This is a genomic window from Pseudomonas sp. PDM18, assembly GCF_014852585.1.
Taxonomy (GTDB): domain Bacteria; phylum Pseudomonadota; class Gammaproteobacteria; order Pseudomonadales; family Pseudomonadaceae; genus Pseudomonas.
The window spans coordinates 893,083-947,916 of the sequence record NZ_JACVBX010000001.1; the positions used below are offsets into that span (position 1 = coordinate 893,083).

55 protein-coding genes (2 of these 55 cut by a window edge) are annotated in these 54,834 nt (G+C 65.0%); 21 read left to right on the plus strand and 34 right to left on the minus strand.

Annotated features, from left to right (window positions below; translation table 11 throughout):
- Positions 1-449: the 5' portion of a M48 family metallopeptidase gene (locus tag IB274_RS04340; RefSeq protein ID WP_192430803.1), read on the minus strand. 373 nt of this gene lie to the left of the window's left edge; 449 of the gene's 822 nt are visible here — the first part of the coding sequence; its start codon is at positions 447-449; its stop codon lies beyond the left edge, outside the window.
- Positions 450-879: 430 nt separating this feature from the next.
- On the opposite strand from IB274_RS04340, the gene IB274_RS04345 reads away from it, so the two are divergent.
- Entirely contained in the window at positions 880-3,012 is a 2,133-nt protein-coding gene (locus IB274_RS04345; RefSeq protein ID WP_192430804.1) for a methyl-accepting chemotaxis protein, read from the plus strand.
- Positions 3,013-3,197: 185 nt separating this feature from the next.
- On the opposite strand, the gene IB274_RS04350 is transcribed toward IB274_RS04345, so the two are convergent.
- The 3 genes from IB274_RS04350 to IB274_RS04360 are packed head-to-tail and all read right to left on the minus strand — an operon-like array spanning position 3,198 to position 4,304.
- Entirely contained in the window at positions 3,198-3,809 is a 612-nt protein-coding gene (locus IB274_RS04350) for an SOS response-associated peptidase (RefSeq protein ID WP_192430805.1), read from the minus strand.
- A gap of 46 nt (positions 3,810-3,855) precedes the next feature.
- Positions 3,856-4,122, minus strand: coding sequence for a putative signal transducing protein (locus tag IB274_RS04355; protein WP_192430806.1), 267 nt, complete (start codon positions 4,120-4,122; stop codon positions 3,856-3,858).
- Positions 4,122-4,304, minus strand: coding sequence for a CPXCG motif-containing cysteine-rich protein (locus IB274_RS04360; protein WP_192430807.1), 183 nt, complete (start codon positions 4,302-4,304; stop codon positions 4,122-4,124). Before IB274_RS04360 ends, IB274_RS04355 begins: the two co-directional genes overlap by 1 nt.
- A 131-nt stretch (positions 4,305-4,435) precedes the next feature.
- Between IB274_RS04360 and IB274_RS04365 the strand changes: the two genes are divergently transcribed.
- A complete protein-coding gene (locus IB274_RS04365; protein WP_192430808.1) occupies positions 4,436-5,596 on the plus strand; it encodes a 1-acyl-sn-glycerol-3-phosphate acyltransferase in 1,161 nt (386 codons plus the stop codon).
- Between the two features lie 37 nt (positions 5,597-5,633).
- On the opposite strand, the gene IB274_RS04370 is transcribed toward IB274_RS04365, so the two are convergent.
- The gene (locus IB274_RS04370) at positions 5,634-5,918 is read right to left on the minus strand and encodes a hypothetical protein (RefSeq protein WP_192430809.1); all 285 of its coding nucleotides are present in this window, start codon (positions 5,916-5,918) and stop codon (positions 5,634-5,636) included.
- 263 nt (positions 5,919-6,181) lie between these two features.
- Here IB274_RS04370 and IB274_RS04375 point away from each other — a divergent pair, with 263 nt between their 5' ends.
- Positions 6,182-6,388: a hypothetical protein gene (locus IB274_RS04375; protein WP_081516299.1), complete on the plus strand. Its 207-nt coding sequence runs from the start codon at positions 6,182-6,184 to the stop codon at positions 6,386-6,388.
- Positions 6,389-6,452: 64 nt separating this feature from the next.
- Here the strand turns inward: IB274_RS04375 and IB274_RS04380 are convergent, their stop codons facing one another.
- Positions 6,453-7,040 (minus strand): YajG family lipoprotein, encoded by a 588-nt coding sequence (locus IB274_RS04380; protein ID WP_081516300.1) that lies wholly within the window; start codon positions 7,038-7,040, stop codon positions 6,453-6,455.
- 802 nt (positions 7,041-7,842) lie between these two features.
- Here IB274_RS04380 and mqo point away from each other — a divergent pair.
- The gene (gene mqo, locus IB274_RS04385; protein WP_192430810.1) at positions 7,843-9,336 is read left to right on the plus strand and encodes a malate dehydrogenase (quinone); all 1,494 of its coding nucleotides are present in this window, start codon (positions 7,843-7,845) and stop codon (positions 9,334-9,336) included.
- A 63-nt stretch (positions 9,337-9,399) separates the two neighbouring features.
- Here the strand turns inward: mqo and IB274_RS04390 are convergent, their stop codons facing one another.
- From IB274_RS04390 to IB274_RS04400, 3 genes are all read right to left on the minus strand, one after another.
- Positions 9,400-9,801, minus strand: a complete 402-nt coding sequence (locus tag IB274_RS04390) for a VOC family protein (protein ID WP_192430811.1) — start codon at positions 9,799-9,801, stop codon at positions 9,400-9,402.
- Between the two features lie 187 nt (positions 9,802-9,988).
- Entirely contained in the window at positions 9,989-10,276 is a 288-nt protein-coding gene (locus IB274_RS04395; RefSeq protein WP_017519723.1) for a PA4642 family protein, read from the minus strand.
- Positions 10,277-10,374: 98 nt separating this feature from the next.
- The gene (locus tag IB274_RS04400; protein WP_192430812.1) at positions 10,375-10,869 is read right to left on the minus strand and encodes a hypothetical protein; all 495 of its coding nucleotides are present in this window, start codon (positions 10,867-10,869) and stop codon (positions 10,375-10,377) included.
- A 128-nt stretch (positions 10,870-10,997) separates the two neighbouring features.
- Between IB274_RS04400 and IB274_RS04405 the strand changes: the two genes are divergently transcribed.
- Positions 10,998-11,915 carry a LysR family transcriptional regulator gene (locus tag IB274_RS04405; RefSeq protein ID WP_192430813.1) on the plus strand — a complete coding sequence of 306 codons (918 nt, stop codon included), beginning with the start codon at positions 10,998-11,000 and terminating at the stop codon, positions 11,913-11,915.
- Here the strand turns inward: IB274_RS04405 and IB274_RS04410 are convergent.
- The 3 genes from IB274_RS04410 to IB274_RS04420 all read right to left on the minus strand — a co-directional run bounded on the left by IB274_RS04410 (position 11,899) and on the right by IB274_RS04420 (position 14,559).
- Positions 11,899-13,323 carry an aldehyde dehydrogenase family protein gene (locus IB274_RS04410; protein ID WP_192430814.1) on the minus strand — a complete coding sequence of 475 codons (1,425 nt, stop codon included), beginning with the start codon at positions 13,321-13,323 and terminating at the stop codon, positions 11,899-11,901. The two genes, IB274_RS04405 and IB274_RS04410, sit on opposite strands and share 17 nt — an antisense overlap.
- A 202-nt stretch (positions 13,324-13,525) precedes the next feature.
- Complete coding sequence (locus tag IB274_RS04415) at positions 13,526-13,999, minus strand: WbuC family cupin fold metalloprotein (RefSeq protein WP_192430815.1); 474 nt, start codon at positions 13,997-13,999, stop codon at positions 13,526-13,528.
- A 2-nt stretch (positions 14,000-14,001) separates the two neighbouring features.
- The gene (locus IB274_RS04420) at positions 14,002-14,559 is read right to left on the minus strand and encodes a hypoxanthine-guanine phosphoribosyltransferase (RefSeq protein WP_017519718.1); all 558 of its coding nucleotides are present in this window, start codon (positions 14,557-14,559) and stop codon (positions 14,002-14,004) included.
- Positions 14,560-14,713: 154 nt separating this feature from the next.
- Between IB274_RS04420 and upp the strand changes: the two genes are divergently transcribed.
- The 3 genes from upp to IB274_RS04435 all read left to right on the plus strand — a co-directional run bounded on the left by upp (position 14,714) and on the right by IB274_RS04435 (position 17,817).
- Entirely contained in the window at positions 14,714-15,352 is a 639-nt protein-coding gene (gene upp / locus IB274_RS04425) for a uracil phosphoribosyltransferase (RefSeq protein ID WP_081516307.1), read from the plus strand.
- A gap of 3 nt (positions 15,353-15,355) precedes the next feature.
- The gene (locus IB274_RS04430) at positions 15,356-16,657 is read left to right on the plus strand and encodes a uracil-xanthine permease family protein (protein WP_192430816.1); all 1,302 of its coding nucleotides are present in this window, start codon (positions 15,356-15,358) and stop codon (positions 16,655-16,657) included.
- Between the two features lie 161 nt (positions 16,658-16,818).
- Positions 16,819-17,817, plus strand: coding sequence for a lysylphosphatidylglycerol synthase transmembrane domain-containing protein (locus tag IB274_RS04435; RefSeq protein WP_192430817.1), 999 nt, complete (start codon positions 16,819-16,821; stop codon positions 17,815-17,817).
- Positions 17,818-17,820: 3 nt separating this feature from the next.
- Here IB274_RS04435 and IB274_RS04440 read toward each other — a convergent pair whose 3' ends face one another.
- Positions 17,821-18,006: a hypothetical protein gene (locus IB274_RS04440; protein WP_192430818.1), complete on the minus strand. Its 186-nt coding sequence runs from the start codon at positions 18,004-18,006 to the stop codon at positions 17,821-17,823.
- 87 nt (positions 18,007-18,093) lie between these two features.
- Complete coding sequence (gene purU / locus IB274_RS04445) at positions 18,094-18,945, minus strand: formyltetrahydrofolate deformylase (RefSeq protein WP_017519713.1); 852 nt, start codon at positions 18,943-18,945, stop codon at positions 18,094-18,096.
- A gap of 258 nt (positions 18,946-19,203) precedes the next feature.
- Between purU and mvaT the strand changes: the two genes are divergently transcribed.
- Entirely contained in the window at positions 19,204-19,578 is a 375-nt protein-coding gene (mvaT, locus tag IB274_RS04450) for a histone-like nucleoid-structuring protein MvaT (protein ID WP_045211008.1), read from the plus strand.
- Between the two features lie 70 nt (positions 19,579-19,648).
- Here the strand turns inward: mvaT and sbcB are convergent, their stop codons facing one another.
- On the minus strand, positions 19,649-21,079 hold the full coding sequence (gene sbcB / locus IB274_RS04455; RefSeq protein ID WP_192430819.1) for an exodeoxyribonuclease I: 1,431 nt from the start codon (positions 21,077-21,079) through the stop codon (positions 19,649-19,651).
- Between the two features lie 143 nt (positions 21,080-21,222).
- On the opposite strand from sbcB, the gene IB274_RS04460 reads away from it, so the two are divergent.
- From IB274_RS04460 to IB274_RS04490, 7 genes are all read left to right on the plus strand, one after another.
- Positions 21,223-22,038: a hypothetical protein gene (locus tag IB274_RS04460; RefSeq protein ID WP_192430820.1), complete on the plus strand. Its 816-nt coding sequence runs from the start codon at positions 21,223-21,225 to the stop codon at positions 22,036-22,038.
- An 88-nt stretch (positions 22,039-22,126) separates the two neighbouring features.
- Positions 22,127-22,864: an RDD family protein gene (locus IB274_RS04465; protein ID WP_225614632.1), complete on the plus strand. Its 738-nt coding sequence runs from the start codon at positions 22,127-22,129 to the stop codon at positions 22,862-22,864.
- A complete protein-coding gene (locus IB274_RS04470; protein WP_192430821.1) occupies positions 22,861-23,847 on the plus strand; it encodes a stage II sporulation protein M in 987 nt (328 codons plus the stop codon). The genes IB274_RS04465 and IB274_RS04470 overlap by 4 nt, the downstream gene beginning before the upstream one ends.
- Complete coding sequence (locus IB274_RS04475) at positions 23,834-25,429, plus strand: DUF4129 domain-containing protein (protein WP_192430822.1); 1,596 nt, start codon at positions 23,834-23,836, stop codon at positions 25,427-25,429. Before IB274_RS04470 ends, IB274_RS04475 begins: the two co-directional genes overlap by 14 nt.
- Positions 25,426-26,715: a DUF4350 domain-containing protein gene (locus IB274_RS04480; RefSeq protein ID WP_192430823.1), complete on the plus strand. Its 1,290-nt coding sequence runs from the start codon at positions 25,426-25,428 to the stop codon at positions 26,713-26,715. Before IB274_RS04475 ends, IB274_RS04480 begins: the two co-directional genes overlap by 4 nt.
- The gene (locus IB274_RS04485) at positions 26,712-27,731 is read left to right on the plus strand and encodes an AAA family ATPase (protein WP_081516317.1); all 1,020 of its coding nucleotides are present in this window, start codon (positions 26,712-26,714) and stop codon (positions 27,729-27,731) included. Before IB274_RS04480 ends, IB274_RS04485 begins: the two co-directional genes overlap by 4 nt.
- Complete coding sequence (locus tag IB274_RS04490; RefSeq protein WP_192430824.1) at positions 27,728-29,056, plus strand: DUF58 domain-containing protein; 1,329 nt, start codon at positions 27,728-27,730, stop codon at positions 29,054-29,056. Before IB274_RS04485 ends, IB274_RS04490 begins: the two co-directional genes overlap by 4 nt.
- Before the next feature lie 71 nt (positions 29,057-29,127).
- On the opposite strand, the gene IB274_RS04495 is transcribed toward IB274_RS04490, so the two are convergent.
- The 3 genes from IB274_RS04495 to IB274_RS04505 all read right to left on the minus strand — a co-directional run bounded on the left by IB274_RS04495 (position 29,128) and on the right by IB274_RS04505 (position 30,426).
- Positions 29,128-29,487 carry a PilZ domain-containing protein gene (locus tag IB274_RS04495; RefSeq protein ID WP_081516319.1) on the minus strand — a complete coding sequence of 120 codons (360 nt, stop codon included), beginning with the start codon at positions 29,485-29,487 and terminating at the stop codon, positions 29,128-29,130.
- A 60-nt stretch (positions 29,488-29,547) separates the two neighbouring features.
- Positions 29,548-29,970 carry a DUF4124 domain-containing protein gene (locus IB274_RS04500; RefSeq protein WP_192430825.1) on the minus strand — a complete coding sequence of 141 codons (423 nt, stop codon included), beginning with the start codon at positions 29,968-29,970 and terminating at the stop codon, positions 29,548-29,550.
- 87 nt (positions 29,971-30,057) lie between these two features.
- Positions 30,058-30,426: a lipoprotein gene (locus IB274_RS04505; protein WP_045211033.1), complete on the minus strand. Its 369-nt coding sequence runs from the start codon at positions 30,424-30,426 to the stop codon at positions 30,058-30,060.
- Between the two features lie 99 nt (positions 30,427-30,525).
- Here IB274_RS04505 and IB274_RS04510 point away from each other — a divergent pair, with 99 nt between their 5' ends.
- From IB274_RS04510 to pyk, 3 genes are all read left to right on the plus strand, one after another.
- The gene (locus tag IB274_RS04510; RefSeq protein WP_192430826.1) at positions 30,526-31,350 is read left to right on the plus strand and encodes a tetratricopeptide repeat protein; all 825 of its coding nucleotides are present in this window, start codon (positions 30,526-30,528) and stop codon (positions 31,348-31,350) included.
- A gap of 99 nt (positions 31,351-31,449) precedes the next feature.
- Entirely contained in the window at positions 31,450-32,358 is a 909-nt protein-coding gene (locus tag IB274_RS04515; RefSeq protein WP_192430827.1) for a universal stress protein, read from the plus strand.
- A 104-nt stretch (positions 32,359-32,462) separates the two neighbouring features.
- The gene (pyk, locus tag IB274_RS04520; RefSeq protein ID WP_192430828.1) at positions 32,463-33,914 is read left to right on the plus strand and encodes a pyruvate kinase; all 1,452 of its coding nucleotides are present in this window, start codon (positions 32,463-32,465) and stop codon (positions 33,912-33,914) included.
- Between the two features lie 407 nt (positions 33,915-34,321).
- On the opposite strand, the gene IB274_RS04525 is transcribed toward pyk, so the two are convergent.
- From IB274_RS04525 to IB274_RS04535, 3 genes are all read right to left on the minus strand, one after another.
- Entirely contained in the window at positions 34,322-35,095 is a 774-nt protein-coding gene (locus tag IB274_RS04525) for an enoyl-CoA hydratase-related protein (RefSeq protein WP_192430829.1), read from the minus strand.
- A 180-nt stretch (positions 35,096-35,275) separates the two neighbouring features.
- The gene (locus tag IB274_RS04530; RefSeq protein WP_192430830.1) at positions 35,276-36,214 is read right to left on the minus strand and encodes an iron-sulfur-binding ferredoxin reductase; all 939 of its coding nucleotides are present in this window, start codon (positions 36,212-36,214) and stop codon (positions 35,276-35,278) included.
- Positions 36,207-37,334: a sensor domain-containing diguanylate cyclase gene (locus tag IB274_RS04535; RefSeq protein ID WP_192430831.1), complete on the minus strand. Its 1,128-nt coding sequence runs from the start codon at positions 37,332-37,334 to the stop codon at positions 36,207-36,209. The genes IB274_RS04530 and IB274_RS04535 overlap by 8 nt, the downstream gene beginning before the upstream one ends.
- Positions 37,335-37,597: 263 nt before the next feature.
- Here IB274_RS04535 and IB274_RS04540 point away from each other — a divergent pair, with 263 nt between their 5' ends.
- Positions 37,598-39,121 (plus strand): fumarate hydratase, encoded by a 1,524-nt coding sequence (locus tag IB274_RS04540; protein ID WP_054908611.1) that lies wholly within the window; start codon positions 37,598-37,600, stop codon positions 39,119-39,121.
- A 76-nt stretch (positions 39,122-39,197) separates the two neighbouring features.
- Here the strand turns inward: IB274_RS04540 and IB274_RS04545 are convergent, their stop codons facing one another.
- The 8 genes from IB274_RS04545 to IB274_RS04580 form a co-directional block, all read right to left on the minus strand.
- Complete coding sequence (locus IB274_RS04545; protein ID WP_192430832.1) at positions 39,198-39,500, minus strand: ribbon-helix-helix domain-containing protein; 303 nt, start codon at positions 39,498-39,500, stop codon at positions 39,198-39,200.
- Positions 39,501-39,534: 34 nt separating this feature from the next.
- Entirely contained in the window at positions 39,535-40,116 is a 582-nt protein-coding gene (locus IB274_RS04550) for a DJ-1/PfpI family protein (RefSeq protein ID WP_081516330.1), read from the minus strand.
- A gap of 91 nt (positions 40,117-40,207) precedes the next feature.
- Positions 40,208-41,872 (minus strand): GMC family oxidoreductase, encoded by a 1,665-nt coding sequence (locus IB274_RS04555; RefSeq protein WP_192430833.1) that lies wholly within the window; start codon positions 41,870-41,872, stop codon positions 40,208-40,210.
- 64 nt (positions 41,873-41,936) lie between these two features.
- Complete coding sequence (locus tag IB274_RS04560) at positions 41,937-43,154, minus strand: mandelate racemase/muconate lactonizing enzyme family protein (RefSeq protein WP_192430834.1); 1,218 nt, start codon at positions 43,152-43,154, stop codon at positions 41,937-41,939.
- Complete coding sequence (locus IB274_RS04565) at positions 43,151-44,446, minus strand: MFS transporter (protein ID WP_412548408.1); 1,296 nt, start codon at positions 44,444-44,446, stop codon at positions 43,151-43,153. The genes IB274_RS04560 and IB274_RS04565 overlap by 4 nt, the downstream gene beginning before the upstream one ends.
- Before the next feature lie 106 nt (positions 44,447-44,552).
- Positions 44,553-45,974 (minus strand): aldehyde dehydrogenase, encoded by a 1,422-nt coding sequence (gene aldA, locus IB274_RS04570; protein ID WP_192430836.1) that lies wholly within the window; start codon positions 45,972-45,974, stop codon positions 44,553-44,555.
- A 262-nt stretch (positions 45,975-46,236) separates the two neighbouring features.
- Positions 46,237-47,175, minus strand: coding sequence for a LysR substrate-binding domain-containing protein (locus tag IB274_RS04575; RefSeq protein WP_192430837.1), 939 nt, complete (start codon positions 47,173-47,175; stop codon positions 46,237-46,239).
- 53 nt (positions 47,176-47,228) lie between these two features.
- Complete coding sequence (locus IB274_RS04580) at positions 47,229-48,380, minus strand: hypothetical protein (RefSeq protein ID WP_225614688.1); 1,152 nt, start codon at positions 48,378-48,380, stop codon at positions 47,229-47,231.
- Between the two features lie 236 nt (positions 48,381-48,616).
- Between IB274_RS04580 and IB274_RS04585 the strand changes: the two genes are divergently transcribed.
- The gene (locus IB274_RS04585; protein ID WP_192430839.1) at positions 48,617-49,492 is read left to right on the plus strand and encodes a LysR substrate-binding domain-containing protein; all 876 of its coding nucleotides are present in this window, start codon (positions 48,617-48,619) and stop codon (positions 49,490-49,492) included.
- Between the two features lie 32 nt (positions 49,493-49,524).
- Here IB274_RS04585 and IB274_RS04590 read toward each other — a convergent pair whose 3' ends face one another.
- From IB274_RS04590 to IB274_RS04610, 5 genes are all read right to left on the minus strand, one after another.
- Complete coding sequence (locus IB274_RS04590) at positions 49,525-50,886, minus strand: MFS transporter (protein WP_192430840.1); 1,362 nt, start codon at positions 50,884-50,886, stop codon at positions 49,525-49,527.
- 96 nt (positions 50,887-50,982) lie between these two features.
- Positions 50,983-52,422, minus strand: a complete 1,440-nt coding sequence (locus tag IB274_RS04595) for an NAD-dependent succinate-semialdehyde dehydrogenase (RefSeq protein ID WP_192430841.1) — start codon at positions 52,420-52,422, stop codon at positions 50,983-50,985.
- The gene (locus tag IB274_RS04600) at positions 52,419-53,453 is read right to left on the minus strand and encodes an aldo/keto reductase (protein WP_192430842.1); all 1,035 of its coding nucleotides are present in this window, start codon (positions 53,451-53,453) and stop codon (positions 52,419-52,421) included. Before IB274_RS04600 ends, IB274_RS04595 begins: the two co-directional genes overlap by 4 nt.
- Before the next feature lie 10 nt (positions 53,454-53,463).
- Positions 53,464-53,976 (minus strand): formaldehyde-activating enzyme, encoded by a 513-nt coding sequence (fae, locus tag IB274_RS04605; RefSeq protein ID WP_192430843.1) that lies wholly within the window; start codon positions 53,974-53,976, stop codon positions 53,464-53,466.
- Positions 53,977-54,305: 329 nt separating this feature from the next.
- Positions 54,306-54,834 carry the 3' portion of a DUF2846 domain-containing protein gene (locus IB274_RS04610; RefSeq protein ID WP_192430844.1) on the minus strand. The gene runs 50 nt beyond the window's last position, so only the last 529 of its 579 coding nucleotides appear in the window; its start codon lies beyond the right edge, outside the window; it ends in the stop codon at positions 54,306-54,308.

Here is a 54,834-nt window from a genome sequence, read left to right on the forward strand (position 1 = left end):
AAGGCGTGGGCGATCTCGTGGCCCATCACCGCGGCCAGTTCGTCGTCGGTGAGCTTGAGCTGATCGATCAGCCCGGTGTAGACGATGATCTTGCCACCGGGACCGCAGTTGGCGTTGAGCTCGTCGCTCTTGATCACGTTGACCTCCCACTGCCAGGACGGCGCGTCGGAGCGGAAAGCGCCGGTCTGCGGAATCAACCGCGCGGCAATGGCCTTCACGCGCTTGGCGTCATTGCTGCTGGCATCCAGCTTGCCGGCTTTGGAGGCCTCACCGAGGGTCTGCTGGTAGGACTGCGCATACATCTGGTCGACCTGCGCACTGGACAGCATGCTGAACATGTTCTGTTTGCGATCGACACCGACGACGCCGCCGCTGGTGGTGTTCACCTGCTGGCAAGCGGTGAGGAACAGGGCTGCGGCCAGGCCTGCGACACGAAATACTTTGGGCATGTTGCTCTCCCGAAACAATGCAATCTCCCACGGACAGCGCGCATGGTAGGCCCACCCCCGATGCCCGGCAACTGGTAGAAAACAGCCGGCGCAGCAGTGACTTACGAAATCGCACCGACTCATCGGAAGGTGCCGTGGGGCGGCTGTCGTGGCGTACGCGGTGCACGGCATCGCACCTGCGATCCACACCCGCGAGATAGCCGCAGCCAGCGTCTGATTTCACCCTGAAAACCAGGACGTCGAGGCGCTCGCCACGGCCAGATAATTTCATTTTGACATCACATGCTAGACCTCCCGGTCAGCGCCGACAATCCTGCGACAGGCGGCGAACAGCCGCGTTACAACCCATTACAACGGCCCCCTAAGGAAAATCCCCGGACCTGCCGATACAGATAGACACGCAGACCTCTGGCGCATTCCGGGTACCCGTATGAAATTCAAGTCGATCCAGTTTTCCGTGGTGGCGTTGGCAGGTGCCAGCGTTCTGGCAGTGGTCGCGGCGCTGGTGCTTTACGCGCTGTTCGCCGGCTCGCGGACCCAGGCGCAGGTGCAAGAGCGCACCCAGGCGCTGCTCGAGCAAGTGATCAACGATCGCCTGGTGGCGATCGCGCGCGGCCAGGTCGCACAGATCCAGCGCGAACTGGAATATCCGCTCACCGTCGCACGCGACCTCGCCAACACCAACGCCCTGCTGGACGAGACCGACGCCAATGGCCAGCCGCTGCTGAGCATCGGCCGCGCCGGCATGTCCAACCTGCTGCGCCAGACCGTGGCGCAGAACCCCAAGCTGCTCGACGCCTTCGCCGGCTGGGAACCCAACGCCTTCGCGGGCAACGACAGCCAGTACGCCGGTCTGCCCGGCTACGACGCCAGCGGCCGCTTCATGCCCTGGTGGTACCGCAAGGATGGCGGCCTGACCGTGGAAGCCATGGGCGATACCCTGGAAAGCCAGAAGATGCAGCCCACCGGCGTGCGCGAAGGCGAGTACTACCTCTGCCCGAAAGAGAAGCACCAGCCGTGCATCATCGACCCGGCGCCCTACGAGATGGCCGGCAAGATGGTGCTGATGTCCTCGTTCAACGCGCCGATCATGGTCAAGGGCCAGTTCAAGGGCACCGTCGGCGTGGACCTGTCACTGGACTTCATCCAGGACCTGCTCAAGGCCGCCGACAGCCAGCTCTACGACGGCGCCGGCGAGATGGCGCTGATCTCCACCAATGGCCGCCTGGTCGCCTACACCAAGGACCCGGCCAAGCTCGGCGAACCCGCCAGCAGCGTGCTGGACACCAACGAAGTGGCCAACCTGGCCAAGCTCACCCTTGACCAGCCGCTGACCTCAATGGACAAGGAGCACGGCCACATTGAGCTGTTCCTGCCCTTCACCATCGCCGACTCTGGCGCGCGCTGGACCCTGATGCTGCAACTGCCGCAGGAAGCCGTGCTGGGTGACCTGAACCAGTTGCAGAGCGACCTGAAATCCCAGCGCGATAGCGACACCCTGGGCATGACCCTGGTCGGCTTGCTGATTGCCGCCATCGGCCTGGCCGTGATCTGGCTGGTCGGCCACGGCATCGCCCGGCCGCTGCGCCAGCTGGTCGGCATGCTCGACGACATCGCCCAGGGCGAAGGCGACCTCACCCGCCGCCTGAGCAGCGACCGCGCCGACGAACTGGGCTCCATCGCCAAGGGCTTCAACACCTTCCTCGGCAAGCTGCAGGGCATGATTGGCCAGGTGGTGACCTCGGTGCAGCACGTCAGCGATTCCTCCGAGCACACCGCTGACATCGCCATCCGCACCAACCAGGGCGTGCAGAAGCAGCTAGCAGAAATCGAACTGGTGGCCACGGCCGTCCACGAGATGACCGCCACCGCCCAGGATGTGGCGCGCAACGCCACCCATGCAGCCGAAGCGGCCAATCATGCCGACCAGGCGGCGCACCACGGCAAGCGCATCGTCGAAAGCAGCTCCACGGCGATCCAGGCGCTGGCCAGCGAGATCGGCCGCGCCGTGGGCGTAGTGCAGTCGCTGGCCCGCGACAGCGAGAACATCAACGCAATCCTGGTAGCTATCCGCGGTATCGCCGAGCAGACCAACCTGCTGGCGCTCAACGCCGCCATCGAGGCCGCCCGCGCCGGTGAACAGGGCCGCGGTTTCGCGGTGGTCGCCGACGAGGTGCGCAACCTGGCGCAGAAGACCCAGCAGGCCACCGAGGAAATCCAATCGATGATCCAGCAGCTGCAGAACGGCACCCGCGAAGTGGTGCAGGTGATGCAGCAGAGCCAGGACAAGACCGAGGACAGCGTGCGCCACGCCGGCGAGGCGGCCCAGGCGCTGGAGTCGATCACCCAGGCGGTGTCGGTGATCAACGACATGAACACCCAGATCGCCAGCGCCGCCGAAGAGCAGAGTGCGGTGGCCGAGGACATCAACCGTAACGTCAGCAACATCGGCATGGTCGCCAACCAGGTGGCCGGCGGCGCCGACGAGGCCTCCCAGGCCAGCGCCGAGCTGACCAAACTGGCCGAGCAGCAGCGCCGGCTGGTGAATCAGTTCAAGGTGTGACGATGATCGGCTTGGCCGGGGCGCTGGTCACCGCCGCAACGAGGTTGCTGGCGCCCCCGCTACCGCCCCGTCCCCCTCTCCCTGAGTTAGGGTGAGGGCTGGCCCAAACGCAGGAGTTCCCCCTGTAGGAGCAGGCCATGCCCGCGATCCCGCCCATAGGCGCTCTTACAAGGGGAATTCCGGCATCAGGCCGGCGTCAGACACTCCGGCCCATTGCAGGTCGGATCATTGATGAAATTCGCCAACGCCTGCACACGCAGCCGCGCCTGGGGCAACTGCAGCAACTCCAGCAACCGCGCGGTGGGCGTCTCGTTCGACAGCCATTGCCCCTGCTCCTGCACATCGAGAATCAGCGGCCGGCGCAACTCCCCCGCCGCTTGGGTGAGCATCGCCACGCTGTAATAGGTGTGGCCTTCCACCGGATACGCCTCCCACACCCCCGCGAAGCAGATCAACCCACCACCGGAAACCCAATGCGGCCGCTTGCGCACGCCCAGCCACTCGTAGAAGCCGTTGGCTGGCAGCAGGCAGCGGCGATGGGCGAAGGCGTCACGGAACATTGGCTGTTCGGCGATGGTTTCCGTGCGGGCATGGGCGGGGGTGCGCGACAGGTCCTTCAGCCAGGCCGGCGTCAGGCCCCAGCGCGCGAGGCCGGCATGGCGCGCGCCGTCCTCCTCACGCAGCATCAGCACGCGGGCGCCGGGCGCGACACTCCACTGCGGCTGCAGGTCGGCGGGGAAGCCGGCGTTTTCTGCAAGCTCGCGACTCCAGCGGAACAGGGCGTAACGGCTGGTCATGGGCGGCTGTTCATGAGGCGTAGTTCATGGGGGTCGTAGAGGCGGATCAGCAGAGCAGGACGCCAGGGCCGCCCTCGTGATCATCGGCGCTTCCCGGCAGGGGTTGCGCGGCATTGTACGCGGCGATCAGTTCGCGCGCCTGCTCGGCCACATCGTCCTCCACCCACAGGTGCAGCAAGCCCATGCCCGGCAGCTCGCCGATGCCGCCGACCAGGTGGCGCCCGCCCAAGTGCGACGAAATGCCCTCGTTGGCCAGCATGCCGCCCAGCAGTTCGGCTTCGATCAGGTCGGCGGGTTCGTAGATTCGCTGCATCAATCGTCCTCGCGCTGGACTTCCAGGGTCCACTCCACACCGTCGGTATGGAGCTGGAACAGGATTGGCCGGCAACACACCGGACAATCTTCATAGTAGCTCTGGTCGCCTCCGGACAGGTCAAGCACCGCCTCGGCCGGCTCGCCGCAATAGGGACAGGAATAGGCCTGACTTTCGAGCATCGCTGGTTCCCCCGTGACTTCCGTTTATAATCGCGCGTTCTTTTTGGGTGCCCGCCTGGCCGGTGAGTCGACGGCATACCCTTCCGGGCCGTCTATTTCGCGGCCCGTCCTCCCCAAAATTCATAGAGAGCATGATGGGCGAGTTCGAAGCCATCCGACCGTACAACGACGCCGAAGTCCCGGCTGTCCTGCAGCGCCTGCTGAGCGATGACGCCTTCCTCGGCGCGCTGGCGCGTTACCGTTTCCCGCGTCTGTCCGGTCCGTTCGGCTGGCTGCTCAGACCACTTATAGCCCATCGGCTGGCCCGCGAAGTCACCGGCATCCGCAGCGTCAGCGAGCTGCAGCACAAAGTCGAGCCCTACGTCGACCGGACCATCGAACACGCCACCGACGGCGTCACCTATTCGGGCGTTGAGCGCCTGCAATCCGGCCGCGCCTACCTGTTCATCGCCAACCACCGCGACATCGTGGTGGACCCGGCCTTCTGCAACTACGCGATCTACCACGCCAAGCTGCCTACGCCGCGCATCGCAATCGGCGACAACCTGCTGCAGAAGCCATTCGTCAGCGACCTGATGCGCCTGAACAAGAGCTTCATCGTGCACCGCTCGATCAGCGGCCGTCGCGAGAAGCTGGCGGCGTACCAGAACCTCTCGGCCTACATCAATCACTCGATCTGCCAGGACGGCCAGTCGATCTGGATCGCCCAGGCCGAGGGCCGCGCCAAGGACGGTGACGACCGTACCGACTCGGCGATCCTCAAGATGTTCCACATGAGCCGCAAGGACGAGCCGTTCGCCGAAGTGATCCGCCAGCTGCACCTGATCCCGGTGTCCATCAGCTACGAGTACGACCCGTGCGACGCCGCCAAGGCCCGCGAGCTGTTCACCCGCGCAACCACCGGCGAATACAGGAAGGCGCCGGGCGAGGACGACCGCAGCATCGTGCAGGGCATCACCGGCTACAAGGGCCGCGTGCACATCAACTTCGGCGAAGAGATCACCGGCGACTTTGCCGACACCAAGCAGCTCGCCGCCGAGCTGGACCGGCAGATCCTCGGCAACTACCGGTTGTTCCCGGTGCACTACCTCGCGTACGAGGCCTCCGACCTGCGCGACGCCGCGCTGAACGTGCCGCGCGCCGAGACCCTGTTCAAGGCCGAGGAACTGCAGCGCGCGCGCACCGAATGGGAGCGTCGCCTGGGCGAATGCCCCGCGGAGCAGCGCGGCCATCTGATCCTGCAGTACGCCAACCCGGTGCTGAACCAGTACCGGCTCAAGCAGCAGGCATGAAAAAAGGCGCCCTGGGGCGCCTTTTTAATTTCATCCGTTACTGATTCAGCTGCGTGCTATACCAGCTCACCATCACCGCCAACACCATGCAGGCGAAACCGAAACGGTAGAAAAAGCGGTTCATCCGCGCGGTGGGCTCGATGCTGTCCAGCGGCACCGGCGCGATTTCGCTCTCGGCGGCCAGGCGCGCCAGGGCGAGGCGCTCGCGGCGGCGGGTCGCCAGCAGCAGCCAGCCTCCGGCCAGGGCGAAGAAAAGGGCCAGGTCGTTCACGATACGACCAGGATGGGCCTGGAAAAGACTCCAGAGCGCCTGCAGCGACATCACAACCTCCGCTTCAGAACTGCACGCCATCGACTTCGAAGCAAAGCGGGGGTCAGTCTGGACGAACGGGCATGGCCCGTCATGGATGAGAAACAATCGACGCGCATTTTATCCGCTGGCCCGCCACGGCAGCCAGTGCGCAACGCTTATTTACGACGAGCGTAAGAGTTATCGAGAAAGGGTCTAAGACCTCTCCCGCCCTCTGGCACGTTGCTGGCTTTAAGGAATTCTGCAAACCCGGTCTTTCGCCAAGGAGATTCGCCATGCTCGACATCGTCCCCCACGAAAATGCCTACTTGATCGAACACCTCGAGGAAATCGAAGCCGTGGTCGTCGAACTCTCGTTCAACGTCCAGGACGACCACTGGCTCGTCTACACCCAGGCCTGTGGCCACGAACACCTGGACCTGCCGGAAACCGACGAGCGCATGCGTTCGTTCGAGGTCGACCCGTACCGCCAGGCCGCCTGATCGCCGCCGATCAGCGCCCATGAAAAAGCCCGCCATTCGGCGGGCTTTTTCATATCCCTCTCGATCAGCGCTGGTTCAGCGTCTGGCCGATGGTCGGGTCCTTGAACACGCGGGTCAGCGCGTCGCTGAGCACGTCGCTCACCAGCTTGGTGTTGGTCGCCTGGTTGGGCGCCATACCGAAACGCTGGTTGGTCGAGGCGCCGTAGCGGCCGCTGTAGCGACGAGTGCCGCTCTGCACGTCGGCGCGGAAAGTGGCGCCGATATCGGCCTCGGTAACGTACATGCCTTCCTTGGGCGACTGGTACTTCAGCTCGGCCAGGGTCAGGGTCAGTTGCGGTGCGTTGTAGGCGTTGGCCGACGGGGTGAAGCCCAGCAGGCGCACGGCGGTTTCAGCCTGCAGCTGCAGCTTGGGGATCACGTCTTCGCTGCGCACGGTCAACTGGCTGGTTTCCGAATACAGACCGCCTCGGGTACCCAGCGCGGTGCTCGGACGACCGTCGACGACTTTCACCACCACCGGCTGGCCTTGGCCAACGGCGGCGACCGGCCCCTTGAACTCGGGCGTCGGGTTGAGTTGTTGCGGGCTGAGGGCGCAGCCGGTCAAGGTCAGGCTGGCGGCAGCGATAAAGCCGAGCAACAGGCGAGGCAGCATGCTCATCTCTCCATGGGTTAAGCGATGGCCGGCAGTATACCGGCGGGCAGCGCGGTCAGATAGCGCTTGGCCATTGGACGCGGAACCCGTTCTCAGGGTTCCCTCGCCGCGCGTCGATAGGCCGCCTTGACCCAGCTGCAGGCAAGACGCGCCGGAAGGGGGCACAAAGGGTCAATCAAGGGGTAGACACTAGGAAAAAAGTCTAAGGTGCAGAGCTTTTTTTTGTGTTTCGCCGTTATAATCGCCCCCCGATTATAAGGACGCCTCCTGGTCGGGCCCCGCACGATGCCGACACACCGTGTCTCGCCTCTGCCACCCCTCAAAGAGAGTCGCCACTCGCCTCGGTCACTGGCCGTCGCGCTTTGTACGTTCGTTGCGCAGAACTTGGCAAGGATGCAGCCGCCCCCTCCGCATGGAGACCGGACCGGCCCGCGACGACGATCCCCTTTGAGCTTCACGCCTCCAAAAGAGCGTGATCGAAGGTTTTTCACTACTTCACGAGAGTGTGGCGAGCAATGAAGAGTTTTGCGTTGGTAGCACCATTGACGTCTGACCCCGCAGCACTGAATCGCTTTTTCGGCACCGGAAGCCGCGCCTAAGCGCCACTTTCGGATGCACTTGCGGATGAATTCGTCCGCCGTGGACTGCCGAGAGGGTGCGCACTTCCCTTTCTCCGATCCCGGCCCGAGACATTCCGCGAAAGGTCCTTTGCGACCTGAGAAGAATTCGGACATGCGGCTTTCGCGCAACGAGCGCAAGGCCCCTGTCACAACTGGCTGCTGATAGTTTTGGAGACGCGTTAATGGCGCAGAACGAAATCGAATCGATGGACGTGCTGCTGGTCGGCGCCGGCATCATGAGCGCAACCCTGGCTGTCCTGCTCAAGGAAGTAGATCCGGGCGTCAAGCTCGAGATCGTCGAACTGCAGGAATCCGGAGCCATCGAGAGTTCCAACCCGTGGAACAACGCCGGTACCGGTCACGCCGGCCTCTGCGAGCTGAACTACACCCCGCAGGCGGCTGACGGCTCGATCGACATCAAGAAGGCGGTGAACATCAACGCCCAGTTCGAGGTGTCCAAGCAGTTCTGGGCCTACCTGACCGGGAAGGATGCCTTCGGCGCGCCGCGCAACTTCATCAACCCCGTTCCGCACATGAGCTTCGTGCGTGGCAAGGACATTCCTTTCCTGAAGAAGCGCCATGAGCTGCTCAGCCAGCACCATGCCTTCTCCTCGATGGAATACACCGAGGACCGCGCGAAGATCGCCGACTGGGCCCCGCTGACCATCCCCGGCCGCCCGGCCGACGAGCAGGTCGCGATGACCCGCGTGGAAAGCGGCACCGACGTCAACTTCGGCGCCCTGACCAACCAACTGCTGAGCTACCTCTCCAGCCGCGAAGGCAGCGAAGTCCGCTACTTCCAGAAGGTCGTGGGACTCGAGCGCGCAGGCGACGGCTGGCTGGTGGACATCAAGAACACCCAGACCGGCGACGCCCGCAAGGTCAAGGCGAAGTTCGTCTTCCTCGGCGCCGGTGGCGGCGCGCTGCCGCTGCTGCAGATGTCCGGCATCCCGGAAAGCAAGGGTTTCGGCGGCTTCCCGGTGAGCGGCCAGTGGCTGCGTTGCGACAACCCCGAAGTGGTCAAGCACCACCAGGCCAAGGTCTACAGCCAGGCCGAAGTGGGCGCCCCGCCGATGTCCGTGCCGCACCTGGACACCCGCGTGGTCGAGGGCAAGACCTCCCTGCTGTTCGGCCCGTACGCTGGCTTCTCCACCAAGTTCCTGCGCCACGGTTCGTTCCTCGACCTGCCGCTCTCGGTGCGCACCAGCAACCTGCTGCCGATGCTCGCCGTGGCCCGTGACAACATGGACCTCACCCGCTACCTGGTGAAGGAAGTCATGCAGTCCATGGACCAGCGTATCGAAGCCCTGCGCAAGTTCTACCCGGAACTGAACCCAGCCGACTGGCGCCTCGAAACCGCTGGCCAGCGCGTGCAGATCATCAAGAAGGACCCGAAGAAAGGCGGCATCCTGCAGTTCGGTACCGAACTGGTGGCAGCCCAGGACGGCAGCATCGCCGCCCTGCTCGGCGCCTCGCCGGGTGCCTCGGTCACCGTCTCGATCATGCTGGGCCTGCTGGAGCGCTGCTTCCCCGAGCGCTACAAGTCGGCCGAGTGGACCGCGAAGCTCAAGGAGATCTTCCCGGCCCGCGAGAAGCAGCTGGAAACCGACGCCGCGGTGTACCGCGAAGTCAACCAGATGACCGCAGACCGTCTGCAGATCGTCGCCGCGTCCTGAGTGCCGCACTCATGAAAAAGCCCGCCATCCGGCGGGCTTTTTCGTTTCTGTCTTCGCAAGAGGTCAATGGCAGCTGACCATCCAGCCGACGCCGAAACGGTCGGTGAGCATGCCGAAGCGCTGCGCCCAGAAGGTCTTCTCCAGCGACATCTCCACCCGCCCCTCCTCCGCCAGGGCGGCGAATGCCTGCTCCGCCGCCACCACGCTGCGCAGCGTCAGGTGCAGGGAGAAACCATTGAAAGTGGCGTTGTGCTCACCGCGGCCATCGGACAGGAAGACTTCCGTCTCGCCGATCTGCAGGCTGGCGTGCATCACCTTGTCCAGCCAGCCATCAGGCACCGGCGATGGGCCGGGCGCTTCCTCGAAGCGCATCAAACCTCCGAGCTGGGCGCCCACCGCGCGTTGGTAGAAGGCAATGGCCTCATCGGCGCGACCATGGAAAAACAGATAGGGCTGTACTTGCACGGCTTCGTCCTCGCCTTGTCGTTATCGTTCTGAGAAGAAGTCTAGGCGGGGATTGCACAGCGGGCTCTGTTCGCGAGCAAGCTCGCTCCTACAGGGTGAGCCCGCTTTTCGTAGGAGCGAGCTTGCTCGCGAACCGCCCTGAAGAAAAAAGCCCGCACAAGGCGGGCTTTTCAGCGGTTCGCAGCGGTCAGCCGCGAGCGGCCTTGATCACTTCGATGTAGGGCTCGGCCTGGCGCTGGTCCTGGATCAGGGCGATGAAGTCCTGGCCCTGGGCATCCTTGGCGGACAGGTCGTAACCGGCTTCGACGAAGAAGCCGACGAAGCGCTCGAAGTCGTCGATGCGCAGGCCGCGGTAGGCCTTGACCAGCTTGTGCAGGGACGCCGGGGTGTCGTCGGCCGGTTCCACGTCGAGGAACAGCTTGATGGCGTCGTCGTTGATCTCTTCGCCAATCACCTGCTTCTTGTCTTTACGCATCGCTCGCTTCTCTCTACGGCTGTCTCGGGGATCGCGGCCGGCAACGGCTCAGGCCGGGCACCACGGGTCGGGCAGTTTAACCCTGCGCCGTGCGCGGCTCAACGCGCGCGCACCGCGCCGGTATGCAGGTCGGCCCAAATATGGCCGTTGCCGTAGGTGAGGAACTGCACGTAGACGGTGCCGTTGCGCAGCAGGTCGAGCAGCTGTGGATAAGCCGCCTGCGGGTAGTACAGACTGAGCACGCGGGTCTTTTCGTCGTAGGCCGGCTTCTTCAGGCTCTTGCCCTCGGCGTCGAAGCTGATGACCACTTGGCTGATCTGCGCGCCCTTGTTCAGCGGCTTGCCCTTGAGGCGCAGCAGCGAAGGCGTGGTGATCGGGATCGGCTGCTGGTTGGACTGGCGCTGGTTGCCCAGCACCACGCTGTATTCGGTGACTTGCAGCAGTTGCTGCTGCTCCGGCTCGCCCTGGCGCAAACCGGCGTCGTCCGGCGGCAGGAACTGGCTGTGCATCGGCGCGGCAATGGTCATCCCGGCAAAGCCGAGGGGAAGGCAGAACAACAGCGCCAGCAAGGCGCCCGGCATGCGAACGGACATCATCACCTCCGCGGGACAGGGCCAAGCACTCTAGCACGCGCCCGAAGCGCCACGACAGGCGCACATGGCGAGCCCGGTGATACATTGATAGCCTTCGAAGCAACAACCCCAACACATTGACAACGTCCATGCTGCACAACGTCTCCGACCTCGACCTGCGCCTGCTGCGCATCTTCGCCTGCGTGGTGCGCTGCGGTGGCTTCTCCGCCGCACAGGGCGAATTGGGCATGGGCCAGTCGACCATCAGCACGCACATCGCCAGTCTGGAGACGCGCCTGGGCTATCGCCTGTGCGAGCGCGGCAAGAGCGGCTTCCGCCTGACCGAGAAAGGCGAGCGGGTGCTGGATTACGCGCAGAGCCTGTTCGCCGCGCTGGGCGACTTCCGCGATCAGGTGCAGTCCCTGGCCGGGCGTCTGGTCGGCGAGCTGCACCTGGGCCTGGCCGACAACATCGCCACCCTCCCCGACGCCCGCATCCACCAGACCCTGGCGCGCTTCAACCGCCGCGACCAGGATGTGCGCCTGCATTTCCTCATCGAATCTTCCAGCGAGCTGGAACGTCTGGTGCTCAGTGGCAGACTGCACCTGGCCATCGCCTGCTTCAGCCGCCGCCTGCCGAACCTGCGCTACGAGCCGCTGTACCATGAGCGAGTGGCGGTGTTCTGCGGACGCGGGCATCCGCTGTTCAACAAGCAGGTGAAAGATGCCGGAGAACTGGAAAGCTGCGACTGGATCCAGCACGGCTACGCGGTGGCCGATGTGCAGTTGCCCGCCGACCCACAACGCAGCACGGCCTTCGCCCAGCACATGGAAGCTGTGCTCCACGCGGTGCGCGCCGGCACTCACCTGGGCTACCTGCCCACGCACTATGCCGAACGCTGGATCGAACAGGGTGAGATGCGCGCACTGCTGCCGGACAGCCTCGGCTACGGCATCACCCACAGCCTGGTGGTGCGCGACGAGCCCGGGCACAACGAAGCGCTCCAGGCGCTGGTCGAGGACCTGCGCCGGGAGCACGGGGTGACACCGATCAGCGCGGCGCGGTGATGTGCTTGATGTCGAAGAACGCCGACAGGCCCCACGGGCCCAGCTCGCGGCCAATGCCGCTGCGCTTGCCGCCGCCCCAGGAGGTCTGCGGGAATACCACTTGCGGCGAGTTCAGCCAGACGTTGCCAGCCTCAAGGTTCTCGGCGACACGCTGGGCGCGCTCGAGGTCGGCGCTGCACACGGTGGCGGCCAGGGCGAAATCGCTGTCGTTGGCCTGGCGCAGGGCATCCGCTTCATCACTGAAGGTGCGCACGCACAGCACCGGGCCGAAGATTTCCTCGCGCCACAAGCGGCTATCCGGCGGTACGTCGGTGTACACGGTCGGCTGGATGAACCAGCCCTCGGCCGCTTCGCCGCCGGTCAGGCAGGCCAGGCCTTCGTCGCGGGCCACCGCGAAGTAGTCGAGCACCTTGCGGTACTGCGCCTCGCTGGTCATCGGCCCCATGTCGGTCTCGCCGAGCAGCGAGTCACCGACGCGCAGGCCTTCCACCGCGGCCTTCAGCTTCGCCAGCAGCGGCGCGGCAATAGACTCCTGCACCAACAGGCGCGAGGTGGCGGAGCACATCTGCCCGGCGTTCCAGTAGACGCCGGCGATGATCCACTGCACGGCCTCGTCCAGGTCGCAGTCCTCGAACACCAGGATCGGCGACTTACCGCCCAGCTCCAAGCCCACCGGCAGGGTGCGCGCGGCGGCGGCTTCCATGACCTTGCGGCCGACGACGTTGCTGCCGGTGAAGGACAGCTTGGCGATGCCCGGATGGCTGCACAGCGCAGCGCCGGCATCGGCCAGGCCCGGCACCAGGTTCAGCACGCCGGCCGGCAGGCCGATAGCGTCGGCGATCTCGCCCAGCACCAGTTCGATCAGCGGGGTGATCTCCGAGGGCTTGAGCACCACGGTGCAGCCCGCCGCCAGGGCCGGCGCGACTTTCCAGGCGCTGGTCACCAGCGGGAAGTTCCATGGCACGATCAGGCCGACCACGCCGATGGGCTCGAAGCGGGTCTGCGAGCGGTACCCGGCATCCGGCAGGGCCACCTCGGCGTTCTGCCGGACGTCCAGCTGGTCAGCCAGTTCGGCGTAGTAGGCGAAGGTGGCGATGGCGTCGCCGATATCGATTTCCGCTTCCAGGCGCGGCTTGCCGCTGGCCTGCATCTGCAGGGCGATAAGCGCTTCGCTGCGAGCTTCGAGCTGCTCGGCGAAGGCGCGCAGGTAACCGGCGCGCTGGGCGGCGCTGGTTAGTTTCCAGTCGGCGAAGGCGCGCTTGGCGGCAGCGACGGCGCGCTCCACGTCGGACACACCAGCGCAGGCGACTTCCGGCAGCGCTTCACGGGTGGCGGGAGCGATCGGGCGCAGGACGGCGCCGCTGTCGGCGGACTGCCATTGGCCATCGATATAAAGGAGACGGGACATGCGAACCTCGGACGGTTGTCTGGTGAGGGTCGCAGGATAGGGGGAGCATGCATCGGCAAAAATGCGAGCCACCCCATGCACGCATCGATGCAGACAGATGTGTCAGAGGACTGTAGGAGCGAGCTTGCTCGCGAACAGACTCAGCAGACGCAGCGGAGCTGGGCGGTTCGCGAGCAAGCTCGCTCCTACGAAAAGCAATCGCTCAGGCGAATTGCGAGCGCATCCACGCCAGATAGTCTGCAGCACCTGCCTCGCCCTCGCGGGGCGCCCACTGCCCGCGCTCGTCCTCACCCAGCGGCACGAAGGGGCCGGCCTTGGCTTCGAACATGATGCTGTCCGGCTCCAGCGCCACGATGGCGTGGAAGGTGCCCGGCGGCAGGTCCGCACCGACGCAATCGCCGCCCGCGCGCAGTACGCGGGTAGTCAGCAGCTCGCCGTTATCGGAAAAAATCAGCAGGCCCAGCGCGCCCTTCACCACCAGCAGGCTCTCGGCCTTGTCCGGATGACGGTGGCAATGCGGCGGGATGTAGCTGTCGGGCTGCAGCGCATTGAGCAGCCGATGACACGGCTCGGTCTGCTCATGGAAGTTGTGGTTCTGCCGGCGCCGGGGGCTGGCAGCGGCGCGTGCCGCGACCTCGTCGAACAGCGCGCTGTCGAGAAAACGCGGCCCGCTCATCGTCAGAGACCTTTTACGGCGAAGATACCGGCGGCGTTGCGCCAGTAGCCTTTGTAGTCCATGCCGTAGCCGAAGATGTAGCGGTCGATGCAGGACAGGCCCACGTAGTCGGCCTTCAGGTCCGGACGGGCCTTGCGGTCGTGGTCCTTGTCGATCAGCACGGCAGTGTGCACGCGCTTGGCGCCGGCGTGCTTGCAGAAGTCCATGATCGCCGAGAGGGTGTGCCCTTCGTCGAGGATGTCGTCGATGATCAGCACTTCGCGGTCGATGAAGGAGATTTCCGGCTTGGCCTTCCAGAACAGCTCGCCGCCGGTGGTTTCGTTGCGGTAACGGGTCGCATGCAGGTAGGAGGCTTCCAGCGGGAAATTCAGCAGCGGAAGCAACTTGCCGGAGAAGATCAGGCCGCCGTTCATCACGCAGAACACCACCGGATTGGTGTCGGCCAGCGAGCCATTGATGGCCTCGGCCACACGGGCGATGGCGGCCTCTACCTCGGCGTTGGTGTACAGGCAGTCGGCTTCGGCCATGACTTGGCGGATGTGCGCGAGATCGACGGACATGGGGTTCTCCCGTGAAAAAGTGCGCAAAGGTACCTATCGGCGTGCCACGGAGCAAGGGTCAGCGGACGAATGTCGCCGACAATCGTGGCCCAAGGTAGCTAGGATGCATTACGCTACCGCAATTTTTTTGCCAGCCCGTCCGGAGAACCCGTCCATGCCCGTCCTCGAGATCCGCCATCCCCTGATCCGCCACAAGATCGGACTGATGCGCCGTCACGATATCAGTACCAAGAATTTCCGCGAGCTGGCCCAGGAAGTAGGCGCCCTGCTGACCTACGAGGCGACCAAGGACCTGCCGCTGGAGAACTACGAGATCGAAGGCTGGGCCGGCCCGGTACAGGTCGAGAAGATCGCCGGCAAGAAGATCACCGTGGTGCCGATCCTGCGCGCCGGCATCGGCATGCTTGACGGCGTGCTCAGCCTGATTCCGGGTGCCAAGGTCAGCGCCGTGGGCGTGGCGCGCAACGAGGAAACCCTCGAAGCGCACACCTACCTGGAAAAGCTCGCGCCGGACATCGCCGAGCGCCGTTCGCTGATCATCGACCCGATGCTCGCCACCGGCGGCTCGATGGTCGCCACCATCGACCTGCTCAAGAAAGCCGGCAGCAAGGACATCCGCGCCATGGTGCTGGTGGCCGCTCCCGAAGGGATCAAGGCAGTCAACGATGCGCATCCGGACGTGCTCATCCTGACCGCTTCCATCGACCAGTGCCTGAACGAGAACGGGTACATCATGCCGGGCCTGGGCGACGCCGGTGACAAGATCTTCGGCACCAAGCAGAAGGAAACCTGATAGATGGCCGATGAATTCAACGAACCGCTGTGGCGCCAGGTTATTTCCGGCGCGCAGATGCTCTTCGTGGCCTTCGGCGCACTGGTGCTGATGCCGCTGATCACCGGCCTGGACCCGAACGTCGCGCTGTTCACCGCCGGCTTCGGCACCCTGATGTTCCAGATCGTCACCGGCCGCCAGGTTCCGGTTTTCCTGGCCTCGAGCTTCGCCTTCATCACCCCGATCATCCTCGCCAAGGGCCAGTTCGGCCTGGCGGCGACCATGGGTGGGGTAGTGGCGGCAGGCTTCGTCTACACCTTCCTGGGCCTGGCGGTGAAGGTCAAGGGCACCGGTTTCATCGACCGCCTGCTACCGCCAGTGGTCATCGGCCCGGTGATCATCTCCATCGGCCTGGCCATGGCTCCCATCGCCGCCAACATGGCGATGGGCAAGGCCGGTGACGGCACCGAGCTGATCCCCTACAAGACCGCCATGTTCATCTCCATGCCGGCGCTGCTGACCACCCTGATCGTCGCCGTGTTCGGCAAGGGCATGCTGCGCCTGGTACCGATCATCGCCGGCGTGCTGGTGGGCTACGGCCTGTCCTTCGCCTTCGGCGTGGTCGACGTGGCGAAGATCGTCGCTGCGCCCTGGCTGGAGCTGCCGAAGTTCACTGCGCCGGAATTCAACTGGCAGGCCATCCTGTTCATCGTTCCGGTGGCGCTGGCCCCGGCCATCGAGCACATCGGCGGCGTCATCGCGGTGGGCGGCGTGACCGGCAAGAACTACCTGAAGACCCCGGGCCTGCACCGCACCCTGCTGGGCGACGGCATCGCCACCTCCGCCGCCGGCCTGTTCGGCGGGCCGCCGAACACCACCTATGCCGAAGTCACCGGCGCGGTGATGCTGACCAAGAACTACAACCCGAAGATCATGACCTGGGCGGCGGTGTTCGCCATCAGCCTAGCCTTCGTCGGCAAGTTCGGCGCCATCCTGCAAAGCATCCCGGTCCCGGTGATGGGCGGCATCCTCTGCCTACTGTTCGGCACCATCGCCTCGGTGGGCATGAACACCCTGATCCGCCATAAGGTGGACCTGTCCCAGGCGCGCAACCTGTGCATCGTCTCGGTCACTCTGGTGTTTGGCATCGGCGGCGTACTGATCGGCACCGGCACCGGCCCGGACGACTTCGGCCTGAAGGGCATTGCCCTGTGCGCGATCGTCGCCATTTTGCTCAACCTGATCCTGCCCGGCGAAGAAGGCTGGGAGAACAAGGCGCTGGAACAAGGCGCCGGCGACTCCTCCGCTGACACGCCCGCCGAGTGAGGCAGCGGCGCCGCCGGAGGGCGGCGCCGAAGCCCACGTAAAGTTGGGCGAACGCCACATGCCGAACACGGTCCATTCAGCATGACAGTTCGATTCCGACAGGAGGCACTGCCCATCCGCTTCGCCTCGCTCGTCCCGTTTTCCCCGTCGCAGGTGCGCCCGTGAGCCGTGCCGCGTGGCTGCTGCTCGGCCTGATCGGCGCCTCGCTGATCCCCCTCGCCATCGGCGGCCGGGAGATGCTCGAGCATGTCCTGGCCTTCCCCCTCGACCAGTTGCTGATCATGTTCGGCATGATCTGCCTGTGCTGGCTGATCAACGCGCAGAAGCTGCGGGTGCTGCTCAACGGCCGCGCCGGCGAGATCGGCAAGGTACGCTCAGTGGGCATCATCATGGCCTCGGAGTTCGCCTTCTACGCGACCCCCGGCGGCACCGGCGGCCCGCTGACCCTGATGGCCCTGCTCGCCCGCCGCGGCATGCGCCCGGCGCACAGCAGCGCGATCTTCGCCGTGGACCAGTTGAGCGACCTGCTGTTCTTTCTCTGCGCACTGGCCGCGGTGCTGGTGTGGGCGCTGTCGCACAGCGTCAGCCCGAACCTGGAGACATCGCTGATCACCAGCGGCGTGCTGCTGGGTGGAATCTTCTTCGGCGTCGTGCTGCTCGCACGCTTCCAGCGCCAGGTGATCACGGCCAACGGGCGCCTGTTCAAGCGTCTGGGGATGAAGCCACGCACGCGCCTGCACTGGGCGCGCAAATGCCTGCATTTCCGCGACACACTGGTGAGCTGCCTGCGCCAGCCCAAGCGCCGGCTGCTACTGATCTTCTTCTTTACCTGCTGCCACTGGGTGCTGCGCTTCTCGGTGCTCTACATCACCTTGAAGGCGCTGGGCGTAGACCTGCACTGGGCCTGGGCCTTCCTGATCCAGCTGCTGTCGCTGGCCGCAGGTCTCGCCACGCTGCTGCCCGGTGGCGCAGGAGGCACGGAGCTGACCAGCGCCGCACTGCTCGCCCCGCTGGTGGGCAAGTCCACGGCGGCCGCGGCCATCCTGATCTGGCGCGTGGTGACCTACTACTTCTACCTGGTGATGGGCGCGCCGGTATTCGCCCTGATGGCGGGCCGGCCGTTGCTGCGCAAGCTGATGGGGTTGCGGGAAAGCGCCTGAGGATCAGTCGCCGGAAGACTCGTCGTTTTCGGACGGCGTCTTTGGCTTGAGTGAGTCCCAGAGTTCAGCGGCGCCGGGAAACTCGGTGCCGTCCTCGTCGCTCAAGGCTTCGGGATCATAGCGGCTGGTGCAACCTTCGCCCAGGGTGGGCGGCGGGGTGGCGGTACCGGGGTTCTTCGGGTCACTCATGCTGGCCATCTCCGTTGAGCGCAGCGCCCGCCGCCGAACAGCGGCGGGAGCATGCGGAGTACCCAGTCTAGAACGAGACTGCGTGGATCAGTCGAACACCACGGTCTTGTTGTCGTGCACCAGCACGCGGTCTTCCAGGTGGTAGCGCAGGCCGCGGGCCAGCACCAGCTTCTCTACGTCCTTGCCCAGGCGCACCAGGTCCTCGATGTTGTCGCGGTGGCTGATGCGCACCACGTCCTGCTCGATGATCGGGCCGGCGTCCAGCTCCTCGGTCACGTAGTGGCAAGTCGCACCGATCAGCTTCACCCCGCGCAGCGACGCCTGGTGGTAAGGCTTGGCGCCAACGAAGGACGGCAGGAAGCTGTGGTGGATGTTGATCACCTGGTGGCGGTACTTCTGGCACAGGTCCGGCGGCAGGATCTGCATGTAGCGCGCCAGCACCACGTTGTCGGCCTGGTGTTCGTCGATCAGGCGCGACACCTGCTCGAAGGCCGGTTGCTTGTTCTTCGGGTCCACCGGGACGTGGAAGTACGGAATGCCGTGCCACTCCACCATGCTGCGCAGGTCATCGTGGTTGGCGATCACGCAGGGAATCTCGCAATCCAGCTCGCCGCTGTGCCAGCGGTGCAGCAGGTCGGCCAGGCAGTGCGATTCGCGACTGGCCATCAGCACGACGCGTTTCTTCACCGAGGAGTCGGTGATGCGCCACTCCATGGAGAACTCGCGGGCAATCGGGGCGAAGGCCTGGCGGAAACCGTCGATATCGAACGGCAGGGAATCGGCACGAATCTCGTGCCGCATGAAGAACCAGCCGTTGTCGTTGTCGGAATGGTGACTGGCCTCGGTGATCCAGCCGTTGTAAGTGGCCAGGAAATTACTCACCTTGGCGACGATGCCGACCCCGTCAGGGCAGGCGATCACCAGTCGGAAAGTGCGCATGGGTGTACTCCAGATACATCGCGAAGGCCGCCATTCTAGCGGCTCGAGGGGAAAAGATCAGCCATTGCCGCGGTGCGCCGACGAGAGCCAGTTCGGTGCATTGTGAGTGCATCGATTAATTACCGGCGAATGAACTAGTTAAATAAGTCGACAATTACCGACAAAACTTTTCCCAAGCATTTACTTGAAGAACTTCGCTGACTATTATGTCTGCTACAAACTTTCCGCCAACGCTGGACCCAGAACAAGGTACCCAACATGTCGCTGATCAACGAGTACCGCGCTACCGAAGAAGCCATCAAGGAACTTCAGGAGCGCCTGAAATCCCTGGAACAGGACGACAAGCTGAAGAAAGAGCTTGAGTTCGAAGAGAAACTTCGCGCACTCATGGCCAGCTACGGCAAGTCCCTGCGTGATGTCATCGCCCTGCTCGATCCGGACGCGAAGCTGAGCAAATCGCCGCGTGCCGCAAAAGCCACCGTGAGCAAGCGCGCTCGCAAGGTCAAGCAGTACAAGAACCCGCACAACGGTGAAGTGATCGAAACCAAGGGCGGCAACCACAAGACCCTCAAGGAATGGAAAGCCAAGTGGGGCGCCGAGGCCGTAGAAGGCTGGGCCACACTGCTGGGCTAAGCCTTGCGGAGTTAAAAAACGCCAGCCTTGCGCTGGCGTTTTTTATTGCCTGTGAGAAATGTGCGCGGCGCTACAGGCTGTAGCGCGCACGCAGCACCTGCGCATACTTGTCCCACTCTTGCAGCACCAGACGGCCGGCCGGCGTCACATTGACCAGTTGCTCGCTCATTGCGGCGGCAAAGTTATCCAGAGTATTCGGCGCCCCCCACTCGGCCTGACTCAGGCGCGCACGGCAAAAGTCCTGCCATTGTTGCTGTTCCGAGGCATTCAAAGTTTCGGGGAAATTGCGTGCCCGATAACGGAAGAGAAGTTCGGGAAGTCGCGCGTCATCGAACGGCCATTGCTCTTTCGCCAACCGCGCAGGGTCGGCCTGGCGAACCTGTTCGCACAATCGGCGATCACGGTCGCCGATAAATCCGTCATACAACTGCTGCTCGGGATCTTCACTGCCGGCGAAACTTTCCTCGGTATACAGGGGCGCGAGTTTGTCCTGCCAGATTGCCTTCGCCTCGGTCAGTGTCCGCGCCGCCGCCAGGCAGGCGTCGAGGTTAAGGCCGATGCGCTCGCGATCCTGCGGGCGCAGGACGGACAGCGGCGCCACCACCGGGCATTTGTTGATGTGCAGCAGCTTCAGCGGCACCGGCAGCTCGCCCTCGGCCAACTGGTCACGACGCGTGTAAAGGCGCTTGCGCAGGGTTTCCGCATCCAGTTCCAGCAAGGGCGAAACATCGGCGCCCAGGTCGCAGACGATCAATGCATTGCGGTTGCGCGGATGCCAGCCCAGCGGAAGCACCACGGAGAGATAGTGCCGCGCCCCGGAAAACATGCCGGAGATATGCACCATCGGCTGCAACACGCGCACCTGATCCAAAACACCCTGCTTGCCGCGCAGGCGATAGAGGTAGTCGTAGAGCTTGGGCTGGCGGTCACGCACCAGCCGCGCCAGGGCGATGGTAGCGCGCACGTCGGACAGCGCGTCGTGCGCCTGCCCGTGATCGATGCCGTTGGCCGCGGTAAGGCGCTCCAGCTTGAGGCTGACGACGCCGTCCTGCTCGGGCCAGACGATGCCTTCGGGGCGGAGGGCGTAGGCGGTCCTCACCATGTCGATCAGGTCCCAGCGGCTGTTGCCGCCCTGCCACTCGCGGGCATAGGGATCGAAGAAATTGCGGTACAGGCTGTAGCGCGTCACCTCATCGTCGAAGCGCAGGCTGTTGTAGCCCGCCACGCAGGTTCCCGGCTGCGCCAGTTCGGCGTGCAGGCGGGTCATGAATTCGGCCTCGCCCAGACCGCGCTCTTCCAGGCGACCCGGGGTGATGCCGGTGACCAGGCAGGCGGCCGGGTGCGGAAGGATGTCGTCGCTGGGCCGGCAATAGAGGTTCAGCGATTCACCAATCTCGTTGAGTTCCTCGTCCGTGCGGATACCGGCCACCTGCAATGGGCGGTCGCGGCGCGGGTCGATACCGGTGGTTTCGTAGTCGTACCAGAAGATGCTGGCGTTCATCGTTTTTCCTTGCCTGCGAGCGAGTGCGTCGCAGTCTAACAGTGCGGCCGACCACACTTCCAAAACGCCTCACTGGCACCTAGCCAGCCCCCGCCTTTATGATGGGCGTCGCAAGGACACACCCACTGGAAAGGACTTTCCTCATGCAAGACATCGCTGCACAAAATCCCTACAGCGCTCCGCAGAGCAACCTCGAACCGAGTGCCGCCCAAGGCGCGGCACCGTCAATCGTCGAGGCCCTGACCCGCGGCTACAACTTCAGCATCGGCGACTTGCTGGGCGAATCCTGGCGCCGAACCAAAGGCGCCAAGGGCCTGATCATCGGCGGCTTCGTGGTTTTCTATGCGGCGATCTTCGCCCTGGTCAACGTGCTCAGCCTGTTCCTCACCGTGGTCGGCGTCGCCGGGATCGCCGGCATGGGCCTGCTCGGTGACAGCGAAGCCGCCGGCGGAATGGCAGTCGGCGCGCTGGTCGCGTTCTTCATCGGCTCCCTCGTTCTGAGCTTCATCGCCACCGCCGTCTGCTACCCGCTGCTGGCCGGTGTGAACATGCTCGGCATCCGCCGCGCGGCCGATCAGCCGCTTCGCTTCAACGAAGTCTTCAGCCACTTCGGCCGCACCTTCCAGGTGGTGGTCTGCGTGCTGCTGAGCACCATCATGATCTTCATCGGCTACTTTCTCTTCGTGCTGCCGGGCATCTACCTGAGCATCGCCTACATGCTCGCCATCCCGCTGGTGGTCGAGCGCGGCCTGTCGCCCTGGGCGGCGATGGAAGTCTCGCGCAAGGCCATCACCCAGCACTGGTTCAAGGTCTTCGGCCTACTGCTGGTGTTCGGCGTGCTGTTCATGCTCAGCACCTTGACCCTGGGCATCGCGCTGATCTGGGTGTTGCCGTGGCTGATCGTCGCCATCGGTGTGCTCTACCGCACCATCTTCGGCGTGCTGCCGCCGGCCAAGTAACCAAATTGGCCTGAGCCTGCCAGCGCGGTTGCCTCGCCGCACCGCGCTGGCTAGCATCTGGCACCTACGTCATCGACAGCGGTTTCCCTTGAGCCCAGCAGATCTCTATTCCAACGCGTCTACCCACGCGCCCGTCCTGGATACCCGCTACCACGTGGAGACCCCGGAAGGTATCGACCTGCTGCTGCGTCCCGCCGGTGTCGTCCCCCGCGCCCTCGCCTACCTGATCGACCTGGGGATTCGCATCCTGCTGATGGTGGCGCTGTTCATGCTGCTGGCCTTCCTCGGCGAGCTGGGCACCGGGCTGGGGCTGATCCTCACCTTCATCATGACCTGGTGGTACATGGTGCTCTTCGAAGTGCTCAACCAGGGCCGCTCGCCCGGCAAGCAGATGATGGGCCTGCGCGTGGTGCACGACGACGGCACACCTATCGGCTGGTCCGCCTCGCTGCTGCGCAACCTGCTGCGCTTCGCCGATATCCTGCCGTTCGCCTACACGCTCGGGCTGCTCAGCTGCTTGTCCAACTCCGCGTTCAAGCGCCTGGGCGACCTCGCCGCCGGCACCCTGGTGATCTACCGTGATCCGCCGCCAAGCCGCCCGCAGGTACCGGAGACCACGCCCGAACTCGCACCCTGGCCCCTGAACCTGGAAGAACAGCGCGCCCTGATGAGCTTCGCGGAGCGCGGCACGCAGCTTTCGGCAGCGCGCCGTGAGGAGCTGGCCGCCATCCTCGCGCAACCACTGGGCATCGCGCCCGAGCAGGCGGAGGCACGCCTGAACCGCATCGCCAGCGGCCTGCTCGGCAACGGGACGGGCCATCCATGAAGCAGGCGTTCTTCGAACAACGCCACCAGGGCAGCTGGAAGCGTTTCGCCAAGCGCCTGGAGCAGCTGGAGGGCGGCAAACGCCAGGAACCGAGCGAGAAGCCCGAGGAGTTCGCCGCCGACTATCGGCGCATCTGCCAGCAGCTCGCCCTAGCCCAGGAGCGTGGCTACAGCAGCCACTTGATCGACCAGTTGCAGCAGCTCGCCATGCGCGGGCACCAGCAGTTCTACCGCCACCGCAGCCACCTGGGCGCACGCATCCTTGGCTTCCTGGTTGCCGGCTTCCCGCGTCTGGTGCGCGAGGAATGGCGCTGCATCGCCCTCGCCAGCCTGCTGTTCTACGGCAGCCTGCTGCTGATGGGCGTGCTGGTCTATCACTTCCCCGACCTGGTCTACAGCGTCATTGCACCGGAGCGGGTTTCCGAGATGGAGTCGATGTACTCGCCGGAAGCCACGCGCCTGGGACCGATGAGCACGCGCGACGCCGGCGATGATTGGAAGATGTTCGGCTACTACATCATGAACAACATCGGCATCGCCTTTCAGACCTTCGCCAGCGGCCTGCTGTTCTGCGTCGGCAGCCTGTTCTTCCTGTTGTTCAACGGCCTGATGATCGGCACGGTAGCCGGCCACCTGACACAGGTCGGCTATATCGAGACCTTCTGGTCCTTCGTCGTCGGTCACGGAGCTTTCGAACTGACTGCGATCACCTTCGCTGGTGCTGCCGGCCTCAAGCTCGGCTGGGCGCTGCTCTCCCCCGGCCGTCTGAGCCGCCTGGAGGCCCTGCGCCAGGCTGCAGCGCGCGCCGTGCAACTAATCGGCGGGGTGATCCTGATGCTGCTGATCGCCGCCTTCGTCGAGGGCTACTGGTCGTCCGTCACGCACTTCTCCGCGACTGTGAAGTACATCGTCGGCGCCTGCCTGTGGCTGCTGGTGGGCAGCTATTTCCTCCTGGCCGGACGGAGGCGTCATGCGCCTGACTGACGCCAGCGTTGCCATCCGCCCGCGCAGCGCCTGGGAGGCGCTGGACCTCGGCATCCTGCTGGCGCGCCGTCACGCCGGCGTGCTGATGGCCAGCTGGACGATCGTCACCCTGCCGGTGTTCGTGCTGCTCTCCGTGCTGCTGTGGAACTACTCCAGCTGGGCGGTGCTGATCTTCTGGTGGCTCAAGCCCGCCTTCGAGCGCCTGCCGCTGTACATCCTTTCACGCTCGCTATTCGGCGACACGCCGACGCTCAAGGAAGCGCTGCGGGCCTTCCCCGGCCTGCTCAAGTCGCAGCTTCTGCCCAGCCTGCTCTGGCGCCGGCTGAGCCCGACGCGCAGCTTCGACCTGCCGGTGCTGCAACTCGAAGGCCTCAAGGGCCAGGCGCGCAGCCAGCGTCTGGTCGTGCTCGGCCAGCGCAATGCCGGCGGCGCCACCTGGCTGACCATCGTCGGCATGCATTTCGAACTGGCACTGTGGTTGGGCCTTTCCGCGCTGATGTACCTGATGCTGCCGCAGCAGTGGGTGGACGACTGGAAATGGCAGTCGCTGATCAGCGTGGCGCAGGGCGACTGGGCGTGGCTCGAACACGTCAGCAACCTCATCTACGCGCTACTGCTGATCGTATGGGAACCGGTGTACGTCGCCTGCGGCTTCACCCTCTACCTCAATCGCCGCACCGAGCTGGAAGCCTGGGACATCGAATTGGTGTTCCGCCGCCTGCGCCAGCGCCTGATCGGCAGCGCCTACGCCCTACTGCTGATCGTGGCCGGCGCCTTCGCTCTGTTGCCGGCCAACGATGCGCTGGCTGCCGGCGCGGAAACCGGCAGCAAGGCCAGCCAGAGTTGCCCGTTGCCCGACCAGCACCCCGACGGCCCGCAGGGCGCGCGGCTGACCCAGCAGAAACTCAGCAGCGAGGACTCGCGGGGCGCTGCGGAAAAGATCCTCGCCGCGCCGCCCTTCAAGAACAACGAGAAAGTCACCAGTTGGCGCCTTATCGAAGACAAGAAAGCCCCGAAGTCGGCCGACCCGGACGAGGCCAAGCGGCTGAAGAGCTTCTTCGAGGCGCTGGGTAACTGGAAAGCCTTCAAGTTCGCCGCGCAAGGCATCGAAGTGCTGCTCTGGGGCATTCTGTTCACCGTCGTCGCCCTGGTCATCTGGCACTACCGCGAATGGCTGCGGCTGTTCGTCGGGCGCATCGGCCTGCCGCAGAAGCCGCGCCGCGAAGCGCCCAGCGTGCTGTTCGGGCTGGACCTCGCGCCGGAAACCCTGCCCAGCGACGTCGCCAGCGAAGCCGAACGCCTGTGGGATGAACAGCCCCGCGCCGCGCTCGGCCTGCTCTACCGCGCCCTGCTCAGCCGCCTGCTGCACGACTTCCGCGTGCCGCTGCGCGAGTCGACCACCGAAGGCGAAGTCCTGGTCCGCGTGGCTGACCTCAATGACCCGCCGCTGGACAACTTTGCCCGCAGCCTGACCCAGCAGTGGCAGGCGCTCGCCTACGGTCACCGCGCACCACAGGCTGAACTCAAGCAGCAGCTGTGCGGCGAATGGCGCCACCTGTTCGGCAGCGAGGTGCGGGCATGAAGCGCGGCAACCTCGCCCTGCTGGTGCTGCTCGTCCTGCTCGTGCTCGGCGGCATCGGCTACTACCTGTACCGCAACCTCGAGCCCTACACCGAGACCATCGAGCACGGTGCCTCCCCGGAGGCCCGCGCCAACCCCTATCTCGCCGCCGAAATGTACCTGCGCGGTCGCGGCATCCACGTCACCACCGCGCGCGGCATGGAAGTGCTGGACCAGTTGCCGAGCAAAGGCCAGACCCTGATCCTGCTGGGCACCCGCGAGAACGTCACGCCGGCGCAGAACGCGCGGCTGCTCGACTGGGCCAATCGCGGCGGCCACCTCATCGTCACCGCCGAAAGCCTGTGGGACGAAAATGAGGGCAAGAGCGGCGACGCGCTGCTGGATCAGCTGGGCGTGCAGCAATTCCTCACCTCCGACCTGAAAGACAAGGAGGAGGAGAAATCCGCTCCGAGCGACGAAAAGTCGGCAGAGGCGTCCGAAGATCAGAAACAGGACGAAGCCGCCAAGCCGGAAGTGGAAGAAGAACATCCGGACCAGGCCTCCAGCGCCCACGACAACGAGGCGACGGAAACGGACCCTTATCCGAACCTGACCAAGCTCTACCTGGAGAACGAGAAGGCCCCGGCCTACTTCGACTTCGACACCGACTACCACCTGTTCGACTCGAAGAACCTCGCCTATGCCTGGGCCAACAGCGCCGACTCCACCCACCTGCTGCAACTGCAGCAAGGCCAGGGGCTGATCACCGTACTCACCGACAACTGGATCTGGCAGAACGGCGAACTCGACGCCTACGACAACGCCTGGCTGCTCTGGTACCTGACCCAGGACAGCGCCGTCACGCTGGTCTACCGCGCCGACGGCACCAGCCTGATGACCCTGCTGATGCGCTACTTCCCGCAGGCACTGCTGGCCGCCGTCCTGCTGCTGGTCCTGGTGCTCTGGCGCAACGGCCTGCGCCAGGGCCCGCTGCAGCCCAACCCGGATCGCAGCCGCCGACAACTGGAAGAACACCTGCGCGCCGGCGCCGACTTCATCCTCCGCCAACGCGGCCAGCTCGCCCTGCTGCAGGGCCTGCAACGTGACGTGATGCGCCGGGCGAGGCAGCGCCAGCCCGGCTTCGACCGCCTGCCGGTCGCCGAACAATGGCAAGCTCTGGGCCGCATGACGCGCATGTCGGTCAGCGCCATCAGCCAAGCCATGCGCCCCTATCCGCCAAAGCGCATGGCCGTCGCCGAATTCACCCGCCAGGTCGCGCACCTGCAAAGCCTCAGGAATGCCCTATGAGCGAACAGACGCCCGAACAGCCCGGCACCACCGCCGGCACCGCCCCCAACCCGGGCGCCCAGCGCCAGCGCGCCAGCCAGCTGGCCCAGGCGCTGCGCCACGAACTGCAGAAGGCCCTGATCGGCCAGCAGGAGGTCATCGACGACGTGCTCACCGCCCTGCTCGCCGGGGGCCACGTGCTCATCGAAGGCGTTCCCGGCCTGGGCAAGACCCTGCTGGTGCGCGCCCTCGCCCGCTGCTTCGACGGCGGATTCGCGCGCATCCAGTTCACTCCCGACCTGATGCCCAGCGACGTCACCGGCCACGCGGTGTACGACCTGGCCACCGAGCAGTTCAAGCTGCGCAAGGGCCCGGTGTTCACCCACCTGCTGCTGGCGGACGAGATCAACCGCGCCCCGGCCAAGACCCAGGCCGCGCTGCTGGAAGTGATGCAGGAACGCCAGGTCACCCTCGAGGGCCGCGCCCTGGCCGTGCCGCAGCCGTTCATGGTGCTGGCGACGCAGAACCCCATCGAGCAGGAAGGCACCTACCCGCTGCCCGAAGCCGAGCTCGACCGCTTCATGCTCAAGCTGCGCATCGACTATCCGCTGGAAGCCGAGGAGCAGACCCTGGTGCGCCAGGTCACCCGTTCCGCGCGCAGCGACATGCTCGACGTGGCACCGATGCGCGCCCTGCTCAAGGACAAGGACGTGCTGGCCCTGCAGAAGATCGCCGCCGACCTGCCCATCGATGACCAGGTGCTCGACTACGCCGTGCGCATTGCCCGCACCACCCGCAACTGGCCGGGCCTGGCGCTGGGCGCCGGGCCGCGCGCATCCATCGCCCTGGTGCGTTGCGCCCGCGCCCGTGCCCTGCTGCGCAGCGGCGATTTCGTGATTCCGGACGACGTCAAGGGCAGTGCCCTGGCCGTGCTGCGCCATCGCGTGCGCCTGTCGCCGGAACTGGAGATCGAAGGTCTGTCGGTCGACCAGGTGCTGCAACAGCTGCTCGACCAGGTACCGGCGCCGCGCGTATGAAGCCATCGCGCGCGCTCCTCGCGCTGCTCGGCGTCCTGTTGGCGATCGCCATCGCCCTGGGCGCAGCCGAGGCTCTGGACTCAGGTTCGGCGCTGCTCGGTCGTCTCTGGTGGGGTGCGCTCTGCGCGCTGATCCTGCTGGCGCTGGCCGATGCCCTCTGGCTGCGCCGCACGCCATCGCCCGAGTTGCGCCGCCAGTTGAGCGGCAACCTGCCGCTGGGCCGCTGGAGCGAGGTGCGCCTGCAATTCCATCACCGCTACGCCCAGCTGCAACGCATCACGGTGTTCGACCACCTGCCCGCCGGCATGGACTTCGAATACCTGCCGCAGACCGTGGAGCTGCACCCCGGCGAACAGACCGAACTGGGTTACCGCGTGCGTCCGCTGTCCCGTGGGCATTTCGTCTTCCAGCGCTGCGAGATCGAGCTGTCCAGCCCGCTGCACCTGTGGAAGGGCCGGCGCTACCTGGAACAGCGCAACGAAACCCGCGTCTACCCGGACTTCGCCCGCCTCTACGGCGCCGAGCTGATGGCCGTGGACCACTGGCTCAACCGCATCGGAGTGCGCTCCGGGCAGCGCCGTGGGCTGGGCCTGGATTTCCACCAGCTGCGCGAATTCCGCGACGGCGACATCCTCCGGCAGATCGACTGGAAGGCGACCGCGCGCAAGCGCACCCCCATCGCCCGCGAGTACCAGGACGAACGCGACCAGCAGATTCTCTTCCTGCTCGACTGTGGCCGGCGCATGCGCAGCCACGACGGCGACCTTTCGCACTTCGACCATTCGCTCAACGCCAGCCTGCTGCTGGCCTACGTCGCGCTACGCCAGGGCGACGCAGTGGGCCTGATGACCTTTGCCGGCGACCAGCCGCGCCATCTGCCACCGGCCAAGGGCAGCGCCCAGCTCACCGCCTTGCTCAACAGCGTCTACGATCTGCGCAGCAGTCAGCGCCCAGCGGACTTCCCCGCCGCCGTGCAGGCCGTACTCACGCGCCAGCGCCGGCGCGCGCTGGTGGTGATAGTGACCAACCTGCGCGACGAGGATGACGAGGAACTGGTGGCCGCGGTGAAACGCCTCGGGCGCCAGCACCGCGTGCTGGTCGCGAGCCTGCGCGAGGAAGTACTGGACCGTCTGCGCCAGGCGCCGGTTGAAGGTTTCGACGAAGCCCTGGCCTACTGCGGGGCAGTGGATTACCTGAACGCCCGCGCGGGACTGCACGAGAAGCTGACAGCCCATGGCGTGCCGGTACTCGACACGCGGCCGAGCCAGCTGGGGCCGGAACTGATCAGCCGTTACCTGGGCTGGAAGAAGGCTGGCTCGCTATAACAGCGCGCCATCACCGGACGCCAAATCCCTGGCATCCCACACCGTGCAGATCGGTCAGCGCGTCCTGCGCTTCAGACCGACTCCACCTGCCGGCGAAAACTGAAATAACGGCGCAGCGCGTCGACCAGCTCGACGTACTCCATCGGCGGCGCCGTCAGGCTGAAGCCCGAATCGTAGTTGCCCGGATTGACGTCCTCGCGGCACCACTGGCAAGTGGCGGCGAACTCGATCAATTGCAGCTTGCCGTCATGTCCGGGGATCTTCAGGCGCATCTCGAAACGGCCGCCCACCAGCATCGGTAGTTGGCTGATCAGGAGCAGCCCATCCAGCGACACGTTGCCCAGGTAACCCATCGGTTTGTCGGTGATGCTGTTGAACACCTTCAGGTAGTAGGGCAGCTGATGGCGCTCGATATGTCGTTGATGACGCATAATGGCGTTTCGCTATGAAATATCGTCCAGTATGACGATGCCGCCCATGCAGGGCCAGTCCTAACGACAACCTTCCGCCAGCCGTGCGCTAAGCGCCTGACGAGCGGCGTCGAGCTGTGCATCGCTGTAGTAAGTCCTTTCACCACTGCTGGTCTGCGTGAAGTACCGCCCACCATGACTGAGCGACTCCAGGTCACGGCGCCACTTCGCGCACTGCTGTTCCAGCTTGGCCTGCTGCTCCGTCGCCTGGCTCTGGGCGGCGGCGCTTTCATCTCGACGCGCGTCGTAGAATCGGCGAGTGCGTTCCTCCCGCTCGCGGGTCGCCGCATCGCGTTCGATGACCTGTGGCTTGACCTCGACGCGTTGCGCCCCTGGCGGTGGGGTTTCGCTGAAGTGCACCTTCCCCTGAGCGTCGGTCCAGCGGTAGATATCCGCCGAAGCCAGCAGGGGGAAACACAAGGCGCAGAGCCACAGGGCGCGCATTCGTAACTCCTTGCATGAAGCACTGAAGAGATTAGCCAGCTATGTGCGCCGCTCAAGTCGGCCTGCGACCGCCGGTCAGGGGGCCGATCACGGAGTGGGCGTATCGAGGCGCAAGTCGTTGGGCAGACGGCCATTCAGGCGCAGCGTTTCCAGCCGCGCCTTGGCCCGATAAGCATACTCACTGGTGGGGTAACGGGCGACGATGAATTGGTAGGTCTGCGCCGCATCGACGTAGAACTTCTCACGCTCCAGGCACTGGCCGCGCAGCATGGAGATTTCCGGCTGGATCCACGGCCGCGCACGGGCCTTGCGCTCGGTCTCCGAGAGCTCCAGCTGCACGCGCTGGCAGTCGCCGCTCTTGTACGCGCGATAGGCGTTGTTCAGGTGATAGTTCATCGACCAGCTGGTGCAGCCGGTAACACTCAGCGCCAGCAGCGCGAGGAAAAGGGTTCGCATGGGCATATCCTCCGTTGGGAAGTGTATCGGCCCGTCTTGGCCGTACTGTAGCCCGCCACTAGACTCACGTGGACTTCGCCTCAGCGCAAAGGATCTGCCATGCGTTTCGCATACCCAATTTCAATTGCCCTCCCGTTCGCCGTGCTGCTGCCCTGGCTCGCTGCCTGCGCCCCGACCACGCCGCTGTTCGTCGCCCAGATCACCACCGGGGAAGTTGCCGAATACAAGCAGCTCAAGAACAAGCGCATGACCGCTGCCGTGGAAGAGGAAGGCGACCTCCTCACCTACAGCGCCCAGGCCATCCGCGATGGCAAGAGCAGCGAAGCCGAGCAGCTCTACCTCACCGGCTACGACAACACCCGCTACGGCCCCGAGGTGCGCGCCATCGCGCTGTACCAGATCGGCCTGATCTACATGAGCCGCTACAACGACCAGCGCGACGATCAGAAAGCCATGGATTACTTCCAGCGCATCGACCGCGAATTCCCCGGCACCAAGGCCGCTGAGCACGCCGACGCCCGCGAACTGATCATCCGCCAGCGCGCCAAGGACCCGGTGCAGAAGACCGCCAAGCAGTTGCTGGCCGACTGGCAGCCGCAGTACAACCTCGACCTGAACAAACCGACCCTCGATCCGGACATGACCCTGCTGTCGCGCCGTGCCGTGCTCAAGGGCCGCGTCGACGAAGCCGCGCAGCTCTACCTGCTGGGCGCCAACGATCCGGCCATCCCGGCGGACATCCGCGAGAAGGCGCTGTACCAGTTGGGACTGATGTACATGGCGCCGGACAACCCACATCCGGACCGCGAAAAGGCTATCGCCTACCTGCGCCGTCAACTCGCCGAGTTCCCCAACGGCGAACTGGCCGACAAGGGCGCCCGCCACCTGGACCGCGCGCTTAACCAGACCTCGCCACGCGGCTGACAGTAATCCCTGCTCGCCGCTGAGCCACGTCAAGGCGCGTGGCGGGTGCCAGTGTCTACGCTTGCTGTGCATTGAGCGCAGAGCAAGCGAGGACCCGCCATGAAGCTGCAGCACCTGCTCGTCATCATCGATCCGAGCCGCATCGACCAGCCCGCCCTCACCCGCGCCCGCTGGATCGCCCAGCGTTGCGGCGCGCGCCTGGAGCTGCTGGCCTGCGAGTACAATCCGGCGCTGGACAACGCCCTGCTGCTGGAGCGCGGCGACCTGGATGCCGCCCAACACAACCTGCTGGAAGAACGCCTGGCCTGGCTGCAGCAGTTGGCGGCGCCGCTACGCGAGGCCGGCCTCGACGTGCACTGCCAGGTGCGCTGGGGCAAATCCCTGCACCACCAGGTCGTCCTCCACTGCGAGCAGACCGCGCCCGACCTGGTACTCAAGTCCGCGCATCACCACAACCTGCTCAAGCGCCTGTTCCTCACCAACAACGACTGGCAGCTGATCCGCCACTGCCCGCAGCCGCTGTGGTTGGTGCAGCACGGCGAATGGGCCGGGAAGAACCTGTGTGCGGCCGTCGACCCGCTGCACGCCGGCGACGCCCGGGCCGCACTGGATCACCAACTGATCAAGCTGGCCCGCGAGCTGGGGCAACGCCTGCAACTCGACGACCATTACCTGCACGCCTACATGGCGCTGCCGCACACCCTGGCGTTCAACGCCGAGCTGCTGGCCGACTACGATAACTACGTACTGCGCACCGAGGCTCACCACCGCGAAGCCTTCGACGCCCTGCTCGCGCACTACCCGCAGATCGATCGCCAACGCACGCTGCTGGGCCAGGGCTTCGCCGAGGAAGTGATTCCGACCTATGTGAAGGACCATTCTATCGACCTGCTGCTGATGGGTGCCGTCGCCCGTGGGCAGCTCGACAACGCGCTGATCGGCCAGACCGCCGAGCGGGTCTTCGAGGAAGTCGAATGTGATCTGCTGGTGATCCGGCCCCGCACCTGAGAGAGCTACCTGAAAGAGTCACCTGAAGAGAGTAAGATGGCGCCCTGGCCGCTCCGGACCTGCTCCGGCGCGGCCTGACCGCTGCTTTCCCCTAGGAGTCCCGCATGTCCCTTCGCCGCACCAAGATCGTCGCCACCCTCGGCCCAGCCAGCAATTCCCCCGAAGTCCTGGAACAGCTGATCCTCGCCGGGATCGACGTCGCCCGCCTTAACTTCTCCCACGGCACTCCCGACGAACACCGCGCGCGCGCCCAGCTGGTGCGCGACATTGCCGCCAAGCACGGTCGCTTCGTAGCGCTGCTGGGCGACCTGCAGGGCCCGAAGATCCGCATCGCCAAGTTCGCCAACAAGCGCATCGAACTGGCGGTCGGCGACACCTTCCGTTTCTCCACCAGCCACCCGCGCACCGAAGGCAACCAGCAGATCGTGGGCATCGACTACCCGGACCTGGTCAAGGATTGCGGCATCGGTGACGAACTGCTGCTGGACGATGGCCGCGTGGTCATGGTGGTCAAGGAAGTGAAGGCGGACGAACTGGTCTGCGAAGTACTGATCGGCGGCCCGCTGTCCGACCACAAGGGCATCAACCGCCGTGGCGGCGGCCTCACCGCGCCGGCCCTGACCGAGAAGGACAAGGCCGATATCAAGCTGGCCGCGAGCATGGACCTGGACTACGTCGCCGTGTCCTTCCCGCGTGACGCCAAGGACATGGAATACGCCCGCAGCCTGCTCACCGAAGCCGGCGGCACCGCCTGGCTGGTGGCCAAGATCGAACGCGCCGAAGCCGTGGCCGACGACGAAGCCCTGGACGGCCTGATCCGTGCCAGCGACGCGGTGATGGTTGCCCGTGGTGACCTCGGCGTGGAAATCGGCGACGCCGAGCTGGTGGGCATCCAGAAGAAGATCATTCTGCACGCGCGCCGCTACAACAAGGCGGTGATCACCGCGACCCAGATGATGGAGTCGATGATCCAGAACCCGATGCCGACCCGCGCGGAAGTCTCCGACGTGGCCAACGCCGTGCTCGACTACACCGACGCCGTGATGCTCTCGGCCGAATCCGCCGCCGGCGAATATCCGGTGGAAGCGGTCAAGGCCATGGCGCGCATCTGCGCCGGCGCCGAGAAGCACCCGACCACCAAGAAGTCCAGCCACCGCCTGGGCCAGACCTTCGAGCGCTGCGACGAGAGCATCGCCCTGGCGGCCATGTACACCGCCAACCACTTCCCGGGCATCAAGGCGATCATCTGCCTGACCGAAAGCGGTTACACCCCGCTGATCATGTCGCGCATCCGCTCCTCAGTACCGATCTTCGCCTACTCCCCGCACCGCGAAACCCAGGCCCGCGTGGCGCTGTTCCGTGGCGTGGAGACCATCCCGTTCGACCCGGCCGCCCTGCCGCCGGAGCGTGTCAGCCAGGAAGCCGTCGACGCGCTGCTGCAGCGTGGTGTGGTGACCAAGGGTGACTGGGTGATCCTGACCAAGGGCGACAGCTACACCGCCCAGGGCGGCACCAACACCATGAAGGTGCTGCACGTGGGCGACCTGCTGGTCTGATCCTGCCGTAAGGGCTCTTTATCGAGCGAGAAAGGCCGCCCACGGGCGGCCTTTTCCTTTTGCGGTTGCTCAAAGGGCAACCAATCGGCTGAAAGCCTGGCGCCCTGCGGCTTCGGCACCTTGGCCCCAAGCTTATCCACAGCACCTTCCACACCTTATGTGGGCAACCTGCCGGGTATCGCTCAAATACCGCTCAATCTCCTGCAGATCACGGCTGGCGTGGCTTCGCTGGGTTGCCCCAGAGCTTATCCACAGCGCGTTCCACAGATTGTGTGGGCAACCTCTGCATAGGAGCGGTGACATCGAACTCCCTGTAGGAGCGAGCCACGCCCGCATCCGCGAGCATGGCGCACTTTTATAGTGAGCACTGCGTCAGAGCACGCGCTCCAGCCAAGACAACCCGCGAGTTACAGAAACTTGGAGAAATCCGGCTGGCGGCGCTGGGTGAAGGCGCTCAGCGCTTCGTGGGCTTCCGGCGAATGCAGGCGCTGCACGAAGTGCTGGCCCTCCTCGGCCACGACGCGGCGCAGTTCTTCGATGAAGGGCGCTTTGAGCAGGCGCTTGCTCAGCGCCACCGCGGCCGGCGGCAGTTGCTGGAAGGCTTGGCAAACCTCGCGGGCGCGCTCCAGCGCAGCCGCGCCGTCTGCCAGCGCCTCATTGGCGATGCCGTAGGCCACGGCCTGCTCGCCGGTGAAACCTTCGCCACGCAACAGGAGACTGGAGGCCTTGACCGGACCGACCAGACGCGGCACCAGGAAGCTGGAACCGAACTCCGGGCACAGCCCCAGGTTGACGAAGGGCATCTTCAGCTTGGCACCCTTGGCGATGAACACCTGGTCGCAATGCAGCAGCAGCGTGGTACCGATTCCCACGGCCGGGCCGGCGACGGCGGCGACCACCGGTTTGGTGAATTCCATCAGCGCGCGCATGAAGCGGAACACCGCGCTGTCCGGGCCGCTCGGCGGCTCCTGGAGGAAGTCGACGATGTCGTTGCCGCTGGTGAAGCACTCAGCGTTGCCGGTGATCAGAACCACGCGCACCGAACGGTCCTCCTGCGCCGCTTCCAGGGCATCGGCGAGACCGGCATACATGCTGCGGGTCAGCGCGTTCATCTTGTCCGGACGGTTCAGGCGCAGGATCAGCAGGCCCTCTTCGCGCTCGACGAGAATCTGTTCGCTCATGGCAATTCCTTGTTCTTATTGAAGGGAGAGGGCCGCTTCAGAGCCTTTTCAACACCGCGAGCTAGAGCAGAACAAGGCGGAACCAGGCTGAGAAAGCGGAGTTTACATCGTGTAAATGAGCATTTTTCAGTCTGGCTCCAACGCAGTTATGCCGACGCGCAGCAGGTGTTGAACTGGATCTCAAGCGTGGGGCAGGTACAAGTCGGCCAGCGTTTGGCCGCGAGGCAAGCCGCACAGATAAAGGCGGCGGGCGAAGACATCGACGCTGGCGGGATGGCCGCAGAGTAAGGCGAGGGTTCGCCGGGAAACAAGCCGGAGTTGCGCCAAAACCTCGGCCGACTCGGCCGTGGTCATCAGCGTCACGTCCAGCTCAGGATGGCTGGCGGCGAGGGATTGCAGGGGCTCGGCCAGATAATGGCCGGCGTTGTCATGAGCCTGGTGAATGACGCGGATCGGCCCGCTGTGATGCCGGCGCATCGCCTCGCGCAGTATGCCCCAGAGCGGCGCAAGTCCGGTTCCGGAAGCCATCAGCAGCAATGGCCGCTCTTGCCATTCCGGGTCGTAGTGCAGTGCACCGCCGCGCAGTTCGCCCAGGCGCAAGACGTCGCCAACCTTGAGGCCACGGGCGAAATCGGCGAAAGCACCAGGTTCGCGACAGTCGATGTGGAATTCCAGCCAGGGATCGAGCCCCGGCACGCTGGCCAGGGAATACGGCCGCGCAACGCCTTCGGCGCTCCAGAGAATCAGGTGTTGCCCGGCGCTGTAGCGCAGCGGACGCTGCGGCGTGAGGCGCAGCCGCAGGACATGAAGGGAAGGCCAGTCCAACTCGGCGACCGTGGCGGGTAAACCATCGCGTTGCGGGTCGAAGGTTTGCACCGTTACATCGCCGATCACCCGGCACTGGCAGGACAGCCGCCAACCTTCTGCACGACGCGCCGAGTCCAGCGCATCGGGCAAAGCATCCAGTACCTCGCCGCCAGTGCAACGCACCAGGCAGGCGTGGCAACTGCCGGCCCGGCAGCTGTAGGGCACGGCGATGCCGGCCCCGCGCAGGGCATCGAGCAGGTTGACTCCGGGGCTGACCGAAAAGCGTTGCGATCCGGCCTGTATCTCAGGCACGCGTCCACTCCCATGCGGCATCGCAGCGGTCACGTCCGCTGCGTTTCGCACGGTAGAGCGCCTGGTCGGCCCGTTGCAAGGCCTCGTCGAGATCATCGTTGGCGTCCAGCAGGGTCATACCCGCCGACAGGCTCAGGGTCTCGATGTTCACCCCCACCGGTTCAGCCGCCGAATAGGCCGTCCGCAGGCGTTCGCAGCAGGTGGTCAGGCGATCGGCGTCGGCGTTGGGCAGCAGCAGGACGAACTCTTCGCCGCCGTAGCGCGCCAGCACGTCGCCTTCGCGCAGACAGGCCCGCGCCACGGCGGCGAAGGTCTGCAGCACGCGGTCACCGGCGGCATGGCCGTGGACGTCGTTGATACGCTTGAAGTGGTCCAGGTCGATCAGCGCCAGGCCGTGGCGCTGTCCGGGGCGCATTTCTTCCAGCGCACGGCCGGCCAGGCGAATGAAGTGGCGGCGGTTGAACAGCCCGGTGAGCTCGTCGGTGGCCACCAGGTCTTCGAGCTGGCGCATCATGCCGCGCAGGGTGTCCTGGTGCGCCTGCAGCGCATAGCGGCGCTGGCGCATGCGTTGGCGCAACGACTGCACATAGCCGGCGAACAGGCTCAACCAGGTGAGCACGATGAACAGCACCAGTAGTTGCAAGACCGCCTGGGCCGGCAGTTGCAGGCGTTGCTGGAAGGCTTCGTGGAGGTTCAGGCCGGCGAAGGCAATGAAGGCCAGCGCGGCGCAGCGGGCAAATACCCGGGGCTGCAACTGGAACACGCCGAACAGCAGGATCAGCACATAGAGCACCATCAGCGTACCGCGCGCGGTATCGACGTTGGCCAGGAACAATGTGTTCCAGACCACCGCCACCAGCACCTGCGGTTCGGTCATGCTCGGGTCGCTGAAGCGTTGGTTGCGCCCGCTGAAAAACAGCCAGGCGAACACCAGCTGGCTGCCGGCGACCAGCAGCGTACAGGTCAGGGCAAAGCTGACGGGCGCGCGATAGAACTCGCCGAACACGGCCAACCACAGCAACAGAAGCGCCAGGGCATAGGTCCCGAGGGCCATGCCGAATCGCCTGATGAGTAGTTTTTGTAAGGCGTGCTGCTTCAGAGGTGGTTTCAGCGTGCTCATGGGGCTCCGTCCCGTAATGGCACCTGGCCTTCACTCTACTATCAAAGCGCCCCAGTGCCTAGCCGATCGGAATGTGGGCGGTCAGCGAGCTCTTTGATAAGAGCTGCGGGTTATCTGGGACCAAGGTCGGATCACTGGCGAGTGCGCGGCAAGCGGCCGCGGCGCTATACTATGGCGCCTTTTTTCGCCGCAGCCGTGTCGGCGAAACCCTGATGTAGCAGGCTAGAAGCCTGTCTTACCCTGCCTGAAGAGGACCGTGCTCCATGGCCGTGATCAAGCAAGACGACCTGATCCAGAGCGTCGCCGATGCCCTGCAGTTCATCTCCTACTACCACCCGGTTGATTTCATCCAGGCCATGCATGAGGCCTACCTGCGCGAAGAATCGCCGGCTGCCCGGGACTCGATGGCGCAGATCCTGATCAACTCGCGCATGTGCGCCACCGGCCACCGCCCGATCTGCCAGGACACCGGTATCGTCACCGTGTTCGTCCGCGTCGGCATGGATGTGAGCTGGGCCGGCGCCACCATGAGCGTCGACGACATGATCAACGAAGGCGTACGCCGCGCCTACAACCTGCCGGAGAACGTCCTGCGTGCCTCCATCCTGGCCGACCCGGCGGGCGCGCGTAAGAACACCAAGGACAACACCCCGGCCGTGATCCACTACTCCATCGTCCCGGGCAACACCGTGGAAGTGGACGTGGCAGCCAAGGGCGGCGGCTCCGAGAACAAATCGAAGATGGCGATGCTCAACCCGTCCGACTCCATCGTCGACTGGGTCCTGAAGACCGTTCCGACCATGGGCGCCGGCTGGTGCCCGCCGGGCATGCTCGGCATCGGCATCGGCGGCACCGCCGAGAAGGCCGCGGTGATGGCGAAGGAAGTCCTGATGGACGAGATCGACATCCACGAGCTGAAGGCCCGCGGTCCGCAGAACAAGATCGAGGAAATGCGCCTCGAACTGTTCGAGAAGGTCAATCAGCTGGGTATCGGTGCCCAGGGCCTGGGCGGCCTGACCACGGTGCTGGACGTGAAGATCATGGACTACCCGACCCACGCAGCTTCCCTGCCGGTGTGCATGATCCCCAACTGCGCCGCCACCCGCCACGCACACTTCGTGCTCGATGGCTCCGGCCCCGCCGAGCTGGAAGCACCGTCCCTGGACGCCTACCCGGAGATCGTCTGGGAAGCCGGCCCGTCCGCGCGCCGCGTCAACCTGGACAGCATCACCCCGGAAGAAGTGCAGAGCTGGAAGCCGGGCGAGACCATCCTGCTCAACGGCAAGATGCTCACCGGCCGCGACGCTGCGCACAAGCGCATGGTCGACATGCTGAACAAGGGCGAAGAGCTGCCGGTGGACCTCAAGGGCCGCTTCATCTACTACGTCGGCCCGGTCGATCCGGTCGGTGACGAAGTGGTTGGCCCGGCTGGCCCGACCACCGCGACCCGCATGGACAAGTTCACCCGCCAGATCCTCGAGCAGACCGGTCTGCTGGGCATGATCGGCAAGTCCGAGCGCGGCCCGATCGCCATCGAGGCAATCAAGGACAACAAGGCCGTCTACCTGATGGCCGTGGGCGGCGCTGCCTACCTGGTCGCCCAGGCGATCAAGAAGTCCAAGGTCCTGGCCTTCGCCGAACTGGGCATGGAAGCGATCTACGAGTTCGAAGTCAAAGACATGCCGGTGACCGTTGCGGTCGACACCAATGGCGAGTCGGTGCACATCACCGGCCCGGCCATCTGGCAGAAGAAGATCGCCGAGAACCTGGCGGTGGAAGTGCAGTAATCACTGCATGAGCGCCCCATGAAAAAGCCCGGCCAAGTGCCGGGCTTTTTCATGTCTGCGATTCAGGTCCTGAAGGTCAGGCGCTGCGCGGCACCCGGCTCAGCTCGACGATGTTGTCACGGCGCTGGGCGAGGAACCGCGTGCAGCTCACCCGCAGGAAGGAAGCGAAGTTCACCACCTCCCCGCGGTAGTCCATCACCTCGTCGTAGAGCTTGGTGATCAGTTGATTGGTGGTCATGCCGTCCACCTCGGCGATCTCGCGCAGGATGTCCCAGAACTGGTTCTCCAGACGCAGCGTGGTGACCACGCCGCGGATGCGCAGCGAGCGCGAGCGTGACTCGTAGAGAATCGGGTCGGCCTTTACGTAGAGTTCGCACATGGACGGCTCCTCCAGGCTGGTTAACGGAATCAGTTTACAGGCTGATCTTCGTGCCCAGCACGTCGAGGAATTTCGCCAGCCAGGCGGGGTGTGCCGGCCAAGCCGGAGCGGTGACCAGGTTACCGTCGACGTGGGCGGCGTCCACCGGAATGTCCACATACTCGCCACCGGCCAGCGTCACTTCCGGGCCGCAGGCCGGGTAGGCGCTGCACGCGCGGCCCTTGAGCACGCCAGCGGCGGCCAGCAACTGGGCGCCATGGCAGACGGCAGCGATGGGCTTCTTCGCGGCATCGAAGGCTTTCACCAGTTCGATCACCTTGGCGTTCAGGCGCAAGTATTCCGGGGCGCGGCCGCCGGGGATCAGCAGCGCGTCGTAGTCTTCGGCGCGCACAGCGGCGAAGTCAGCGTTGAGGGCGAAGTTGTGCCCAGGCTTCTCGCTGTAGGTCTGGTCGCCTTCGAAATCGTGGATGGCGGTGCGGATGCTCTGACCGGCCTTCTTGTCGGGGCAGACGGCATGGACGGTGTGCCCGACCATCAGCAGTGCCTGGAACGGCACCATGGTTTCGTAGTCTTCGGCGTAATCGCCGACCAGCATCAGGATCTTCTTCGCGGCCATCGTGGGCATCTCCCGGCAGGGCCCGACCGTGGTGGCCAGGCATGCGGGAGAGCTTAGTCAGTCAGGCTGCCGGCGGGGTAATACGCCGCTACTACACCGTCGCGCGCTGGGCCGGCTCTACGGCCGGACGCTGTTCGGCGACCTGGCGCGCGTCTTCGAGGATCAGGTCGGCGCCCTTCTCCGCCACCATCATCACCGCGGCGTTGGTGTTGCCGGAGGTGACATTGGGGAAGATCGACGCATCGACCACGCGCAGCCCCTTGAGACCATGCACGCGCAGGCGGTTGTCCACCACTGAGGTCTGCGCGTCACTACCCATGGCGCAGCTGCCGCACAGGTGGTAGATCGAGCCGCAGTTCTCACGGAAGTACTGCAGCATCTGCTCGTCGGACTGAGTAGCGGGGCCCGGCAGGACTTCTTCCACGGTGATCTTCTTCAGCGCGGGGGCGTTCATGATCTTGCGGATCAGGTGGCTGCCCTGGATAGCCTCGTCGATATCCTTCTGCGTGCTCAGGTAGTTCGGGTCGATCAGTGCGGCGTCGGCCGGGTTCTTCGAGGCGATGCGGATCTCGCCGCGGCTGGTCGGACGGCAGGGGTTGAAGCAGAGCAGGAAGCCCGAATACGGCTCGGGTTTCAGGCTGGCCTTGTTGCTCTTGGGAATCTGGTAGGACAGCGGGTTGAAGTACAGCTGCAGGTTCGGGTGCTCCAGCTGATCGTCGCTGCGGAAGAAGCCGCCGCTCTGGTTCACGCTCATCGACAGCGGGCCCTTGCGGGTCAGCAGGTACTCCAGGCCAAGTTTCGCCTGGCCGAACAGCGAGCCGAAGTCATCGTTCAGGGTGCGGATATTGGCCTTGTAGTAGTAGCTGACGCACAGGTGGTCCTGCAGGTTCTTGCCCACGGCGGGCAGTTGGTGCACCTGGGGAATCTGGTGCTGGTCGAGCAGTTCGCGGTCGGCAACCCCGGACAGTTGCAGCAGCTTGGGCGAATCCACCGCACCGGCGGCGAGGATGACTTCGCGCTCGGCGCGGAACTCACGCTGCACGCCGCTCTGCTTCACGCTCACACCGATGGCGCGCTTGTTCTCGTCGAACAGCACGCGCTCCACCAGCGCGTTGCGCTCGATGGTCAGGTTTACGCGGTTCTGCGCCGGATGCAGGTAGGCGAAGCTGCTGGAGCAGCGCTGGCCGTTCTTCGTATTGACGTCATACAGGCCGGCGCCTTCGAAGTCCTTGCCGTTGAAGTCGTCGCTCAGGGGATAGCCCAGCTCCTGGCAGCCTTCGAGGAAGCGGTCGCAGATCGGATGGGTATGGCCCTTCATGGGCGTGATCCGGATAGGACCGTCAGCGCCGTGGTACTCAGTGTTGCCCAGCGGGTGCGATTCCAGCTTGCGGAAGTACGGCAGCACGTCCTGGAACGACCAGCCGTCGTTGCCGTTGGCGGCCCAGTCATCGAAGTCGTGGGCCTGGCCACGCACGTAGATCATCGCGTTGATCGATCCCGAACCACCCTGCACCTTGCCGCGCGGCGCATAGAGTTCGCGATTGGCGAGCTGCTTCTGCGGCTGGCTGTAGTACATCCAGTTGAAGGTCGGGTTGTAGTAGAGCTTGGCGAAGCCCACCGGGATCTTGAACCAGTGCGAGCTGTCCTTACCGCCGGCTTCCAGCAGCAGGACGCTGTGTTCGCCCGATTCGCTCAGGCGGGCGGCGAGGATGCAACCGGCTGAACCGGCGCCGACGATGATGTAGTCGTATTTCATGGAATGCGTACCGCGGTATTGGGTAAAACCCCGCGCACTCTTTCGAGGACGCGCGGGTCCGACATCAGCCTTTGGCCGGTGCGTTGTCTTTCACGTCGACGGGGTCCGGGCCCATCTGCAGGTGCAGGCGCTCGCCGGTGTAGGGGCTGTGGGCGCGCACCACGTCCATGTTCAGCTCGACGCCAAGGCCGGGCTCGCTGGACGGGATGATGTAACCGTCTTCCCACTGCAGCGGCTTCTTCAGCACCTGCGCGTGGAAGCCGTCCCAGGTGCCGATGCTTTCCTGGATCAGGAAGTTCGGCGTGCAGGCCGCCAGTTGGAAGCTCGCCGCCGCGCCGATGGGGCCGTTGTAGAGGTGCGGGGCAATCTGCGCGTAGAAGGCTTCGGCCATGGAGGCGATCTTCTTGCCTTCGAGCAGGCCGCCGCAGCGACCGACGTTCATCTGCAGGATCGACGCGCCGCCGGCCTGCAGTAACTTGAAGAATTCGTACTTGGTGGTCAGGCGCTCGCCGGTGGCAATCGGGATGCTGGTCTTGGCGGCAACCTGGCCCATGGCTTCTTCCTGGCCCGGCGGGATCGGCTCCTCGAACCACAGCGGGTCGTACTTCTCCAGGCGCCTGGCCAGGCGGATGGCCGAGGACGGCACCATCTGCCCGTGGGTGCCGAACAGCAGGTCGCATTTACTACCCACCGCTTCGCGGATCTTGCGGCAGAAGGTCTCGCAGCGATCCAGCACTTCCAGCGATACCTGGTGGCCGGAGAACGCCGTGTAGGGGCCGGCCGGGTCGAACTTCAGCGCGGTGAAGCCGAGCTTCATATTCTCAATGGCGCACTCGGCGGCCAGTTCCGGGTCGGAGTAGTCGTACTCGCCCTGGGCGTTCTTCGGGTACAGGTAGGTGTAGGAGCGCAGGCGCTCGTGGACCTTGCCGCCGAGCAACTCGTAGACCGGCTTGTTCGCCGCCTTGCCGATGATGTCCCAGCAGGCCATTTCCAGGCCGCTGACGATGCCCATCATGGTCAGGTCGGGGCGCTGGGTGAAACCGCTCGAATAGGCGCGACGGAAGAAGCGCTCGATATGGTGCGGGTCCTGGTTCTCCAGGTAGCGGCCGAACACGTCCTCGATGGCCGGGACCATGACCTTGGGATGGAAGGTGGCGGCATAGATCTCGCCGACGCCTTCGATGCCGCAATCGGTCTTCAGCTTGACGAACAGCCAGTACATACCACCGACGTGGGGCGGCGGGACGGCGACCACATGGGTTTCGAGGGAGACGATCTTCATGCTTGTTTCGCTCTCTTCTGGATGCGCTTGTTCAGGATCAGGGTGGCGACCACGCCCAGCAGGCCCATCACCACGACGTAGGAGAAATAGATCTGGTAGCCGACGAAGCCGGGGAAGCGGTCAGTGATCCAGCCGTTGAGCAGCGGCAGGTAGGCATCGGGCGAGTAGCCGATGACCGAGATGATGCCGATGGCCAGGCCGGTGACGCGCAGCGGGATGCGGCAGTCGTCCAGCACGGCCCAGTACAGGCCGCGGATGGCGTAGGTCATCAGGCCGATGAAGATCACCAGGAAGATCAGCACGCCGAGCACATGCAGGCTCGGCAGCACGATCAGGCCGATCATGCCCAGCGCGGAGAGCAACATCGCCCAGGTCAGCACGCCGGCCTTGGAGAAGCGGTCACCCAGCCAGCCACCGCCGATGCCGCCCACCGGGCGCATCCAGAGCTTGATGGTGGTGATGATGCCAGCAGCGGTGGCGGAGAGGCCGAAACCGCCTTCCTGCAGGTAGGCCGAGAAGCTGTAGGTGGCCCAGAAGAAGTGGTAGCCGCAGAAGACGATGGCGGTGACCAGCCAGAGTTCGGGGATGCGCAGCAGGGTGCGGAAGTCTTCCAGCAGGTTGCCCTTTTCGGCGCGGGACTGCTTGCCGTTCTTCTGCGGATCGCGCACCAGCATCAGCGCGGCGCCCAGCACGATGCAGAAGATCGCGTACATATGGATGACCAGTTGCAGGCCCTGGGCGTTCTTCTCGCCACGGGTCTCGGTGACGTAGGCGAACAGCGCGATGGCAATAGTCGCCAGCAGCGCCTCGACCAGCCCGCGGCCACCGTCGAGCACGCCGAAGAAGCGCCCCTGCTCATCTTCGCCGGCGAGCATCTTCACCCGCTTGATCAGCGCGGCCCAGAATGTCAGGCCGGTGGTGACGCCGAAACCGCAGAAGATCACCAGCAGCGTGTCGAAGCCCGGCAGCATGGCGTACCACATACCGAGCAGGCCGGTGCCGATCAGCGAGAAGCTGATCAGGAAGCGCGGTGACAGGCGATCCGCCAGCCAGCCGCTGGGCAGGTAGCTGAGCAGGAAGGCGGTGCCGAGGATCGAATAGAGGTAGCCCAGTTCGCTGTTGTTGATCGCCAGCGCCTCGAGCATGGTGCTCTGATACACCTGGCGCAGATACAGCATCGGGTAGATCGCCCCCGCCGCGAGCACGAGCAGTGCGAGCTGGATGTAACGGGTGAGGTTGGCGTTAGCGGGCACGGCCATGGGCATGGCTTCTGCACTTATTGTTTTTTTCATCATGCATCTCGCAGCCGGCTCGGTCGCCGGCAACTGGTCGGAACAGCAGTGGGAGTGACGGAGCCCAGGCAGTGGGCCCCGTGGGTTGGATCAGCAGATCAGCGAATCAGAACTTCAGGACCACGAGGCGCGTCTGGGTGAACTCCAGCATCCCGTGCTTGCCGTCGTCGCCGCCCAGGCCCGAGCGCTTCCAGCCGGCGTGGAAGCCCTGGTAGGGGTCGGCGGGCGTGCGGTTGATGTAGATCTCGCCAGCCTCGATGTGGTTGGCGACCTTCATGGCGTTGCGGTAGTTCTCGGTGAACAGCACCGAGGACAGGCCGAACTGGTGGTCGTTGGCCATGGTCAGCGCGTCGTCGAGGGTCTCGTAGGACAGCACCGGCAGCACCGGGCCGAAGATTTCCTCCTGAACGATCTCCATGTCCTGGCGGCAGCCGCTAAGCAGGGTCGCCGGATAGAAGTGGCCGGCGCCCTCGGGCAGCACGCCGCCGCACTCCAGCACGGCACCTTCGGCCAGCGCGCGCTGGACCTTGGCGTGCACGTCCTGGCGGGCGCGGGCGTGTTGCAGCGGGCCCATCAGGCTGGCGTCTCTGGCACGGTTGCCAATGCGCACGGCGGCCATCTTCTCGCGCAGCAGGGCGAGGAAACGCTCATGCACGCTGGCCTGCACGTAGACGCGCTCAATGGCGGTGCACAGCTGGCCGCAGTGGGTGGTCTTGGAGGCGACGATGGCGACGGCAGCTTTATCCAGGTCGGCATCCGCCTCGATGATCGCCGGGGTCTTCCCGCCCAGTTCCAGGGATGGCTTGGCGATGTTGGCCTTGCAGTAGTCGAGCACGATACGGCCGGCGCCGACGCTGCCGGTGAGGGTGATCAGGCCGATCTGCGGCTGCTGGCAGAGCACGGCGGCGACGTCGTGATTCATGGTCAGCACGTTCAGCACGCCGGCGGGCAGGCCGGCTTCCTCGGCGCAACGGGCGATCTCGAAGGCGGAAGTCGGGGTGTTGTTGCTCGGGCGCACCACCACGGTGTTGCCGGTGATCAGCGCCGGCGCGACCTTGCGCAGGAAGGTGTACACCGGGTAGTTGAACGGGATCAGCGCCACGACCACGCCGATCGGTTCGCGCTGCAGCAGGATGGTTTCGTCGGCGGAATCGCTGGGTATGACTTCGCCTTCGATGCGACGCGCCCATTCGGCGTGGTAGCGGGTGATCTGGCCGGCGTAGAAAGCTTCGCTGCTGGCGTCGGCCAGGCTCTTGCCGGACTCAGCGGCCAGGGCGGCGCCGATACGATCGGCGTTACGCTCCAGCGCTTCGGCGAAGCGGCGCAGGTGCTCGCCACGCTCGATGGCCGGCAGGCGGGCCCAACCGCGCTGGGCGCGAGCGGCGGCTTCCACGGCGTTGCGCACATCGGCTTCGGTCGCAGCCGGCACCTGGGCGACCTGCTGCTCGGTCGCCGGGTCGTACACGGCGATGTGGGCGGAGGAAGCTTCGGCAAAGCGGCCGTCGATGAAGTTTCGATCTGTACGCATGGTCATGTCCTGTCGTTCTAGCAAGGCTTCGGGCCGGGGGCGGCCCCACGCAACGACAAGGTGCAGACTGGCTCATGCAAGCGACGGGCAAGTCGGCGCGGCGCAGGCAGGAAGGTGACTCTTGTCGTTATCGGTTGGCCGAAGTTTCGACAGCCGCCCAGGTCACGACAAGCGATTAATAGACCGCCATAACATGCAAAAAACGCAGGTTAGTGCGCGTAGGAAAGTCACCACTTCCTACAGGAAACGACGATGGATTCGTTCAGGAAAGACTGATGATGGAGCCCGATCCCGCCAGGTTGCGCTCGGTCATCCACACCTCCTGCTGCAACCACTCATGGAAGCGTTGAACGTGGGACGGTAACTCCTGCTCCGGCCGGCTGACCCACCAGTAGGACTGGTGCCCCTGCACCTCGACGTCGAGCATCTGCACCAACTGCCCCGCCGCCAGTTCACGGGCGACCATCTGCCGGTCGGCGATAGTGATGCCCAGCCCGTCGATGGCCGCGCGGATGGCCATGTCCAGGAGGTCGAACTCGTAGCCGCCCTGCAGGTCGACGCCCTGGATCTTCGCGGCATCCAGCCAGTGGCGCCAGGTCAGGAAGCGCTGGTCGTCGCGCGCCAGCACATGCAGCAAAGTCATGCTGCGCAGGTCGATGTCCTGCTCCTCGCGCTGCGCCAGCAGGTTGGGCGCGCACACCGCGATGTGCCGCTCGTGCATCAGCAGCGAGCTGTCCAGGCCGTCCCATTCGCCGTTGCCGAAACGGATCGCGCAATCCAGCGTGCTGCTCTGCGCAAGGCTGTCCTGCAGGTTGGTGGTCAGGCTCACTTCAAGGTCGGGGTGCGCTTCGCGCAGGCGCGACAGACGCGGCAACAGCCAGCGCAGGGCGAAGGTCGGCGGCGCGTTGACCCGCAGGCGGTTGAGGTGGTGGCGCTGCTGGATACCGCGCACCGTCAGCTCGATGCGGTCGAATGAGAGTTGCAGCGCGCGCAGCAGTACACGCCCGGCCTCGGTCAGCTCCAGGTGATGATGCCGGCGCACCAGCAGGCTCTCGCCCAGTTGTTCCTCCAACTGGCGCACCTGGCGGCTGACCGCGCTCTGGGTCACGTTGAGCAGCTCGGCCGCACGGGTAAAGCTCCCGGTGCTGCCGGCGACTTCGAAGGCCTTCAGCGCATTGAGCGCCGGAATCTTGCGTTTCACCCACCCTTCCCTGCCCGCCGGCCTTCCCCGTGCGGGCTTCGTCTGCGCGCTGATCAGAAGTAATAGCCGATGTTGGCGTACAGCTGATTCTCCCAGTGGTCGGTGCCACCTTCGGCCAGACTCCGGGTGTAACTGCTGCCACCGATATACGGGTCGTTGCGGCCGTTTAGCCATTCCACGGCGATGTACACCGACTTCACCGAGAAGGAGGTGCCGAGGATGAAACGCTCGGAGGTCTTGAAGTCATCGGCGGATTTATCGAAGGCGCTGTAATTGCCATAGATCTTCACGCCGCTGACCCAACCATCAAGGAAATTTCCGGGAATGCTGTAGCTCAGGTCGCCGACGTATAGGTTACCGCGGCTGGCAACATTGAAAGTACCGTCGTACCCACCGAATGTGACTACCTCGTCGCTACCCGGATTCCTAGGAGACATCTGCTGGCGGGCAGCTTGCAACTGCACGCCCCACGGGCCGTTCTGCCCCATGTAGTGGACGGCGTAGGCATTGCGCCGGCCGTCGTTGCCGGTGTCGCGGTTTTCCAGGCGCGAGGTCAGCGCGGAAGCGCCCACCTCGGCTTTCCAGTCGCCCAGCTGCAACGAGCGCGCCACGCGGCCGACCAGGATCTGTCGTTCCTTGTTGCGGTTGCCGTCGGCGACGTAGCTGTCGGCATCGGTGACCACGGTGGAATAGCTGGCGCCGTTGCTGGTGCCGTTGCCGGCCCACGCTGGCCGCGCATAGGCGCCGAGCTGAAAGTTCCAGCCGCCCTGCTGCTGAATGTACTTCACACCGACATCGTTGACGTCTTCCAGGCCAACAACGTTGCCCAGGGTTTCGTAGAAGGTGCTGCCGAAGTAGGGCTGCAGGCCGAAGGGAATGCTGTTGAGGCCGACCTGCACCTGTTTGTCCGGATCGAACTTGTAGCCGATCCAGGCGTACTCGGCGAAGTTCACGTCGCCAAAGTGCTGGGTGTACTGGTAGGGATAGTCCTTGCCGTACCACCGGTAACGCGCCGCGCCGATCCAGGTGTCGGAGGTGTAGGTGACGCGCAGCATCGCGGTATCGATGCCGAACTTCTCGATGTCGCGGTCCGGGTCATGATCCCAACGCGCACGCACGGCGCCGCCGATGTCCAGGTTGTCGGTCACCGGTACGGCGATGGCGGTGGAGCTGAGGGCGAAGAGTGCGGGAAGCAGGAACGGCAGGTGGAGTCTGGCCACGTTGAAGGTGCCTCGGCTGGTTTCTTGTCGTTATGGGAGTCGCCCGCGCCCGGTGCTCCCCGGTGCGTGAGCGCGGCCGAAACTAGCCCTTGGCCGAGCCGCCACACAAACGACTAAATCGCAACCCAAACCCGAGAAAAACGCATACTCCAAAAGCATCGCCATCGCTAGAATCAGCGAAAAAAGCCCGCGCCACGAGCGTACTTCCGGATGGCCCCGCCATGCGTAATCTGCCGCCCTTGACCATGCTCCGCGTTTTCGAAGAAGTAGCCCGCCACCGCAGTTTCAATCGTGCGGCCGATGCACTGAACGTCACCCAGGGAGCCGTCAGCCGGCAGATCAAGCAGTTGGAGGAATACCTTGGAATCAGCCTTTTCCTACGCACACCCCGTGGGCTGACGTTGACCGAAGCCGGCAGTGCCCTCGCTCCGCACCTGGGCGAAGCCTTCGACCAGATCGAACGTGCGCTGCAGGCCGTGCGCGTGCCCAACCTGCGTCAACGCCTGCGCATCCTCGCTCCACCGACCTGGGGTACCCGCTGGCTGTCGCCGCGTCTGCGCAGCTTCCTCAAGCGCTATCCGGACATCAACCTGAGTGTCACCAACCACCTGGACGGCGAGAATGCCGGCGAGCTGGACTGCCGCATCCGCTTCGGTCTGGAGCAGGCCGTCCACTGCCACAGCGAGCTGCTGGTGATGGAACGTCACATCGCCGTGGCGAGCCCGGAGCTGTTCGACGGAGAGCAACCACCGGATCTCAATGCCCACCCGCTGCTGCACATCCTGCATGAGGGCAAGCGCCTGCGGGTTTGGGAAAACTGGCTGGAAGCGGTAGGCCGCAGCGACGTCGATGCCGCCAGCGGCATCGAGTTCAGCACCCTGGACCAGGTCATCCACACGACCCTGGCCGGGGGCGGACTGGCGGTGATCGACCGGCAGATGATCGAGCGGGAGCTTCTCAGCGGAAGCCTGCTGCCGATCACCCCCGTCGAAGTGATCGGTCCCTACGGCTACTGGCTGGATATCGCGACTGACCGGCAGGGCCTGTCGAAGGTACAGCGCTTCCAGGACTGGTTGAGTCTGGTCAGCAATCCCTGAGCGTCAGCAACGCCCAGGGAGCGCTGGCTGCATCAAGCCACGCTGGCGACTTTGCCCGGCGATGCCGGCGCCGCAGCGTCCTCCTCCGCGCGACCGCAATCGGTGAGGGTCAGGTACTTGGTTTCCGGCGCCCAGGCTATGGAGATGATTGCGCCCAGCAGCAGGATGCCGGCGAGGATCGCCATGGTCGGGTTGAGCCCGATGCCTGCCACGCTGACCGGCAGCAGGAAGGTGCTCAGTGCCGAGCCCAAGCGGCTGGCCGCCGTCGCCAGGCCGATTCCGCCGGCGCGTACTTCAGTGGGGAAGCTTTCCGCCGGGTAGACGCCGACCAGGTTGCTCACCGCCGACAGCACCAGGGTGAACAGGCCGAAGCACGCGACCATCAGCCAGGCCATGCTGCCCGGCAGCAGCACCAGCAGGAACAGCGAAGCGGCGAGGATCAGGAAGGAGTTGATGAGGAAGCCGCGGCGGCTGAACTTGATGGTGCACCAGATACCCAGCAGCGCGCCGACGATCAGTAGTGCGTTGAGCATCATCTCGGTGCCGAAGCCTTCGGACAGTCCCATCTTCTGCAGGATCGACGGCAGGAAGGTGTAGATGGCGAAGTACGGCATGACGATGCAGATGAAGAACAGGCAGTTGAACGCCGTGCGCTTGCGGTATTGCGCGCTGAACAGCGCCTTGTAGCCGCTGTGCTTGCGATTGATGACTTCCTCGTCGATCTCCACGTTGGCGCCCAGGTGCTTCCTGACGATGGCGCGGGCTTCTTCGATGCGGCCCTTGTAGACCAGCCAGCGCGGCGACTCGGGGGTGCCGATACGGGCGATCAGGATCATCGCCGCCGGAATGGCCGAGGACGCCAGCATCCAGCGCCAGGCGTCATCGCCCAGGGACAGCATGGCCGTGCCGACGAAGGTGGCGGCGACGTAGCCGAAGGTCCAGATCACGCTGAACGATCCCAGCAGCACACCGCGATGCTTGCGTGGCGAGAACTCGGCGAGCATGGCGTGGCCGACGCTGAAGTCGCCGCCCAGGCCGATGCCGATCAGCACCCGGCAGAGGAACAGCTGCATCGCGGTTTCCACATAGAACTGCATCACCGATGCAGCCGTGATCAGCACGAAACTGATGAGGAATATCTTCTGCCGGCCGAGGTGGTCGGAAATCCAGCCGAAGAACAGGCTGCCGAGGAACAGGCCGAACAGCGCCGAGCTGCCGATCAGGCCCTGCCAGAACGGCGTCAGCGCCATCTGCGGATTGATCAGGGTAAAGGCGATGCCGATCAGGCCGAGGATGTAGCCATCGGTGAAGTGGGCGCCGAAGGTGAGGCCGGCGATCTTGATGTGGAACCTGCCGATGGGCAGGTCATCGATTTTGACTGGTTGACCCGACATGATCGTCTCCGAGTTTTTGTTATAGGAAACACCGCGAGGTTGAACCACCGCGCCCTTGGCGGCGCGGCGGATGAGGCAGAACGCCTTTGGGGCGCGTCAGGCAGACAGGCCGCCCATGAGCAGGTACTTGATCTCCACGTAGTCCTCGATGCCGTATTTCGAGCCTTCGCGGCCCAGGCCTGACTCCTTGATGCCGCCAAAGGGCGCCACCTCGGTGGAGATGATTCCTTCGTTGATGCCGACCATGCCGGCCTCCAGCCCCTCGGCCATGCGCCAGACGCGGCCGATGTCGCGGCTGTAGAAATAGGCGGACAGGCCGTAGGGCGTGTCGTTCGCCAGATTCAGGACTTCAGCCTCGTCGCGGAAGCGGAAGCAGGCGGCGACAGGGCCGAAGGTTTCCTCACTCGCGATGAGCATTTGCGGATTCGCTTCGGCCAGCACGGTGGGCTCGTAGAAGGTGCCACCCATTGCATGGCGGCGACCGCCACAGAGTACCCGTGCGCCCTTCTCCACCGCGTCACCGACGTGTTGCTCGACCTTGGCCAGCGCCGCTTCGTTGATCAGTGGGCCCTGCTCGGTCTCGCCTTCCAGCGCATTGCCCACCCGCATGGCGCGCACGGCTTCGGTGAGGCGCGAAACGAAAGCCTCGTACACCCCCTCCTGGATGTAGAAGCGATTCACGCACACGCAGGTCTGTCCGGTGTTGCGGAACTTCGACGCCATGGCGCCGCGCACGGCGGCCTCGATATCGGCGTCATCGAAGACGATGAAGGGGGCGTTGCCGCCCAGCTCCAGCGAGACCTTCTTCAGCGTCTCCGCCGCCTGGCGCATCAGCAGCTTGCCGGTGCGGGTCGAGCCGGTGAACGACAGTTTGCGCACCGCCCCCGATGCCTGCAGCGCGCCGCCGATGGCCGGGGCGTTGCCAGAAACGATGTTGAACACGCCCGGCGGGATGCCCGCTTCTTCCGCCAGCACCGCGAGGGCGAAGGCCGACAGCGGGGTTTCTTCCGAAGGCTTGAGAATCATCGTGCAGCCGGCGGCCAACGCCGGACCGACCTTGCGGGTGACCATCGCCAGAGGGAAGTTCCACGGAGTGATCGCCGCGACCACGCCGATCGCCTGCTTGATGACCACGATGCGCGCATCACCCTTGTGCGAAGGGATCACATCGCCGTAGACACGTTTGGCTTCCTCGGCGAACCACTCGAGGAAGCTCGCCGCATAGGCTACTTCGCCCTTGGCCTCGGCCAGCGGCTTGCCCTGCTCGGTACTGAGCAGGCGCGCCAGATCGTCCTGGCGCTGCAGCATCAGCTCGCCCCAGCGGCGGATGCGCGCGCTGCGTTCCTTGGCAGTCAACGCGCGCCAGGCCGGCAATGCGCGTTCGGCGGCGGCGATGGCGGCGTTGGTTTCCTCGGCGCCACCACGGGCGACTTCGACGATCAGCGCACCGGTGGCCGGGTTGCGCACCGGATAGGTCGCGCCACCGGTCACCCATTGGCCGTCGATATAGTGGCCGGTCTTCAGCAGCTCGCTCATGCCACCGCCTCCGTCAGCGCGAAGGCTTCGCGCATGGGCCGGGCAGCACGCAGGATGCGCTTGCCGGCGGTGTAGTCGTTGATCACGTCGCAGGGCGTGTAGTTGCGCTCCAGCTCGTGGATTTCCTCATCATCCAGACGGGTTTCCAGTGCAGCCAGCGCGCTGTCGAACTGCGCGGTGGTGTCGGCGCCGACCAGCATGCAGTCCACGCCCGAATGCTGCAGGACCCAAGCCTGGGCGATCTGCGCGTTGGACACGCCGCGGCGCTGGGCCACGCGCTGCACGGAGCGGGCGATCTCGAAGGAGGCTTCGTCGGCGTACATCTGCTGCGTGAAGAAGTCGGTCTGGTTGCGCGTGGAGTTCGCATCGCCGGTTAGCAGGCCGCGCGCCAGCGGGCTGAACACCGAGACGCCGAGGCCCTGGTCGCGGCAGAACGGGATCATCTCGCGCTCTTCCTCGCGGTAGGCGCAGTTGAGCTGCAGCTGCATGTTGATCGGCTTGACCCAGCCGTTGCGCTCGCAGGCCATGAGGATCTTCGCCAGCTGGCCGGTGAGCATGGTGGACACGCCGATGTAGCGGGCCTTACCGGCGCGGACGATGTCGTTCAGCGCGCCCATCACCTCTTCCACCGGGGTGTTCACGTCGTAGAAGTGCAGCATGTAGATGTCGACGTAATCCATGCCCATGCGCTTCAGGGAGGCATCGATGCCATCCATGATGTGCTTGCGCGAATGGCCGCTGGCGTTGATGCCGGGACGGGTGCCGTAGCCGACCTTGGTGGTGATCACCACGTCCTCGCGACGCACCAGGCGCTTGAGGATGCGGCAGACCACTTCTTCGCCGACGCCGGCGGAATAGAAGTCGGCCAGATCGATGAAGTTCACGCCGGCATCCAGCGCATGCTTCACGATCGGCTCGCTCCTGGCCTCATCGAAAATCCACGGTTTCCAGTCCGGGGTGCCCATGTTCATGGTGCCCAGGCACAGCTTGGACACCTGCAGGCCGGAGTTGCCGAGACGGATGTATTGCATGCTGCTGACCTCAGGCCTTGGGGGTGTAGAAGGGGTTGGCGATGGCGTTGACCACGTCGGCCAGCTGCGCGCGCTCGGGCTTGCAGCTCAGCGCCGCGCGGATCGCGGTGCGGCAGGCGTTGTAGTTGTTCAGGTAGACGGCATCGAGGTCGTCGCAACCGGGGTTGACCCAGTTGGCGGTGACGATGGCCCACTCGTCCTCGGCTTCCGGCGGCAGCGTGCCGTCTAGCAGCGCCTCGGTGACGGCCTTGGCGATGCCCGCCTGGGACGCGCCCCAGGTGGCGTTGGCGTGCATATCGCCGTTGATCTCGGCCTTGTTCACGTAAAGGGTCATTGGCTTGACCGGAATGTTCGGCTGCGCGATCACCATGAATGGGCAGTGCCCCTGACTGGGCGAGGAAAGGCTGTTGGAGAAGGCTTGGCCGGCCGGTCCGCTGCGCGGGCCGAGCAGGATGTTGATGTGCGCGGCATTGACGCCGGGGCCTTCGAAACCTTCACCGATGTACAGGTCGAGCTTTTTCATGGGGTACCTCATGGAACCGTGGGGTGTAAGAAAGCCCGGGCCTGCTTGCGCGGCCCGTGGCAAAACCGGCGCAGTGGCGCCGGGGGAAAGCGGAAGGGGGATCAGGAATCGACGGGCGAGTCGGACGGGTGCGCGAAGGCACCGGACAGGCCGGAAAACGGAGGACGGATCGAGGGCGGGGAAAACAGGCAGGTGATCATGTCGCGTCGCTCTTTGTTGTTGTCGATGAGCTGGTGCGACGATTTTTAGCACCGGGCCCGAGCGGCCCGGTAACCACAAAAACTCAAGGAGTTATGACTTGCCCTCATAACTGCAGAGCGCGATGAATCTCAGAGCCCGATGCGCTCGAAGAAGCCCGGCCCTTCCACTTCCTTGCCGCTGGCGGCAATGCTCACCGGCTCCTGGACCTGCCGGGTGGCGGGGATTTCCCGCGAGCCCAGCTCCTTGCCCACCAGTTGCAGCGGGCCGGCGCCCTGGCCGGCGGTGTGTTCGTACTTGGGCGGCGTGTGGGTCTCGTCGTAGCGCAGGTAGTAGACCTCGCCAGCGCGGGCTTCCAGGGTGAAGCCGGCGATCAGAGTGAAGTCCAGGCTGCCGCCGGCGAAGTAGGTCCAGAAGCTGCCCAGCAACGGGCGGCGCATCTGCAGCGGATAACTGCCGGGGGCGAAGCTCAGGGCGAAGTAGCCGTTGCTCGGCAGGCTGCCGATCAGTTCGTTGTTGATGAACAGGCCCGGCGCCTCCAGCTCTTCGTCGGACCACTGGTTCTGCGGCCGGTAGATGTACACCGTGGCCTGCTGCGCATCTGCGGGCAACGCGCCGAAAGGCGGCCCGTCCACCGCGCCGAAGAACGCGCCGGGCGAG

What these genes read in the sequence shown, in the direction of transcription:
- IB274_RS04345 (WP_192430804.1), top strand. Translation starts at nt 880, where the DNA reads ATGAAATTCAAGTCGATCCAGTTTTCCGTGGTGGCGTTGGCAGGTGCC.
- IB274_RS04350 (WP_192430805.1), bottom strand. Translation starts at nt 3,809, where the DNA reads ATGACCAGCCGTTACGCCCTGTTCCGCTGGAGTCGCGAGCTTGCAGAA.
- IB274_RS04355 (WP_192430806.1), bottom strand. Translation starts at nt 4,122, where the DNA reads ATGCAGCGAATCTACGAACCCGCCGACCTGATCGAAGCCGAACTGCTG.
- IB274_RS04360 (WP_192430807.1), bottom strand. Translation starts at nt 4,304, where the DNA reads ATGCTCGAAAGTCAGGCCTATTCCTGTCCCTATTGCGGCGAGCCGGCC.
- IB274_RS04365 (WP_192430808.1), top strand. Translation starts at nt 4,436, where the DNA reads ATGATGGGCGAGTTCGAAGCCATCCGACCGTACAACGACGCCGAAGTC.
- IB274_RS04370 (WP_192430809.1), bottom strand. Translation starts at nt 5,918, where the DNA reads ATGTCGCTGCAGGCGCTCTGGAGTCTTTTCCAGGCCCATCCTGGTCGT.
- IB274_RS04375 (WP_081516299.1), top strand. Translation starts at nt 6,182, where the DNA reads ATGCTCGACATCGTCCCCCACGAAAATGCCTACTTGATCGAACACCTC.
- IB274_RS04380 (WP_081516300.1), bottom strand. Translation starts at nt 7,040, where the DNA reads ATGCTGCCTCGCCTGTTGCTCGGCTTTATCGCTGCCGCCAGCCTGACC.
- mqo (WP_192430810.1), top strand. Translation starts at nt 7,843, where the DNA reads ATGGCGCAGAACGAAATCGAATCGATGGACGTGCTGCTGGTCGGCGCC.
- IB274_RS04395 (WP_017519723.1), bottom strand. Translation starts at nt 10,276, where the DNA reads ATGCGTAAAGACAAGAAGCAGGTGATTGGCGAAGAGATCAACGACGAC.
- IB274_RS04400 (WP_192430812.1), bottom strand. Translation starts at nt 10,869, where the DNA reads ATGTCCGTTCGCATGCCGGGCGCCTTGCTGGCGCTGTTGTTCTGCCTT.
- IB274_RS04405 (WP_192430813.1), top strand. Translation starts at nt 10,998, where the DNA reads ATGCTGCACAACGTCTCCGACCTCGACCTGCGCCTGCTGCGCATCTTC.
- IB274_RS04410 (WP_192430814.1), bottom strand. Translation starts at nt 13,323, where the DNA reads ATGTCCCGTCTCCTTTATATCGATGGCCAATGGCAGTCCGCCGACAGC.
- IB274_RS04415 (WP_192430815.1), bottom strand. Translation starts at nt 13,999, where the DNA reads ATGAGCGGGCCGCGTTTTCTCGACAGCGCGCTGTTCGACGAGGTCGCG.
- IB274_RS04420 (WP_017519718.1), bottom strand. Translation starts at nt 14,559, where the DNA reads ATGTCCGTCGATCTCGCGCACATCCGCCAAGTCATGGCCGAAGCCGAC.
- upp (WP_081516307.1), top strand. Translation starts at nt 14,714, where the DNA reads ATGCCCGTCCTCGAGATCCGCCATCCCCTGATCCGCCACAAGATCGGA.
- IB274_RS04430 (WP_192430816.1), top strand. Translation starts at nt 15,356, where the DNA reads ATGGCCGATGAATTCAACGAACCGCTGTGGCGCCAGGTTATTTCCGGC.
- IB274_RS04440 (WP_192430818.1), bottom strand. Translation starts at nt 18,006, where the DNA reads ATGAGTGACCCGAAGAACCCCGGTACCGCCACCCCGCCGCCCACCCTG.
- purU (WP_017519713.1), bottom strand. Translation starts at nt 18,945, where the DNA reads ATGCGCACTTTCCGACTGGTGATCGCCTGCCCTGACGGGGTCGGCATC.
- mvaT (WP_045211008.1), top strand. Translation starts at nt 19,204, where the DNA reads ATGTCGCTGATCAACGAGTACCGCGCTACCGAAGAAGCCATCAAGGAA.
- sbcB (WP_192430819.1), bottom strand. Translation starts at nt 21,079, where the DNA reads ATGAACGCCAGCATCTTCTGGTACGACTACGAAACCACCGGTATCGAC.
- IB274_RS04460 (WP_192430820.1), top strand. Translation starts at nt 21,223, where the DNA reads ATGCAAGACATCGCTGCACAAAATCCCTACAGCGCTCCGCAGAGCAAC.
- IB274_RS04470 (WP_192430821.1), top strand. Translation starts at nt 22,861, where the DNA reads ATGAAGCAGGCGTTCTTCGAACAACGCCACCAGGGCAGCTGGAAGCGT.
- IB274_RS04475 (WP_192430822.1), top strand. Translation starts at nt 23,834, where the DNA reads ATGCGCCTGACTGACGCCAGCGTTGCCATCCGCCCGCGCAGCGCCTGG.
- IB274_RS04480 (WP_192430823.1), top strand. Translation starts at nt 25,426, where the DNA reads ATGAAGCGCGGCAACCTCGCCCTGCTGGTGCTGCTCGTCCTGCTCGTG.
- IB274_RS04485 (WP_081516317.1), top strand. Translation starts at nt 26,712, where the DNA reads ATGAGCGAACAGACGCCCGAACAGCCCGGCACCACCGCCGGCACCGCC.
- IB274_RS04490 (WP_192430824.1), top strand. Translation starts at nt 27,728, where the DNA reads ATGAAGCCATCGCGCGCGCTCCTCGCGCTGCTCGGCGTCCTGTTGGCG.
- IB274_RS04495 (WP_081516319.1), bottom strand. Translation starts at nt 29,487, where the DNA reads ATGCGTCATCAACGACATATCGAGCGCCATCAGCTGCCCTACTACCTG.
- IB274_RS04500 (WP_192430825.1), bottom strand. Translation starts at nt 29,970, where the DNA reads ATGCGCGCCCTGTGGCTCTGCGCCTTGTGTTTCCCCCTGCTGGCTTCG.
- IB274_RS04505 (WP_045211033.1), bottom strand. Translation starts at nt 30,426, where the DNA reads ATGCGAACCCTTTTCCTCGCGCTGCTGGCGCTGAGTGTTACCGGCTGC.
- IB274_RS04510 (WP_192430826.1), top strand. Translation starts at nt 30,526, where the DNA reads ATGCGTTTCGCATACCCAATTTCAATTGCCCTCCCGTTCGCCGTGCTG.
- IB274_RS04515 (WP_192430827.1), top strand. Translation starts at nt 31,450, where the DNA reads ATGAAGCTGCAGCACCTGCTCGTCATCATCGATCCGAGCCGCATCGAC.
- pyk (WP_192430828.1), top strand. Translation starts at nt 32,463, where the DNA reads ATGTCCCTTCGCCGCACCAAGATCGTCGCCACCCTCGGCCCAGCCAGC.
- IB274_RS04525 (WP_192430829.1), bottom strand. Translation starts at nt 35,095, where the DNA reads ATGAGCGAACAGATTCTCGTCGAGCGCGAAGAGGGCCTGCTGATCCTG.
- IB274_RS04535 (WP_192430831.1), bottom strand. Translation starts at nt 37,334, where the DNA reads ATGAGCACGCTGAAACCACCTCTGAAGCAGCACGCCTTACAAAAACTA.
- IB274_RS04540 (WP_054908611.1), top strand. Translation starts at nt 37,598, where the DNA reads ATGGCCGTGATCAAGCAAGACGACCTGATCCAGAGCGTCGCCGATGCC.
- IB274_RS04545 (WP_192430832.1), bottom strand. Translation starts at nt 39,500, where the DNA reads ATGTGCGAACTCTACGTAAAGGCCGACCCGATTCTCTACGAGTCACGC.
- IB274_RS04550 (WP_081516330.1), bottom strand. Translation starts at nt 40,116, where the DNA reads ATGGCCGCGAAGAAGATCCTGATGCTGGTCGGCGATTACGCCGAAGAC.
- IB274_RS04555 (WP_192430833.1), bottom strand. Translation starts at nt 41,872, where the DNA reads ATGAAATACGACTACATCATCGTCGGCGCCGGTTCAGCCGGTTGCATC.
- IB274_RS04560 (WP_192430834.1), bottom strand. Translation starts at nt 43,154, where the DNA reads ATGAAGATCGTCTCCCTCGAAACCCATGTGGTCGCCGTCCCGCCGCCC.
- IB274_RS04565 (WP_412548408.1), bottom strand. Translation starts at nt 44,446, where the DNA reads ATGAAAAAAACAATAAGTGCAGAAGCCATGCCCATGGCCGTGCCCGCT.
- aldA (WP_192430836.1), bottom strand. Translation starts at nt 45,974, where the DNA reads ATGCGTACAGATCGAAACTTCATCGACGGCCGCTTTGCCGAAGCTTCC.
- IB274_RS04585 (WP_192430839.1), top strand. Translation starts at nt 48,617, where the DNA reads ATGCGTAATCTGCCGCCCTTGACCATGCTCCGCGTTTTCGAAGAAGTA.
- IB274_RS04590 (WP_192430840.1), bottom strand. Translation starts at nt 50,886, where the DNA reads ATGTCGGGTCAACCAGTCAAAATCGATGACCTGCCCATCGGCAGGTTC.
- IB274_RS04595 (WP_192430841.1), bottom strand. Translation starts at nt 52,422, where the DNA reads ATGAGCGAGCTGCTGAAGACCGGCCACTATATCGACGGCCAATGGGTG.
- IB274_RS04600 (WP_192430842.1), bottom strand. Translation starts at nt 53,453, where the DNA reads ATGCAATACATCCGTCTCGGCAACTCCGGCCTGCAGGTGTCCAAGCTG.
- fae (WP_192430843.1), bottom strand. Translation starts at nt 53,976, where the DNA reads ATGAAAAAGCTCGACCTGTACATCGGTGAAGGTTTCGAAGGCCCCGGC.